The organism is Helicobacter sp. 11S02596-1, assembly GCF_002272825.1.
Taxonomy (GTDB): Bacteria; Campylobacterota; Campylobacteria; order Campylobacterales; family Helicobacteraceae; genus Helicobacter_J.
In genome coordinates, this window is the sequence record NZ_MLAM01000005.1 from 57,672 (window position 1) to 115,342 (window position 57,671).

Genomic DNA, 57,671 nt, shown 5'->3' on the forward strand with positions numbered 1-57,671 from the left:
CAATTAAAAATTAATAAAAATTATCCTCAGCACATCTTAAGGGATTTTTTGCTCTGAAATCTAGGGAAAATCTAAAAAATAATGCGCAAGATTGACTCAAAAATAAGACTTTCAATGCTAGGGAGATGTATCCGCTGTGTTTTAATTGTTAAAAAATATGATAAAATGTGAAGATTTAGCCCGAAAAAGGATTTAAAACTCAGGAGACTTGATGCGCGGAGTAAAAACAGCGACTTATAAGCTCAATCAGCGAGTTTATGATGCGATTTATGAAAATTTTCCAGATAAGAATCAAGCCGATGTGCTTGTGCTTGCTTTTCAAAAAGTGCTGGGCGAGCAAAAAGAAGTCGTGCGAGAAAGCGTCAATGAAAAGATTGATGAAATTGTTTTTCGTGTGAGAACCGAGCTTGTCAAGGAGTTTGCAACAAAATCAGATCTAGAGGCTGGTTTAGCCAAACTAGAACTCAAAATCCTCAAACAGATCGGAAATATTAAAGAAGATTTGGAAACCAAGATTGATGGTTTCAGAGAAGATTTGGAAACCAAGATTGATGGTTTCAGAGAAGATTTGGAAACCAAGATTGATGGTTTCAGAGAAGATTTGGAAACCAAGATTGATGGTTTCAGAGAAGATTTGGAAACCAAGATTGATAGCGTAAGAACTGACTTGGAAGAATACAAGCTCTACACAGAAAGACAATTTGGTCTTGTGCGTGCAGATATTGCCACTCTCACAAGCAAGGTCGATGGGCTATCTCAAGGTTTTGATGATAAAATCAGGTCTTTCAAATATTCTATTCTTGCGTGGATGGGAGTTGGGTTTGTTGCGATTATGGGGACAATCATCGGCTCAGTTTTCTCTCTTGTAAAATTTCTTATGCCCTGAGTGCAAAACCATCGCAAAAACAATGCCCTACAATCTATATTTTTTTAAAATACACAGATTTTTAGCAAAAAGGAACGCTTAGAGCCTGAAGCAATATAAAACATAAGCACCTCGTATTGTCAATTTTGAAATCCCAAAAAACAAAAACGCACTGGTAGGGTAAAAAATATTATTTTTAAGTTATAATAATGATTATTATATTTTTTATAATTACTTACCCGATCGGGAAAATAATGGAAAAAAATAGCGGAGAAATCAATGGAATTTTTGGATTTTTATAAAAATATTTATCCTTCCCATATCACAAAACTCCAAAATCTCGATACCAGTGCTATTTATGAACTAAAAAGTGGCGTAGCCAGTGGCAAAATGGAGGTTTGGACGATTTTTGATGGGGTGGAGTTGATTTATGGGGAATATCACGGCGAGACCTTGTATGAGTCACAACTCTATAAAAGACCCGATATTTTGTATATGACATTTTGTCTGGAGGGTGATTATGAAGCATTGCTAGAGGGCTATGAGCGCAGGATACTTCAAAAAGATTCTTTTTGTGCGCTCAATCTCAATATCGAACTTCTCGATTCAAGAATGCCCCTGGGATTCAACAAAAGCATCAGTTTTTTGATCTATCTTGATATTGCCAGCAAAGAAATTACTAAGATTTTAAAAAATATTTGTCTAAAAACCATCAATGAAAAATTCTATGAAAACTTCTTGATTCTCCCAAAAGACAAGGTTTTTATGAATATCTTTCACCAAATGCACACTCAAAAATACTTAGGCATCGATTATATGCGGGTAAAATTCCTTGAACTACTCATCTATCTGGCTTCAAAACCCCAAAGCCACGCAATAAAAGAAAGCGATTTGATGAAAGAAATCTGTGCCTACATCCAAAACCATTGCGAAGAAAACTACCCGCTAAGCCACCTCGCACAAACCTTTCGGATATCGCTTAGCAAGCTCCAAAAAGACTTTTGCAAGACATATGATTCTTCGATTTACCAATACATCAAACACCAAAAAATCCAAAAAGCGGTTTCCCTACTCACCCAAGATAATCGCAAAATCACAGAAATCGCCACAGAAGTTGGCTACACCAATATCTCAAAATTTTGTGAAAGCTTCAAAAAAATCACGGGCAAGACCCCTTTGGAATATAAAAAACTTCACGCCCAACATCTCGCAAATAAGGACTTTGAAGACATTCAAACTAGGTAGCCAAGCTATGCCCGAATGGTTTTTTGCTCCTCAAAACAAACAACAAACCCAGCACATAAAGCACACAAGCAAATAGCAAAAACAAACCAAGCAGGCTGATATTATTGACAATCGATTGCGTGATAAGCGGTGAGGCAAACTGCCCGAAAAAAATCGAACTCGCCATAAAGCCTAAGGCTTTGGCACGTTGGTGTTCTGGGGCGATGGATAAAAGATAAGAACTACTATTGACAATCATCAGCCCTCCCCCAGCACCCAAAAAAGCCAAAGACACCATCACGATCAAATAATTATGAAACACGTATAAAAGCAAAAAAGCCGTCCCCATCAAACAAAATCCAAACGCATAAACCCCAGCAATACTCCACATATTCCTCAAACGGCTATAAAACAACGCAAACGCCCCATAAGCAATCGCAGAAACGGACATCGAAACCCCGACTATATCGCTATCTTTGCCGAGATTATGCACGATAAAAAACGGGATTTGTGTAGGCGAAATATAATAAACCACCATACAAAAGAAAACCAACAGATAAATGGGGAAGAAATTGAAAAATCGAAATCCGTTTTGAGGAGCTTGGGCGTTTTGGGTTTTTTTATCAAAACGATGCCGGTGGGGTTCAAAAAGCTTGGTAGAAGCAAAAATAGCCACAACAATACCCAAAAGATAAGCCAAAAATGGGTAGCGCCAATCAATGCTTGAAAGATAACCCCCTAGACTAATAAAAACCGCACTGCCTGCTGCGGTAAAAAATCCCTGCAATCCAAGGGCTTTTTGCCTATCTTCTCCCAAATAATAATCCCCCACCAAAGCCGTAGCACCCGTCATCACAAACGCAGTCGTGATACCAAAAATCGCCCGAGAAATCAAAATCAAATAAATATCATCCAAAAAAAATCCCGAAAATCCCGCCAAACTCCACAGCACCATCGCAGGAAACAAAAACTTTATCCTGCCGTAACGATCAAGCAAATAACCGCTCAATGGGGAGAAAAACATCACAAAAAGTGCGGGGAGCGTCAAAACAAGCTTGGATAAAAAATCAATCCCAGCGACGTTGTGAAAATGGTTTTGAAGCGAGGGCAACGAGGGGGCGATAACCACACTCCCCAAAACCGTCATCGAAGTGGTCGAAAATAAAGCGATTTTAAACAATGGATTATGGACGATTTTTTTGAGTTTGTTATCAAACTTTGTGGGAGCAGAGTTTTTTGGAATGGGACTTTTTGAAGCAGGATTTTGTAGAATAGGACTTTCTGGAGCGAGACTTTCTGTTTGCATAAACGCCTCCTGTTTGGGTGTTAAAAAATTGATTTGATTATATCCCTATAGAATAAAATTTTATTAATATTATGCTAGATTTTTAATATTTTCGATAAGTTTTAGAGGCGTGAGCCCATAGCTTGACTTCTCCATTCTCGCCCCAAAAGAATGCGCCAAAGAAGCACTGATACTCGCATCTAATAAGCTATAACCTTGTGCGAGCAAAGCCCCGATGAGACCCGCAAGGACATCGCCACTCCCGCCTTTAGCGAGATTGGGCGTGCCAAATGTGTTGATATAGATACGATCGTTTTGGGCGATGAGGGTATTAGCACCTTTTAACAATGTAATGATTTTGGGGTATTTGATACTAAATTCACGCAAAATCTGTATTTTGTTTCTCAAAAGCGTCTCCATATCTATGGGGGCAAAACCCGCTAGGCGCAACATCGAAAGAAATTCTTTGGGATGGGGGGTTAAAACGAGATTTTCACAAACCTCTAACAATTCCCCCAACCCCTCCCAATGAAGCAAATCCGCATCGAGGACGCATGGGGCTTTGGCGGGCATTTTATCAAAATTATCAGGCACAGCGCCCATCCCCATACCAACAACAAATGCCGTCGTATTTTGCGGGATCTCATCGGGGTGCATAAGCTCAATGGGACAGGCAAACTCTTTGCCTATCACGCTTACAAGCCCTGCCCCAAAAGCCAGCCCTGCTAATGCACCCAATAGCGCCGCACCGCTTTTTTCCCCAACATAAACACACAAATGACCGAAATTACCCTTATGGACATTTTTGTGGTGCCTCTTAGGCAGACGCATATCCTTTTTTTCGAGCAGGCAAGTATTCGAACTGATCTCATAAAGACTTCTACTAACGCCCAAATCCCCTACAACAATCTCGCCAACATAGTCTTTAGCCCCATCGCTAAACAAGGCAGTTTTGAGCGCCCCCATACTGATCGTCCAATCTGCCTGGAACGCCACATCAGAAACATTCCCGTCTTTGTCGATACCGCTGGGAATATCGCAGGCTATTTTGATTCTAGCGACCTGATTCATCGCAGAAATAAGTTTTTTCATATCAGGCAAAAGCTCACCAACAAAGCCACTCCCAAACAAGCAATCTATCACAACATCGCAAGGGAGCAATTTTTTGATGACTTCAATCTGTGCTTCCATTGCCCTTTGGTGCTGTATCTGGCACATCTTGGTTTTGGGTTCTTTGGCGATAAAGAGCCGAACGTAATAATCGCCTGCCAATCGCCTCGCTAAGGCATAGCCATCACCCCCGTTATTCCCACCGCCACAAACAATGGTAATCACGCTATGATGATGGGTGATTTTTGAAATGAGCTGGTGCAGGGAGCTAGCAGCATTTTCCATCAAAATATCTTCACTCAAGCCATATTTTTCAATCGCTCGTTTATCTAAGATTTCCAAACTAGGATAGACATTTTGCATATGGAAAATCCCTCATTTGCTTTTCGGGATGAACTTGATTGATACGGAATTTACACAATGGCGCGTGTTTTTGTCGGTGTAGCCCTCGCCGATAAATATATGCCCCAAATGCCCGCCACAATTCGCACAAATTATCTCTGTGCGTCTGCCATCAGCATCGACTTGATGTTTGATAGCCCCAGCAATCTCATCATCAAAACTAGGCCACCCGCAACCAGATTTAAACTTGGCTTCAGAGGTATAAAGCTCGTTACCACATTGCTTGCATACATAAATGCCCTCTTTGTAAAAATCATTATATTCCCCGCTGAATGGGGCTTCGGTAGCTTTTTCTACGATGACGGCATATTCTTGTGGGGTAAGTGTTGGCATTTTGAATTCCTTAAAGTTTTTATCTATCTGTATCTATATCTCTATGATGAAAAAATATACCACAAAAGTAAAAATAAATATATCGCAAAAAGTGTGAAAGAAAAAAGAAGATAAATTTGTCAAATCGGAAAGAATCCGATTGGAGACAAATTCATTTTTTAAACAAATTCAATGATAGCCATTGAAGAAGCATCGCCTCTTCGGAGGCGGGTTCGCTGGATCCTTGTATAACCGCCCTTTCTGTCGATATATTTGGGAGCGATTTCTGTGATCAATTTTTTTGTAGCTGATTTGCTCTGCAATGAAGCAAACACGAAACGATGGGAGTTTAAATCCGGCGTCCTTGCAACGCTCACAAGCTTTTCAATATACGACTGCAATTCTTTGGCTTTAAACACGCCTGTTTCTATTTTTTGATGCTCGATCAACGCAATGGCTAGGTTTTTTAATAATGCTTTTCTGTGTGAAGAAGTCCTGCCAAGCTTTCTGTATCCGTGATTATGTCTCATTTTGTCTCCTTAACTCTTCATCTTTGTAATTTTTTTATTCAAAGACAATTTTAATTCTTCAGGCAGCTCAGAATCTACAGGATAGCCTAATTCCTGAAGTTTCTCTGCAATTTCATCATAAGATTTTTTACCCATATTTTTTATGTTTTTCAAATCATTTTCAGTCATCAAAACCAACTCACCCACATAGCGAATCCCGGTCCTATCGAGGCAATTAAAACATCGTGCGCTTAAATTGAGCGCGTCAATTTTGACCATCAAATCTTTCAATTCTGTGATGTCATCTGAAGACCCCTTAGAAATCGCAGGAACAGCGGTAACATCAGCACCAAAAATGCTCATTTGTAAATGCATTGTCGCAATAGCCTCTTGAAAAGCCTTATAAGGCTCAACCTGACCATCGGTCTCAATATCAAAAACTATTTTTTCATAACTAGGATTGTCTTCTACCAAAACATTTTCTATCTCATAAACTGCTTTTTTTACAGGGGTAAAATAAGCATCAAGGGGGATATAATCTTCAGGAATCATCCCTCTAATATCCTCGCTTGGAACATAGCCCATACCCTTTTGAACAATGATAGAAAAATCAAGAACGGCATCTTCGTTGATAGTAGCCAAATAAGCATCTTTATTCACAACATCCAAAACATCATTTACCAAATCCGCTCCAGTAAGTCCCATAGGACCTTTGAACGAATAATTGATTACGACTTGTTGGCCTTGTTCTCCTGAAGCCTTGTTGATAAAACGAATATTTTTTAAATTCACAATAAATGGCGAAACATCTTCTGATATACCACGAACAGAATCAAACTCGTGAGCAACACCTTCAATCTTAAGTCCGATTGGGGCATACCCCACCGAACTTGAAAGCAATAACCTCCTGATAGGGTGTGCCAAAGTAATGGCATATCCAGACTCAAACGGATAGGCTGCTATTTTAATTCTATTTTTATTTATCTCTTCTATATTGATATCCGTAGGAATATAGGGAGCTATTTTAATCGTTTTCATTCTTTCACCACCTAATTATTTAGAATACAACTCAACAATGAGCCTTTCCTCTATCGGAATCACAACTTCTTCCCTTTCAGGATAGCGGGTAAAAATACCATATTTTTTATCTTTTTCCACATCAACCCAAGGAACAATGCCAGTTTGGGAAGTCAATTCGACAGCGCGAATGATTTGATTATTATTTTTTGATTTTTCTGCAACCTCAATCTTTTGACCTGTGCGAACAAAGTATGAAGGAATATCCACCCTTTTGCCATCAATAAGAATATGCCCGTGAGTAACCAACTGGCGTGCAAATCTTCTTGTTGTTGCAAATCCCATTCTATAAACGACATTATCAAGTCTTCTTTCAATCAGGCGAATGAGATTTTCCCCCGTATTGCCATCCAGTCGGTTTGCCTCAACAAAAATCGCTCGGAATTGTTTTTCAGAAATCCCATACATCGCTTTGGCTTTTTGTTTTTCTCGAAGTTGCAAACCATACTCAGAAATCTTGCCTCTTTTTTGTCCGTGCTGTCCGGGACCATAAGGTCGCTTGTCTAAAGCACTCTTTCCTGCCAATCTTCTTTCGCCCTTTAAAGCTAGTGATACGCCAAATCGTCTTTCTAATTTTTCAACGGGTCCTCTATATCTTGCCATTCTATACTCCCTTACACTCTTCTTCTTTTAGGAGGTCTGCAACCATTATGGGGTAATGGTGTAACATCCTTTATCCAAAGAACTTTAATTCCCTCAATTGTTCCGACACTTTTCACAGCTGTTTCTCTGCCACTACCCGGTCCTTGAACCTTGATACCAACTTCTTTGATTCCGTGCTCTTTTGCCTTAGCCATCGCACTTTCAACAGCCTGCTGGGCTGCATAAGGCGTTGATTTTTTCGACCCTTTGAAACCAAGCCCGCCTGCTGTCGTCCAACAAATCACATTCCCCATTTCATCGGTAACGGTTACATTGGTGTTATTAAATGAAGCCGATATACAAACAATCCCTTTAGCTATATTTTTTCTGACTATTCTTTTTTTAGTCGCTGTATTTCTTTTAGCCATCTATCAGCCTCCTTTATTTACTACCAACTGTTTTTTTCTTGCCTTTTCGGGTGCGTGCATTGTTTTTGGTCGTTTGACCCCGCACTGGCAAACCTTTTCTATGACGAAGACCACGATAGTTCCCAAGATCCATCAATGATTTGATATTCATTTGAACTTTTTTTCTTAAATCACCCTCGACTATGTAGCCTTCTTGAATTTTTTTAGCAATTGCAGAGACTTCATCTTCGCTGAGATCATTAACTCGCTTATCAAAAGATATATTTACGGCATTTAAAATGTCTTGAGAACTTTTTAGCCCTATCCCGTAAATATAAGTAAGAGCGTATTCAACTCTTTTCTTTTTTGGCAAATCTACACCAGCAATTCTAGCCATATTTTATCCTTGTCTTTGTTTATGTTTTGGAGTGGAGCAAATCACTCGAACCACGCCTTTTCTTCTGATAACTTTGCATTTATCACACATTTTTTTAACCGAAGGTCGAACTTTCATTTTGTTTCTCCTAAATTTATGCAAAAGCATAACGTTTTTTAAAGCCCAAATTTATAGACTAAAAAGCTATGATTATAACGAATTTAAGTTTAAAAGTTTCTTAGTCTATTTGTATCTAAACGTAATCCTACCCTTATCCAGACTATAAGGAGTGAGTTCAATCTTTACCTTATCGCCAGGCAAAATCTTGATATAGTGCATTCGCATTTTGCCAGCAATATGACACAATACAATATGCTTATTGTCCAATTCCACCTTAAAAGTAGCGTTGGGCAAAGCTTCCAAGACCTTCCCATCTACCTCAATCACATCATCTTTTGCCATCGTTATATCTCCGTAAGTATTTCAGGTTTGCCATTTACAATCGCAATGGTGTGTTCATAATGGCTTCCATTGAGCCCATCGCTTGATGTAACACTCCATTTATCAGAAAGGATTTTTGGTTCTCCATCAAGCTGGCAAATCATAGGCTCGAGACAAAAAACCATCCCCTCTTTGATCTTGGGACCAGAGGTTGCACCTCTGCCATCCAAGTAGTTGGGTATTTCAGGTTCCTCGTGAGGCTTCCTGCCAATGCCGTGACCACAAAACCCTTTGAGAGGGACGAAGCCTTTTTTTAGGATAGCATCCTCAATAATTTTGCTTAATTCTTTAAATCGAAGACCTATTTTTATCTGATCAATAGCCTCATACAAGGTATCTTTAGCGCAAGCAATCAATTGGCGGTCTTTTTCTGAAATATCGCCTACCCCCATAGTGATAGCAGCATCCCCATACCATCCATCAATTTCAACACCAATATCAAATCCAACAATATCCCCTGACTTTAAGCGATAGTCATTAGGAATGCCGTGAATAATAACTGAATTAACAGAAATACACACCGCATTTGGAAAGCCATACAAGCCTTTAAAGGCAGGTCTAGCACCATTTTTTCTGATAAAATCCTCCGCTATCTTATCAAGCTCCAAAAGTGTCATCCCCTCTTTTGTGCGTGTTTCTAAAAGATTCAATGTCTCCCCAACGATACGATTGGGTTTGCGTAGGCAATCAATTTCTTTTGGATTTCTAATATTAATAGACACTAAAAACCTACCGCACTCAAGGTTTTGTATTTATTCATATAAATCTGTGCCTCTATTTTTCTCATTGTATCAATAGCAACCTGAACAACAATCAAAACGGCTGTGCCTCCAAAATAAAATGGCACGCCCATCCCTTTGACAAGTATCCAAGGCAATGTTGAGATCAAAGCCAAATACAAAGAACCCCAAAAAGTCAGATTGCTAGCAACTGAATTTAAAAACGAAGAAGTACCCTCGCCGGGTCTCATTCCAGGTATATAGCCACCCTGACGCTTGAGATTATCAGCAATATCTTTTGAATTGAAAACAATAGAAGAATAAAAATAGGCAAAAAATATCACCAACAAAAACATCAAAACATTATAGGCATAGCCGTGCGGGCTCAAAAAATCAGCTATTGCTTGGACTGTCTTATTGGAAGAAGCTTGCAAAATTGTCGATGGAAATACCAATAAAGCAGAAGCAAAAATAGGCGGGATCACGCCACTTAAATTCAGCTTGATGGGGATATAGTTCATAATGCGCTTGTTTTGATTCTGCATAATCACTTTTCTTGCATAAGATACAGGAATCCTTCTTTCAGCAAGCTCGACATAAATGATGACAAAAACCGTGGCTAAGATAATCACAAATATGCCAATCAGCACCAAGAAATTAATCACTCCCGTATTGGCAAGATTAAATGTCCCAGCAATCGCAGAAGGTATGCCTGAAACAATACCCGCAAAGATAATCAAACTGATACCATTACCCACGCCTCGTTGCGTAATCTGCTCACCAATCCACATCAAAAGCATTGTGCCAGTCAGCATTGAAAAAGCAGAGATAACCAAAAAAGTCTGCATATCAATCATAATCGCACCATTAGGCCCATTTCCAATGCTTTTGAGACCAAATGAAACGCTCACAGCCTGAATTAGGGTAATAAAAATTGTGGCATAACGAACGATCTGCATATATTTTTGCATACCATCACGCTCTTTTTTCATTTTTGCCAAATTTGGAAATGTAGCTGCCAAAAGCTCCATCACGATAGAAGCCGTGATATAGGGCATCACACCTAGCGAAATGATACTCAAACGAGAAACGGCATCACCACTAAACATATTAAACAAGCCGAGTGCATTTCCAGAATTGTTGTCAAAAAAAGCTTTGATTGCAGCCAAATCAACTCCGGGAATAGGCACATACGCCAAGATTCTGTATAAAAACAAAAACCCTAGAGTGATGAGTATTTTACCAATGATTGCTTTATTCATTATTTTTGTCCGCTAGTCCGGATGCGTTCGTCTTTGATTTTTGCCGATAGACCCTGAGTGCTCGCTCCGATAATCTTGATTTTTTCTATATAAGATGGAAACTTATGCACGCTCCTGATACTTTCAAAAGTAATTTCAGGGAGTTTAGCAATATTCTTAAATTTTTCTATATTGATAACATAAGGCTTTTGAATCTTTGTCCGAAAGCCAATTTTTGGCAATCTTCTTTGAAGAGGCTGTTGGCCACCCTCAAAACCCCGTTTTGCCTTATAACCACTCCTAGCAGTCTGTCCTTTGCCTCCTCTAGTGGAGGTTTTTCCCATACCGCTACCCTGACCTCTGCCCACTCGCTTGATATCGCGAACACTTCCAAAAGCTGGTTTCAAATCTTCTAACGCCATAAAAGCTCCTTATGCCTTGATTCTGGCAAGCGCATCAACGGTTGCCCGCACAACATTATAAGGATTATTTGAACCCAAAGATTTTGTCAAAATATCCTTAATTCCAGCCAATTCAATCACAGGTCTTGCAGAACCGCCTGCAATAACCCCAGTTCCCTCGCTTGCAGGTTTCAAAAGGATTTTGCTTGCGTTGTATTTATGCTCAATATCGTGAGGAATCGTCGTGCCCTTGATATTGACCTGAATGATATTCTTAAACGCATCATCAACCGCCTTTTTGATAGCATCAGGAACTTCTTTTGCCTTACCCAAACCAAATCCGACAAGACCATTTTTATTTCCGATAACCACAAGGGCATTGAATCGGAATCTTCTCCCGCCTTTAACAACCTTGGTGACCCTTCCAATATTCACAACAACTTCACTAAATTCTTCTCTGTTGATTTCCATACTTTTCCTTTAAAGAGCTATGCCATTTTCTCGTAGAGACTCTGCAAAAGTCGCAATGACACCGTGATACAAATAACCATTTCTGTCATAAATCGCTTCAGTAATCCCTGCTTGTTTCAAGCTTTGCGCAAATGCTTGTGCGATGTTTTTGGCATCTTCTTTATTGTTGCCTAAGCCCATTTTTTTTCCATCTACACATACAAGTGTCCTATGCCCTACATCATCAATCGCTTGGGCATACAAATATTTATTAGATCTAAAAATACTGATTCTAGGCTTCAAATTTGTTCCAAATAATTTACCCCTGACCCGCAATTTTCTTTTTTCTCTGAGTTTCTTTTTTCTTTCTAATGTCTTTGTTGTCATCGTGATACCCCTGAATTATTTCTTAGCAGTTTTACCGGCTTTGCGTATGATTGTCTCATCGCTATATTTGATTCCCTTGCCTTTATAGGGCTCTGGAGGTCTAAATTCCCTAATCTCAGCTGCGATTTGTCCGATCTGTTGCTTATCACTTCCCTTGATGGTGATGGTATTTTTATCAACGCTCATCTCAACGCCCTCAGGAATGGGGTATTTAACAGGATGGCTAAATCCCAAAGCAAGCTCAAGGGTTTTTCCCACAACCGCTGCCTTGTAACCAACGCCATTGATTTCAAGAACTTTACTAAATCCTGAAGTCATTCCCACAACAATATTATTTGCCAAAGCTCTATAAGTCCCCCAATAAGCTCTGGATTGTGGCTCATTATCCACAGAAGTGAAACTTAGCTCATTTTCATTCAAAGCAATCTGAACCCTGCCATAGGTTTCAAGTTCTTTGGTAATTTTGCCACCTTTAAACACAATTTTGCTCCCTTCAACGATTGCTTGAATCGTATTTGGAATGCTAATAGGTCTTTTTCCAACTCTTGACATATCTTTCTCCTACCATATACTACAAAGCGCTTCACCGCCGACATTCTGCCTGTAGGCATCTTCATTGGCAATCACACCTTTGCTGGTGCTAACTACAATCGTGCCATAACCATTTTTGAATTTTTTCAATTCACTTCGTCCCTTATAAACCCTTCTGCCGGGCTTACTAATCCTCTTGATTTCATTGATAAGCGGGTAGCCCCTTTCATCATATGCGAGCTGAACAGAGATAGATTGCTTGCCATCTTTGTCATTAACATTATAATCTTTTACAAAACCTTTTGTTTTGAAAACTTCAAGAATAGAAACAACAATCTTAGCATAATAAAGATTGGTAACCTCCAATCTCCTCATTGATGCGTTTCTAAGTCGAGTTAATGAATCTGCGATTATATCATTTACCATTTTTATTCCTTACCAACTAGCTTTGCGAAGTCCGGGAATCAACCCTTCATTACCCATTTTTCTCAAACATACCCTGCAAAGTCCAAAATCCCTATAAACAGAATGGGGTCTCCCACATACTTGACACCTGCTGTATTTTCTTGCACTAAATTTTGCTTTTCTTTTTGTTTTAGCAATCATTGATTTTTTTGCCATTTTATTTTCCTTTTGCAAATGGCATACCAAGAAGTTCGAGTAACTTGAATGCCTCTTTATCGTTATCTGTGGAAGTAACTATGGTGATATTCATCCCGTGAGTTACCATAATATCATCATAAACCACTTCTGGGAACATCAACTGCTCATTAAGCCCAAAGCTATAATTCCCCCTACCATCAAACCCATTTCGGGATACCCCTCTAAAATCCTTGACTCTAGGCAAAGATATAACGATGAGTTTTTCCAAAAAGTTATACATTTGATTGCCTCGAAGAGTAACCTTCACGCCCATTGGCATCCCTTCTCGCATTTTGAAACCAGCGACTGATTTTTTTGCCAGCGTGATGACAGCCTTTTGTCCTGCGATGAGTGAAATGGTATCGGCAATATTTTGCATAATCTTGGCATCTTTGGCGTGATCGCCCGCACCCACACTGATAATGATTTTCTCAAGCTTTGGCAAAAGCATAGGGTTTTTAATACCCAGCTCAGTAGCCATTTTTGGCTTCACTTCTTCCTGATAGATTTTTTTCAAACCAAACATAATTATTTCTCCTCAGCTTTCTTGACATTCGAAATACTCATCGGCATTTCCTTGCTTGTAAATCCGCCTTTAGGATTATCATCTGTTGGCTTGATGGCTTTTTTTGCAATCTTACAACCCTCTACGATTACTTGTGCGGTTTTTGGCAACACAGCAAGAACTTTTCCCATCTTGCCCTTATCATCACCAGCAATCACTTTTACCATATCGCCTTTTTTTATCTTAAACTTTGTCACTATAATACCTCCGGAGCTAACGATACTATTTTCATAAAATTCGCATATCGCACTTCTCTACTGACAGGACCAAATATCCTTGTGCCAATGGGTTCTTTTTTGGCATCCAAAATAACAGCAGCATTGTCATCAAAACGAACCAGCGAGCCATTATCCCTTTGAATCTCTTTTTTTGTCCTGACAATAACAGCCTTGATGACTTGCCCTTTTTTGACCTTTCCATTAGGGATGGCTTTTTTCACAGATGCCACGATCACATCGCCAACTTTGGCATATCTGCGATGACTACCACCCAATACCTTAATACACATAATCTCTTTTGCGCCGCTATTATCAGCTACGGCTAATCTTGTAAAACTTTGTATCATCTCATACCCCTACCAAAACAATTTCTTTTAGATTGAAAGCTTTGGTCTTAGAAATAGGCTTGCATTCAATTGCAGTCACAACATCGCCGACCTTAACCGCATTATCCTGATCGTGAATGGTGTATTTTTTGAACCTTTTAACGATTTTTCTGTATTTGGGATGGACAACTTTTCTTTCAACCAAAATAACAGCACTCTGATCGCCAGCTTTACTGACAACTTTACCTTGAATTATTCTTTTATGTGGTTGTTTCTCACTCATATTCAATCCTTCACCCATATTCAATCTTTTTTGGCAGATATTGCTGTATTGATTCTGGCAATATCTTTTCTGACTGCTGCAATTTGACCCGGGTTATTCAATTGCATTGTTTTAAGCTTCAATTTCAATTCAAAAAGCTCGGACTTTTTTTCAACCAACATTTTTTTTAGTTCTTCTATTTCTTTGTCTTTTAATTCAATAAATTTCATTTTCACTCTCGCTAGTTATGATTTTTGTCTTGAATGGCAATTTGCTTTGTGCCAAAGCCAAAGCTTCTCTAGCAGTAGCTTCATCAATGCCTGTCATTTCATAAATGATTCTCCCGGGCTTGATATTCATTACCCATTTTTCTACAGACCCTTTACCTTTTCCCATTCTTGTTTCCAGGGGCTTGGCAGTCAAAGGCTTGTCAGGAAATACACGAATCCAAACCTTTCCAGCTCTCTTGATATGTCTTGTCATCGCAATACGTGCGGACTCAATCTGGCGAGAATCAATGCGTCCGTGTTCGAGTGCCTTGATAGCAATATCCCCAAAAGCCAAAGAAGAACCTCTGAAAGATTTGCCTCTATTTCTGCCTTTCATCTGCTTTCTATATTTTGTTTTTTTCGGCATCAACATCGTTATTGTCTCCCTCTTCTGGTTTTTGTCCTAGCATCCCTGCTATCTCTTTCATCTTCTTTTCTTTCAGGCTGGATTCCTTTTTGCAAAACCTCACCCTTGAAAATCCAGACTTTCACACCAATAATGCCATACGTCGTCATTGCCTCAGCAAACCCGTAATCAATCTTGGCTCGGAGTGTATGGAGAGGCACTCTACCTTCCATATACCACTCAGTTCTTGCCATCTCCGCTCCAGCAAGCCTACCGGATACTTTGATTTTTATTCCCCTTGCACCCGATTTGATCGCAGTTTGCATTACTTTTTTCATCGCCCTTCTAAAGGCTACCCGCTTTTCAAGCTGTGTCGCAACATTTTCAGCTGCCAATTGCGCATTGGATTGGGGGCGTTTGACTTCTTTGATATTAATAGAAATATCTTTTTGAACGAGCATTTTCAAAGATTGTTTAACCTTTTCAATATCTGCGCCTTTTTTTCCAATAATCAAACCAGGTCTTGCAGCCACAACCGTTACACGAAGTTTTTTTGCCGCTCTTTCAATAATGATCTCACTCACCCCAGCATAATAAAGCTCTTTTTTCAAGAATTTTCTTATCTTATAATCTTCAGCAATATTCAAAGGCGTGGTTTGAGTATTTGGAAACCATCTTGAAATCCAGTTTCTGTTAATCCCTAATCTTAAACCTATTGGATTGACTTTTTGTCCCATAATTACTTATCCTCACCTTTAGTTTTTTTACTTGTTTTTGTTGATTTTTTTACAAGAGCGTCCTCTTTGCTGGCAGTGCTTTTTGTGCGATTTTTTTGAACTGGTTTATCGCCCACCTCGACTAAAATATGAGAAGTCGGTTTGCGAATCGGTGTCGCCCTACCCTTGGCACGAGGCATAAACCTCCTCAAAACCGGACCCGCATCAACACGACAAGAAGTGATATAAGCACTCTGGGCGTCAAATCCTCCATTAGCCACTGCAGAAGCAACGACTTTCGAAATGACTCGAGCGGCTTTATTAGGGGTAAATTCCAAACTAGCAATCGCTAACTCCGCATTCATCCCTTGAATCTCTCTAGCGATCAATCTAGCTTTCGTTGGGGAAAGCCTAATATATCTTAATAATGCTTTACTCATCAACTCTCCTTACTTGCCAATCTTTTTTTGGACACTGCCCTTATGTCCCTTGAAAGTCCGTGTGGGTGCAAACTCGCCTAATTTGTATCCAACGTGATTTTCTGTAACATAAACCGGAATAAACACCCTGCCATTATGAACGTTATAAGTAAAACCTATCATTTCAGGCAATATGGTGCTTCTTCTTGACCAAGTTTTGATAGGCTTATTATCTTTTCCTTCTTTGGCTTTCAATGTTTTTTTCATCAAACAATCATCAATAAAAGGACCTTTTTTAATTGATCGTGCCATTTTTATATCCTTATTTTTTCTTTCTAGAAATAATCAATCTATCGCTAGCTTTTTTGCGTCTTGTTTTATAGCCTTTAGCTGGAATGCCCCAAGGAGAAACTGGATGACCACTTGAACCTGTTTTTCCTTCACCACCGCCGTGCGGGTGATCTACAGGGTTCATCGCACTACCTCTGGTTTGCGGTCTGATACCCCGATGTCTATTTCTTCCTGCCTTGCCAATAGAAATGTTGATAAAATCTTCATTTCCGACAACACCAATCGTCGCCATACACTCATCAAGGATATATCGCATTTCCCCGCTTGGCATTCTTAAAATCGTATATTTCCCTTCTCTACCCATAATCTGAGCGCTAGCACCCGCACTTCTGGCTAGCTGACCACCCGCACCCGGATGCATTTCGATATTATGCACGATAGTCCCTACGGGAATATTTTTTAGCTTCATTGCAAAACCGGTCTTGATATCAAGTCCAGCCTCTGCGGCAACCACAGGATCGCCCACACTGAGCCCACTGGGTTGTAAAATATATCTTTTATCCCCATCAGGATAATTCACCAAAGCAATCCTACAATTTCTATAGGGATCGTATTCAATCGCTTCAACCTTGCCGATAATATTGAATTTGTTTCGCTTAAAATCAATTACACGATAGAGTTTTTTTGCCCCACCCTCTTTGTGCCGACTCGTGATCCTGCCATTGTTATTTCTTCCCGCAGTTACGGGCAATTTCACAAGCAATTTTCTCACGCTTGGCTTGGAAGTAATGTCCTTAGAACTCAGTCCAGACATAAACCTCCGACTAGGGGTGTAGGGTTTATAGGTCTTGATTGCCATTTTTCACTCCTTATACAGAGAGCGAAGGTATCTTCGCATCTTCTGGAACTTTCACATAAAATTTTTTAAACGAATTTCTCTGCCCAAGCTTGCCTTTGAAACGCTTGACCTTTCCCTCTTGTCTCAAAGAATTGATACGCAAAGGCGTAAAACCAAAATAATCTTTGAAAACTTGCTTGAGCTGATTTTTGGTTACCTTGCTTGAAGTTTGCACGACCATAATCCCGCTCTCTTGCATTGAGAGAGATTTCTCCGTATAAAGCATTGATTTAATATCTGTTATATCTGCCATATTGACCTTCCCTCATTATTTGGATTGAATAATCTCATCAAAAACTGCTTTTTCCATCACTACGGAATTAAAAGCAGCCACCAAGTATGCATTTAGTTCATTTGCATCCACCAAATAACAACTTTTTAGATTTCTAAAAGCCAAAAATGTGGGTTCATCACTCATTTGGCAAACAAATAAAACACTGCGCTCATTCAAAGATTTGAACATATTATTGGCATCTTTAGTTTTGCCTGTGGCAACTGCAATGCTATCAATTAAATAAAGTTTTGCATTTTCTGCTTTTTGCTTGAGTGCATATTCAAGAGCAAGTTTTTTTTGTTTTTTGTTGATTTTGAGATTATAATTTCGCTGATTGCTTGGCCCGTGAGAAACACCCCCGCCTACAAATATAGGAGAAGTAATACTCCCAGCTCTCGCTCTCCCGCCGCCTTTTTGACTCCAAGGCTTTTTGCCCCCACCACTGACTTCGCCACGATTTTTTGCATTTGCGCTATTGGCACGAAGAGACGCAGAATAAGACTTGACATAAAGATACAAATTATGTTCGTTGATCTCATTATATCTTTGAGGCAAGTCAATTTCGCTTGTCTTTTTGAGTTGATTATCCAATACTACTGCCTTACTCATTATTTTACCCTTATTATTTCGTAATCATTATTTTGCCATAAGCACCAGAAAATCCAGCCACAGAGCCTTTCACAGCCAAAATCCCGCTTTCTTTGTCAAAAGAAACGACTTCATTTTGCCCGGTAACTTTTTCATTCCCATAATGACCTGCCATCTTTTTGCCCGGCTGGACTCGTCCTGGCCATTCTCTATTCCCAATCGAACCAAGCCTTCTGTGAAATCTACTCCCGTGCGCAGCGGGCCCACCTTGGAAATTCCAGCGTTTCATCGCACCAGAAAATCCTCTACCTTTTGTATAAAAGGTTACTTTTAGCTTCTTGGCATTTTCAAGCGCTGTGGCATCCAAATCCCCAGCTTCCTTGTTAGCAACCAACAACGTAGCAAAATGATTAAATTCTTTACTCAATTGGTATTTTTTTTGTTGGCCCTCAATGGATTTATTCCATTGCTTCCCATTAGCATAAGCCACTAATGCCTTGCCATTCTCATAAACTTGGCAAACTTTGGCATTCAGCACTCTAAGCAACGTTACAGGCGTGCTTGAAGTCCCTATGGTCCTACTCATACCAATTTTTTCTACTAAAAATTCCATTTTCTATCCTTTGCCTTATTTGTTTTCCATTGAGGTTACTTCCACATCGACCTCAGGGGCTAAATCAAGCTTCATAAGACTATCGACGGTTTCAGGTGTCGCAGACATAATATCAATGATCCTGCTATGCACCCTGATTTCAAACTGCTCACGAGAATCCTTGTTGATATGGGGAGAACGCAAAACGGTGTATCTTCGGTTTTTTGTCGGCAATGGGATAGGCCCCTTAATATCTGAACCGGTTCGTTTTACCGCCTCCACGATTGATGCAACCGATCTGTCTAAAACTCTGTGATCGTAGGCTTTAAGCTTAAGTCTGATTTTTTCCATTATATTTACTTCCTTTGCAAAGAACTCATCAAAATAAGATGTAACTACCAAAATTTGGAAAGCGTATTGTATGAAAAATACAACCCGATAGTCAAGCATTTATCCTGTTTTTCGTATTTTCTATCCAAAATCATTTCCTTTTTATAAGGAAATATGCTACACTACAAACAAAAAGGCAAATCCTATGGCAGACCTTGAGCAAAATTTCATCGACAAAACCCAAAATTTCACCATCCTGCCACGCCGATTTGGGCTAAAATCAAACAAAATCCATCTTTTTGGTCCCCCCAAAACCGGCAAAACATCGCTCGCACTCGATTTTGCCAAACATTTCAAAAAACCAGCCTACATCGACTGCAACGACCCAAGAATCGATATAGAAACCATCAAGCCCCTATTACTCAAGCTCTATTTGGAAAAAAAGATCGACGCACTCATCGTGGATAATTTCAACGAAAATTTTTCCTTACCCAATCTCGAAAATATCATCCTCATCACACAATCCAAACCCACCAACACCCTGCAAGGCTTCATATCCAAACCCATCGGACCACTCAACTTTGAAGAATACATCAGTTTTGACAAAAAAAATCTTTCTATAAACACCCTATTCAATCATTTTCTCAAAGATGGCAATCTCCCTGAAATCCAACAGCTGGGCGAATACCAAAAAATACCCCGCAAACAAGAAATCATCACGTTGGGTTTTGGTAGTAATGCCCATATCTTCGCCCATCTCATCCCGCATCAAGCCCACAAAATCACCACCAACCAAATCTACACCCAAATCAAAAAACACGCCAAAATTTCCAAAGACAAAATCTATGAATGTATCGCTTCATTCCAAGCAAGCAATGCGATCTATTTTCTACCGCACCAAGAAGACAAAACCAAAAAACTCTATCTTTACGACTTTTCCCTGCCCTATGCGTTTATGTCGCTCAAGTCATTTCAAGCCATTTTTGAAAATATGATTTTTTTGGAATTATTAAGCAGAGAAGATGTGCTTTTTTATGATAAAGGTTGTGATTTTTTGACCCAAGATAGCCGTGCTTACATCGCATTGCCTTTCCCGACACAAGAAATCATCGAGCAAAAAATTACCCATATCCAGAAAAGATTTTCTTTTATTACCATCATCACCATCAACTACGAATCCGAAGGCAAAACGCCCTATGGGAGATGGAAAGCCCAAAGTTTTATTAGCTTTGCACTCAATGAAGCTTAGAGCAAAACACGGCATTTATACAAAAAATATTTGCCCCTACCAAAAAAAGAAAAAACATACATCACCCAAAAAGCGAGGCTTTTGCCCTTTGGTGAATCAGAAAACTTTTGCGATGAAAGGGCGTATAACCATACAAATTGATAGCTTCTAAATGGCTCTTTGTCCCATAACCAGCGTTATTTTCAAAGCCATATTGCGGGTAAAGGCTGTGGAGTTCAAGCATTTGGGTGTCTTTGGAAGTTTTTGCAATGATCGACGCAGCTGAAATTTGCGGGACTTTATCATCACCTTTTACCAAACACTCCAAACGATAAGCAGAATCGCTACGCAACCCAAAAAGCGTATTGCCATCCATATAAAAATCCCGGCTAAAAGCGAGCAAATGCTCTATAATCTCCCTCATAGCTTCTTTGAGGCAAGCACTTAAGCCACACGAATCGATCTGCTCGCAAGTCTTTTCAACAACGTGGATATGCACATCCTCACACCCTCCCAACATACTAGCAAGCTCGAATCGCTTGGGTTTAGAAAGCTTTTTGCTATCTTTGACACCCATCGCACGTAGCCATCTTGCCCTATCCTCATCGCAAGCCACCCCTGCGATAAACATACTCCCGCACAAACTCCCCCTACCAGCCTCATCTATACCGCAAATCACCCTATTCCTTGGGTGTTATCATATTTGCAGGCACGACAAATCTATCAAAATCCTGCTCGCTAAGTAAGCCTAATGCCACGCAAGATTCTTTCAAACTAATGCCTTTTTTGTGCGCATTTTTAGCTAATTTGGCAGCATTTTCATAGCCGATATGCGGATTGAGCGCAGTAACTAACATCAATGAATGGTGCAGATTGTAGTCAATTTTTTCGAGATTTGGCTCGATCCCTTTAGCACAATGGACATCAAAAGAATCCATACAATCAGCCAATAAACGCAGGCTTTGCAAAAAATTATAAATCAACACGGGCTTAAAAACATTGAGTTCAAAATTCCCTTGAGAAGCCCCAAAACCAATGGCTGCGTCATTTCCCATCACCTGCACAGCCACCATCGTAACAGCCTCACATTGCGTGGGATTGACTTTCCCGGGCATTATCGAGCTTCCGGGTTCATTTTCTGGGATACTAAGCTCGCCAAGCCCACATCTTGGACCAGAGGCAAGCCAGCGGATATCATTGGCAATCTTCATCAGATTTGCCGCTAGGGCTTTGAATGCGCCGTGTGCAAATACCAATGCATCGTGGCTGGTGAGGGCGTGAAATTTATTAGGCGAAGAAACAAACGTTTCTCCGGTAAGCCTAGAAAGCTCTTGGGCTACTTTTTCGCTAAGCTTGGGATGGGCGTTGATGCCTGTGCCAACAGCTGTCCCGCCGATAGCTAGCTCGCTAAGTTGCTTCAAAGAATCTGTAATCTGTGCCTTTGAGTGCTCGAGCATACTCACATACCCGCTAAATTCCTGCCCGAGTGTCAGGGGTGTGGCATCTTGGAGATGGGTTCTGCCGATTTTGATAATATCCTTGAACGCTTGAGATTTTTGCTTCAGTGTCGCTGTGAGCCTATCGAGGGCAGGCAATAATTTGTGCGTGATTTCAAGCACACCCACAATATGCATTGCCGTAGGGAATGTGTCATTGGAGCTTTGGGACATATTCACGTGATCATTGGGATGGACAAGCTTTTCTTTTCTAAAATCCCCTCCCAAAATCTCAGTCGCCCGATTGGCAATGACTTCATTGAGGTTCATATTGGTCTGCGTGCCACTGCCAGTTTGCCAGATAGCTAGCGGGAACATATCATCAAATTTCCCCTCCAATATCTCATCGCAAGCCTGAATAATCGCCTGGCTTTTTGCCTCATCAAGCTTGCCTAAGCTAGCATTAACAACGCCCAATGATCGCTTGAGTTTTGCAAATGCGTAAATCAGCTCGGTAGGCATTTTTTCAATCCCGATTTTAAAGTTTTCCAAACTCCTTTGGGTCTGCGCACCCCAATATCTGGAATCCTCGACATTGATCTCACCCATTGTGTCGTGCTCGATGCGATAGTTCATTTTGAATCCTTTTATTAATGTAAGTAGTCTTTAGATTTTACCATAAATTCCAAATGGCTAACAGCCCAAAAACACGGATTCATTTCAACGCTCAGTCGGATTTCATAGCTAGCCAAATCATATGCAACAACGATTTTAATTGACCTGTATCAAAAAAATAATCACCCTATCAAATAAAATGCTATCGTGCAAAATCGCGCAAATCAGGCTATTTCGTTATACAAAAAATATAAATTGAATGCGGGCTATGAAAAAACTAATATTTAACTTTTATCTTGTTTTGCCTCTTTTTTCCCAAGAATGGGAAGGTTATATGCCTTCTAGCGAAACGCTCAAATCAGGTGAAACCAAAACGATTGAAGTCGTTGGCAAAACTGGCACAAATGGAAAAAACTATCTTTATAATTCTGGAAATTTTACGTATGCAACCAGTGGCTCGGGGGATTCTGTGCTGACGATCAAACCCAAAACAACACTTGAGGCTTTTTACAATAATGCCAACATCACCATCAAACAAAATTCCAAACTGATATTGCAATTAACAAACACAAATTTTATAATGGATAGAAATGCCTCCTACCAAATACAAAAAAATGCCGAACTTGAGGCTAGCGGAAAAGAATTTACCATCTATTCTGGAACATTGCTCAATCACGGCAAGATGGCACTAAGTTTTAGCGATTCTATCAATAACAACTTCAAATCTGGCTCAAAAGGTATTATCAACGACGGGGGAATACTTAATATAACCACCAAAACGTTTCATAACGGACGGGCTGATATTGGGAGTGGTTCTTATGGGGTTTTTGAAACGATGAATGCAGGCACGACCACCATCAACGCCAGTGATAAATTCAGAAACTTTGGCTATATTTTCAAAATATTTGATGGGCAAATCGTTAGCGATAAAAATCCCAATGCGATCTCAATCCTCAAAGCTTCCTTGAAAGCAACACTCACGATCAATGGCGGGGATGTCTATAATGGCGGAGACATTGAATACACCGCAGACCCTAGCTCGAGTGCCAAACATCATTATTATTCAGGTGTGGGCTATATCCTTGCAGACAATGCCACCATCACCATCGAAAAAAATCTTACTTCCAAAGGTGCGGGCGCACTACTCAATGACGCTTCTGAAGCCATATATTCACAAATAGCTGTGAGCAATGGAGGCACTATCTGTATCGGGGAGAACTTCACAAATGCGATTTATAGCGATATTTTTGTAGGCAATGGGGGGAGTATTGAAGTAGGCGGGAGTTTTACTAGCGGAGCAAATACGCATATTACTTTCAGTGGCGGCGCAAAAGGCTATGGGAGTATCCAAGCCAACACCATCGACATCACAGGTGCGAATTTGATTTTTTACAAAGGCAGTGCCAAAACCGATACTGCCTATACATTTTTGAAAGCCACTACATCACTCACCTATGATAATTCGATTTTAGGCATACAAAATGCACTCGCACAAGATGGGAGTATCAATCTGTTTTATCAAGCTTTCATAGAAAAAACAAACAATGAACTCAAGCTAACTTTCCAAGACAAAACTGGGGGTAAGGGCGTTTCTGAAATCATCTCCCAAAGCACCCGACTTGGCAACAATGAACGTATCATTATTGATGCGATCGATAAGCAAAAACCTTTGGGAGATTTTGATATTAGGAATTTCAGCATTTCTCAAATCAAAGGCGTAGCGAGCAGTATCGAAAAAAATATCCAAGATTTTGCTACCCATAAAAATGCTCTCATAAAAACAGGATTTCAAGCTGCCAAAACTTCCGTAATGAATCGGATGATGAAAGTCCAATCGCTAATCCCATCCCCCCAGTCCTCACCAAGATACGCTACCAACACCATCAGCCCCTATAGCACCCAATCGAATCGAACCGATTTTATCCCCCAACTCATCGCTTTTCCCTCAAGGCAAGCGCTAGAACCCAATGCACTCTATGCAAGCATTTTGGGAGCATACCAAAAAAACACCGCTGGGGCAGGTTATGATTATGGTTTCAATGCCGGGTATGATAGGGTTTTGAGCAAAAATTTATTCTTAGGTTTGTATGGGGGTTATGTCGCTGGGGATTTGGCATTTGATTCTCTTGAAATACAAACACGAACGATTCAAATGGGTGCATATGCTCGCTTCAATACCGCATTCATCGAAACCGATATGATACTCAGCTATAGCAATACCTATAGCCGTGCGACCAAAACAATTTCATTGGTTTTACATACCGATTCGAGCGATTTAAAATACAGCACGCAAGCGTTTGATTACCTGATCCAATCAGGTCCAAAAATCATCTTTGGCACAGATATTATCAAGCCTTTTATCGGGTTTAATGCCCTTTATGAGCAAAACAACCCTCTCAAAGAAAATGGACCACTTGGGAGTGAATACTTGTTTCAGAATGATTTTTATATCGGTGCGATAGCCGGGATGGAATACCGAAAATATGCCAATGGTGGCTATTTCTTTATCCAGCCCTCCATTGAATATACACTTCATAGCAATCTCAAAAGCACACAAGTTATATTTTTGAATAATACCTTGAGTATTCCCGCTCCCGCTAAAGAAAATTTTTTCTCATTGCTTACAGGCGGGGAGTTTCATCTCAATAGAAACTTTCTCATCAATATCAATGCCTCCATCAAAGGCTCAATGCAAGAAACATTTATCGCTACAGGCAGTGCGTCTTTAAAATTTATTTTTTGATTGGGGCATTTTGATGTTTTGGCACGCACGCCAAAAAACTATTGGCAGTTGTAGCACTCAACCGATCGATCCATTACGTTTTCATCAACGCTTGGACTTTCGCTCCTAAGATAATAAGTCGATTTTAATCCCAACTTCCACGCCAACATATAAATATCATTCAAAAGCTTCCCGCTAACTTTTTCAAGACGCATAAAAATATTCGTGCTCTGCCCTTGATCGATCCATTTTTGGCGGATGGCGGCTGCTTTGATAAGGCTTGTTTGGTCAATATCATAAGCAGAAGTATAATAATTCCAATTTTCCAAATTCAGATTAGGCACGACAACAGGGATAAGCCCACTGAGATTTTCTTCATACCATTTCTTTTTATAAACAGGCTCGATAGTCTGGGTTGTCCCTACGAGGATAGAAATAGAGCTTGTTGGCGCAATCGCCATCAAATACCCATTGCGAATGCCTTGGGCTTTGACAATCTCGCGCAGAGATTCCCAATCACAACTACTGCCAAAAAGCCCGCCACGATCAACAAGCTTCAACGCCTCTTTGTTAGCTTTATCAATCGGGAAAATCCCCTGACTCCAGTTTGAACCCTCATATTGGGGGTATTTGCCCTTTTCCTTGGCAAGTTCAGAACTTGATAAAATCGCATAGTAGCTAACCATTTCCATCACTTCATCAATCTTTTTGAGATGATCCTCAGAACCCCAATGGATTTTGGCATCTGCGAGCATCTGGGCTTCGCCCATTACACCTAGCCCAATCGCACGATTCAAAAGATTGGTAGCTTTGACCTTGCGATTAGGATAGAAATTGAGATCAATAACATTATCAAGCATCCGAATCGCAATCGGGATGACCCGCTCGATGTCTTCTTTGGTGTGGATTTTACTTAGATTCACACTCGCGAGGTTGCATACTGCCGTATCCCCGCCAGTCTGCTTGCGGGTGGTGATAAAGATTTTCTTCCCACCAAGTGAGTCGATACTGGTGAGTTTATTTGCTTTCTTTTTGACACCATCATCAGTGATAACTTCTTGCTTTTCTTCAAGAATCTCTAAGCTACCATCGCAAAATTCCACCTCGACAATATAATGGCTCGGACTGGTATTTTGAAATATTTCTGTGCAAAGATTCGAACTCCTGATAATCCCTGCGTGCGCATTGGGGTTGGCACGATTGGCATTATCTTTGAAACACAAAAATGGCAAACCTGATTCAAAATAGTTTGTCAAAATCTTTTTCCAAAGCTCCTTGGCGCTAATATGCTCTTTGATAACATTGGGATTTTTTTCATATTCAAGATATTTTTGCTCAAATGCCTCGCCATAAAGCTCGGTAAGCTCCTTGCATTCATAAGGATCAAACAATGTCCAAAGACCATTTTCTTCCACACGCTTCATAAACAAATCACAAATCCACACCGCTGGGAAAAGATCGTGCGCCCTGCGCCTCTCCTCGCCACTATTTTTACGCAGATCAATAAAATCATTAATATCAGTATGCCAGATTTCCAGATATGTCGCTATCGCACCTTTTCGTGTGCCGAGCTGATCAACAGCGATGGCTACGTCATTGGCGATCTTGAGGAATGGCACAACACCCCCCGCAGCATTTTTATGCCCATCAATGAAACTCCCCAAGCCCCGCACACAGCTAAAATCCCAACCAATACCCCCGCCGTATTTCGATAGAAGCGCCATTTCTTTATAGGCATCAAAAATCCCCTCAATATTATCCGGCGTGCTACCAATATAACAAGAACTCAATTGGTGGCGCGTTGTCCTTGCATTCGCCAAAGTAGGCGTGGCAGCAATGACTTCAAACTTGCTGATGATGTCATAAAATTTCACCGCCCATTCGTTGGGATTCTTTTCATTTTGTGCCAAAAACATCGCAATCGCCATAAACATATGCTGGGGCAATTCGATAGGTTTGTTTTGAGAATCCTTGATCAAATAGCGATCATAAAGGGTTTTGATACCCAAATAATTAAACTGCAAATCCCTTTCTTCTCGGATATGAGAGTTTAAAAATTCTAAATCATATTTTTCTTTCAAACCTTTGAGGATTTTGCCCTCAGCCTCGCCGTGCTCAAAATAATCTTGAAGCGTTTTATAACCTGTGAAACCACTGACTTTATGGTAAAGATCATACAAAAACAATCTAGCAGCAACAAATGTCCAATTCGGGGTATCCACATCGATTTTATCCACAGCGGTTTTGATGAGGGTTTGCTGGATTTCTTCGGTGGTGATTTTGTCTTTGAAATGGATTTTTGCATCCACCTCAAGCTCACTTTGACTCACGCCATCCAAATCTTTTACAGCACTTGAGGTATATTTTTGAATCTTGGAAATATCCAAGGTTTCCACCCGTCCATTGCGTTTCACAACTGTTATCACAAATGTCTCCTTATCACCAATTCAATGTTTAATTTTTATTTATACTCAATAAGCTCATCTTGACTGAGACGATATTTTGTATCCGGCTGGGGATTGAGTCGATAGCCAAATGCCACTATCAAGGTAATGCGTTCTTTGAATGTATCTGTCCCAAAAAGTTCTTCTAATGGCTTTTTCTCAAAACCCTCAATCGGGCAAGAATCAATGCCCATAAATGCGGCACAATTCATCATCGAGCTTGCCATCAAATAAGCTTGTCTGGAAGTCCAATGGATAATTTCTTCGCCCAAAAGATCATTAGCAATCAAAAATCCCCTGATTCTTTGCTGGTAGGCATCGTATTTTTCTTTTTGTGCCATCCGTCTTGAAACGACCCTGCTAACATAATTTGTAGGCGCTTTTAGGTCGGCAATCATTGATTTAAACACAACCAATTCGCTCGCCGTGGTGATTTGGTCTTGATTCCAACAAAGTGGCTTCATCTTTTCTCTCAAAGCCCTATCCCTCACTACCACCATTCTTGTTGGCTCAAGCCCAAAAGAACTGGGTGATAATCTGCCTGATTCCAATATAACTTCAAAATCATCGGGGGAAATTTTTTTATTGTTATCAAAAATCTTGCAAGCGTGTCTAAAATTCATCGCATCAATAAAAACATTTGCTTTCATTTTTAAACCTTTTTAGAATTGTAATATAAAATTCAAATTTATATTTTTAGATAAAATATCTTAAAATATTATATGAATTATATCCTTATAAAATGAATCTATCATAATATAATCCCATCACAATTTTTCTAAAAACAAACGAATGCAAAATTGCTATTTTTTTGTCATTCGTTTTCTAACGTTGGGATCGAGATATTTCTTGCGGATTCGGATACTTAATGGCGTTACCTCAAGAATCTCATCATCTTCTATCCACTCCAACGCACGCTCTAGGGTCAAATCACGTGGCGGGACGAGCTTGATAGCGTCATCACTCCCGCTCGCACGCATATTGGTGAGATGTTTGGATTTGATGGGATTAACATCAAGATCATTATCCCTGCTGTGTTCGCCAATAATCATACCAATATAAACCTTTGTCTGAGGACCGACAAAAAGCACGCCCCGCTCTTGAATATTAAACAACGAAAATGCTGTCGCCTCACCATTTTCCATACTGATAAGCGCCCCGTTTTTGCGGGATTCCACACTGCCACTATGGGGGCGAAATTCCAAGAAAGAGTGATTCATCACGCCTTCACCTTTGGTATCTGTGAGAAATTCACTCCGATAGCCGATAAGCCCACGTGCAGGGATCTCAAACTCTAGGCGTGTATAACCCTCACCCATTGGATTCATCGCCTTCATTTCAGCCTTTCTACGCCCAAGCCGTTCGATGATTGTCCCGCTAAAATCCTGCGGCGTATCAATAACAAGATGTTCAAAAGGCTCGAGTTTTTTGCCATTTTCTTCTTTGATGATGACTTCAGGTCGTGAAATGCTAAACTCAAACCCCTCACGCCTAAGGTTTTCAGCCAAAATCGTAATCTGAAGCTCGCCCCGCCCAGAAACACGGAATTTCCCCTCGCCCATCTCTTCACAACGCATCGCAATGTTGGTTTCCATTTCTTTGAGCAATCTATCTTTGAGCTTATTAGCTGTTACGTGTTTGCCCTCTAAGCCAGCAAGGGGGGAATCATTGACCGAAAAATACACACTCATCGTGGGTTCTTCTAGGTGCATTGGATCTAGGGGCATTGGGTTGTTCGGATCGACAACACTATCGCCGACATCTACCGCATTAAAGCCTGCGATGGCGATAATATCACCCGCTTCAGCCTCATCAATCTCGGTTCTTGCCAGCCCCAAAAACCCGATCAATTTGGTAATCCTGCCGTTTTCTTTGCTCCCATCGCCTTTGGCAAGCATTACATTTTCGCCCTTTTTGATACGCCCATTAAACACCCTTGCAATACCTATTTTACCGACATAGTTATCATAATCAAGCGTAAAAACCTGCATTTGTAGTGCATTAGCACTATCCCCATCAGGCAAAGGCACATATTCCAAAATCGCTTCAAAAAGTGGCTCAAGGCTTTTTTTCTCATCACTAAGATTTTTGATAGCATAACCATCCCTAGCAGCTGCATAAATCACAGGAAAATCAAGCTGTTCATCGCTCGCCCCCATCGCCACAAACAAATCAAACACCTCATCAACCACCCTATCAGGCTCTGCAGCAGGCTTATCGATCTTATTTACCACTACAATCGGGCGGATACCAAAACCCAATGCCTTTTTTACGACAAATTTTGTTTGTGGCATCACGCCCTCTTGGGCATCTACAAGCAAAAGCACCCCATCAACCATCTTGAGCACACGCTCCACTTCCCCGCCAAAATCGGCGTGTCCGGGAGTATCGATGATATTAATTTTTGTTCCTTTATAATGGATAGCGGTATTTTTAGAAAGGATAGTAATCCCCCGCTCCCTTTCTAAGTCGTTGCTATCCATCACCCTTTCATCGACTTTTTCACGTTCGCCAAATGTCCCCGATTGTGTCAATAGACCATCTACTAGAGTTGTTTTTCCGTGATCAACGTGTGCAATAACGGCAATATTTCGAATATTTTGCATTTTCCTCTCTTTAGTTCAGAATTTTTTTGCAAGTATAAAACCTTTCGCCTTAAACTTCCTCATTCAAATAATACACATTCACTCAATCGATACTCTGGAATCATTTTTGCTTTCTGTTTGGCAACACTTAGCTTATAAGGAAACTCTATGTTAGAAAATATCCTCAATAACGTCAATGCCTCCCACGAAACAAAAAGCAGTGCCGAAAAGAAAAAAACTATCGGCAAAACCAACACAGGAAAAGAGAGTGATTTTAAAAGTATCTTACAAAAAAATCTCTCTGCACAAAAAATAGATACCAAAAATCATAAAAATATCTCCGAACCCACCACCTCCAAAGAGACTGAAAAAACGCCGGTAGAAAAAACAGCCATCAAGCCCGCTATCAAGCCAACCATCAAACCCACTACAAACCCAGCCGAAGCACCCAAGACAAATACGCCCACCCAAGCAAGTGCAGAAAAAACACAAAAAGATGTTTTTACCCCTTTAGCGCAAAAAACCAATATCCCCGATCGTAAAGATCACAAAAATATCTCCGAAGCACCCATTTCGCACGTTGTTCCCAAAGATATTGATAAAAATATCTCCAAACTTTCTGAATCCAAAGCGAACCTATCAAGCACGCCCACTGGTTTGCTTGCCCCGCAAGAATCAAACCACCAAGCCCCCAAGCCTGCCAAAACAACCAACACGCATACAGCCACCCCAACGCCATCGCAAAAAGACACTCTTGCCTCACAAGCACCCCAAATGTCCCAAACACAAGCATTACAAGATACAAAAAATCCTTTATCTAAGATTGCCCCGCAAGATAATTCGCCAAAAAATGCAGTAAAAACAAACGAAAAAGCATCCATTTTGCCATCTGAAAAAAAGCTTTCTGACATCAAAACTCTTGCTACAGAGAAAAATTTGCAACCCAAAAATCTTAGTGCCAAAACCGACCCACAAACTCCCCAGCTAGACAACCACCCCACAGCCAAAAATATCCCCACACAAAGTATCCTTGAGCAAAAGCTCAAGCCCCAAACGCAAGCCTCAAAAGCCAAATCTCAAGAGGATAAGCCCTTATCATTCATCCTCAAAACGCTTGATGAAGTCGATACAAAAGAACTCCAAGCCAGAAAAAAATTCAATCAAGAACATAAAATAACCTACAAAACCGAAGGCAAAAGCGAAAAAATCGCCGTTATTGAGCGTGGCACACACTTGCCAAAAAGCATTGTGGGTGCAAAAATCGAAAAAGAAATCCAAAAAGAGCAAACATTGACAAAAAAAGTTTCTATCCAAAAAGAACCGCTCCAAGAGGCTATCTCACAAACTTTCATCAAAGAAGTCAAACCCAAAACAGCCCTAAATATCGAGGATAAACACCCCAACGCAAAAGAGATCGCACAAAAAAAAACTAAAAAATCTGCCCAACCCGTAAAAACACCAAAAACCACCGCCACTTCAAGCCTGAATGCAACGCATTCAGCCCAAACCCTCAAAGCTCAAGAGCAAGAACTCAACACCCAATTTCAAAATCAAGAAAAAATTCAAGAAAATAATATGCAGTTTTCCCTGCAAGAAAAGACAAAAAAAAAGCAAAATAATCAAGAAATAGAAAAAACTAAAGAAAAAACCCATCAAAATGTTGCCAAAGAAAAAGATTCTGCTCCGACCTTAGGATTGGGAGCTGTGAAAAATGATTTGCTCTACAAAAGTGCGAGTGCAAAAGAAACCATCAAAAATTTTGCACAAAATTTTCAAGATGAGATAAAAAAATTCAAACCCCCAATGAGTAAAATCTCCCTAGAACTCCACCCTGAAAAACTCGGCAAACTCGAACTTACAATCAAACAAACCGGCAAAAATATCCACGTGAGTGTCGTTTCTAACAATCAAGCGATGGCGCTTTTTGTCCAAAATCAAGCCGAACTCAGGCAAAACCTCGCAATGATAGGATTTTCTGGTGTTGATTTGAGCTTTTCCTCACAAGAAGGCTCGCAAAAAGGACAGCAAAACCAAGATAACCAAAAAAGGAACAAAAATAGCTTGCGACAATATCAAGAAGTCAAAAATGTTTCTGAGATTCCATACGACACGATGGAAATCACATTACCAAGATACGCATAGGAGGCAAAAATGGCGATCGATCTCGCTGAAGTAACCGGGGCAAAAGCCGCCGCTCAAAAAAAAACCGAACAGCCCAAAATTGCCAACGGACTTGACAAAGACGCATTTATGAAGTTGTTTTTAGAACAACTCAAAAATCAAGACCCTACCGCCCCGATGGAAACGGACAAAATCATCACACAAACAGCGCAACTCACGCAAGTAGAAATGCAAGAAGAAAACAAAAAAACGATGAAAGAAGTCGCTGAGGCGATGAAATCCACCAAGGACACCAATGAATCCCTCAAAGACTTTCAAACCTCGCTGAAAGAAACGCTTGAAAGCCTAGATAAAGGGATGCAAGCCAATATGAACTCCAACACGCAAATGGCGCAAGTCTCAGCGCTTAACACGGTTTCAATGATAGGCAAAATCGCAGAAACCGACATCAGCGGTGTTAATGTCAAAGGACCTGGAGAGATCCAATTTTCGCTTTATTTTGATTCTAAAATCGATGCGTCTAAGGGCAATCCCACCATTCAAATATTTGATAGCAACAAACAGCTCATCCGCACCATCTCCCTAGCAGACAAAGATGGCGAGAGTGGTTATGTTGATTTTAGCTGGGATGGGCTTGATGACAAAGGCGCTCAAGCCCCACAAGGGAGCTATGAAATCCGTGCCGAATATAATCTTGACCCCAAAACCAACCATTACAGCCAAACCCGTGTAGGCAGAGGGGAAGTCCAAAGCGTGCTTTTCAACAAAGGAACACCGATGTTGCGGATGGGCGAGATGATTTTACCGCTGGAGAGTGCGATCGAATTTTATGACAAGGAAAAAGTCCTATGAATGATACGATTTTAAATTCCTACAGCGGTATCAAAACCCATCAATTTGGGCTTGATAGCATTTCAAACAACATAGCCAATGTCAATACCAACGGCTACAAAGAAAATATTCCTGAATTTAAAAGCTTATTTTCCACACATCTTGACTCGCTTAATGCCAACACCATCACTGCTAATGACAGAAATTTCGGTGCTACCGGTGCAGGCAATGCCATATCAACCAAAAGTGGCAACTACCATCAAAGCGATGGTGAATTTGATATGGCATATCAAGGCAAGGGCTGGTTTGTCGTCGGACCCAAAAAAGATGGGGATTTCAAGATAGAAAAAGATGGTTACGAACAAGGTCAGCCCAACTATTTCACCCGAAATGGGAGCTTTGGGCGCGATGCAGATGGCTATTTGGTAAATTCAGAGGGGTATTATGTCTATGGTGTCAATCTGGGTAAAATCAAAAATGGCGTATTTGTTGCGAGCAAAGAAGATGATGAAGACTTCAAAAAGCTCTCAAGCAATGAACTCAAACCCCTCAATATCCCCCAAGAGCTCAAATTCCAGCCCGTTTTGACATCAAAGGTCGATATTAGTATCAACCTCAATCCAAAAAGCAATTTCAAAAATGCTCAAGATTTTTTCTTAGACCCGCAGGGAAATCTCTTAGAAGACCGATTCAAAAATCAAGACATCAATGCCCTTGCTAACAATGATGATGAGCCTTTGGAAGCTTCAATGTTTGGTGCTTTGAATGTAGGCATTTCCAAAAATAACCAAACCCAAAACTTTACATTCAAATACGGCAATGGTGGGGAAAGTGCTGATGAATTTAAAACTATCGGGGATCTCCAAAAACTCCTCAAAGACAAAACAGGACTTGATCTTGACATCGCCAAAGATGCCAATGGCAAACCCAAAATACCCTTGTCGTTGCAAATCACAAACAATGATGATGATATGAATCTCTCACTAAGTGGGCATATTGCTGAAAAACTTAGCCTCAATGCTATAGATTTGCCTTTGAAAAAAGGGGATTTTCAAGATTCTACGCCTATCAAAATCCCTGCTTATGCCACATCTACAGAAATTTATGATGAAGATGGCAAAAAATTCCTACTCAAAAGCGATTATTTTATGACCGAGTCAGGCGATAATAAGACGAACCCGCCCACAACCCAAAAATGGAATGTAACAACTGCGATTTATGATTTCAAGGGTCAAAATATGGTCAGCAAAGCCCCTGTTTCACAGACTATCGAGTTTGATGAAAACAGCGATTTGGTCGCTAGCCCCATCACGCTTGATTTCAAAGAAAATAAAATCCAATACTCCCTCACAGGTAGCAAAGACTACAAATCTACCAATCTCCCCTATCAAGATTCCAAGCTCACCCAAGTAACGCAAAATGGCAAGCCTGAGGGTTCGCTCAAAGAAATCCGTGTCGATGAAAATGGTATCATTTATCTTGCCTTTAGCAATGGGGCGATGGAGCCGATGGGGAGAGTAGGGATTGCCGCGTTTGTGAATGATCAAGGATTAAAAAAAATAGGGGGCAATCTCTTTGAAATGACCTCGACCACGCTAAATGGAAACAACAAGCTCCTTAGTGGCAACCCTATTTTGGGCTGGGATGAAGAAAATGGGATGTTGAAATTTGGCAAAGTGATGTATAAATACCTTGAAACCAGCAATGTCGATGTCGGCAATGCCCTCACGAATTTGATTTTAATGCAACGGGGCTATTCGATGAATGCCAAAGCATTCAGCACGGGTGATGACCTCATCAAAGAAGCCATCAATCTGAAAAAATAAAATCAAACAAACCTATCTAAAGCAACATCACTTTAAACAAACTTGATAAGGCTATTTGATTCATCGGGGCAAAAAACCAAAACCCTGAATCTCAATCAAATACCCACCGGCAATCAAGCCACTTTGAACACAAGCACGAACAGGCTTTTGATGCCCCTCCAACCATTTTTCATACACGGCATTCATCTCCTCAAATCCAGAAATATCAGCCATCCACATTTGAATGCGAGTCAAATGCGATTTATCTGCCCCAATTTTCTCAAGCAAAACATCGATCGCCTCCAGCGCTTCTGCAGTCTGGATGCGAATATCAGCCTGCGGGTTTTTTGCGATCTGCCCTGCAGTTTCAAACCGCCCCTCATAGCATACAACTTGGCTCATTAAATGGTTTTGGTCATATCGTTTAATCATTTTTTCACTCCTTTAAAATGGGTCTCAGGGGCATATATTTGGCAAAAAATCCCTCCAAACAAAAGTGCCCCCACACAAACATACAAAGCCGCTGAAGCAGAAAATTCCTCAGTAATGATGGGAAGAAAAAACGTTCCCAAAGCCGCACTCATCCGAGAAGCTGCCACCACAAAGCCTACGCCTGAGGCACGCAAAGCCGTTGGGAACAGCTCAGGGGTGTAAGCAAATTCCAAAACCCCAGCCCCTGCAATCACGAAAGAAAAAAATGAAAAAAGCACAATAACAAGAAATGGTGGCATACCCACCCAAATCCCAAGAACAAGGAGCGTAACTGCCAAAATATAAAAACTCCCAATCAAAAAGGATCTCCTAGAAATCTTATCAATAATCCAAAGCCCCAAAATAGAACCAATCAACAAAAAGAAATTATAAACCATCCCGCCAGTATAGGGATTTTCGACAGATAAACTTTCAAGCATAATAGGAATAAACGTGCTAATAGCAAAATAAGGAATCACCTGACACATATAAAACACAGCCCCCACCGCCGTATTTTTCCGCCATCTTGGGCTAAAAAGCTCCCAATAGCTACCATTTAAAGTCGTATGATTTTGTTTAAGTTCTATACCCTCACCAAAATATTTTCTCACAATCTCCTTAGCTTGCTCTACTTTCCCTTGACGCATTAGCCATAGCGGGCTTGAAGGGGTCCCTAGACGCAAGATAGAAACAACCAAACTAGGGAATGCCGAACTCAATAATATCCACCGCCACGAATCCTCACCCATTCCTGCAAGCAAATACCCCACAAAATAAGCTATCGCATATCCTCCAACCCAGCCTACCATCATTCCTGAAAGCAGTCTCCCACGAAATCTCGCCGGCGTGATCTCATTAACCAAGCTAATCCCAACAACATAATCCGCACCCAAAAGCAAGCCTAAAAGCAGGCGTAAAATAAAAAGCTCTGTGGGGCTACTCACAAAAAATTGCAAAATTGAAATCAAACAAAAAATCGGCATCGTGAGTTGATAAATCAATCGACGCCCCACCTTATCAGCCAAAGGACCAGTCAGCAAACTCCCAAAAAAAAGCCCCGCTAATGAAGCAGCCCCAATCGCCCCAAGCCACCAGGTATTCAACCCTAGCGAAGCGCTTGCCAAAGCAATCGTGATGCCTACGATACCAAGAATAAATCCATCATTAAATTGCCCGCCAATGCCCCCAATCCCGACTCGCAAATGGATCGGCTTAAAAGACATTTCTTCAAAAAAGACTTTTCCCATTCTGTTTCCTTATTTTTTATTTTTCTTTAAAATATTGATTTTTTGCTTGCCTAAATATCTTTAGCAGCATTTTTTTGTTCATACCACAAACGAATCCTTGCCCCCACGCTCCTAAGCGGTTCAGGTGGCATAAAGCTGGCACGATTGTGTTTTAAAATAAAATCAAGATTCTCTGAATGTTTCCCAGATATGAGTTCAGCGATGTAATATCCCAAATACACGCCCTTAGCCACGCCCACACCATTTGACCCCCCAATCACATAAACATTTTTCATCACCTCACCAAAAACAGCTTCGTGATTGAGTGTCATACACAACATCCCGCCCCAAGTAAATTCAAAACGCTTGTGTTTAAGCGTAGGGAATCTCGCTTCAAAGGATTGTCTATGCCACTCCCAAGCTCTTTGGAGATCCTCGTGATGGCTTTGCAAACTGGGGAAAAAATCTAATTTATTGCGGACAAAAATCCTTCTATCTGGAGTAAGTCTCAAGGTTGTCCCGGCAGGATGGGCAGAAGTGAGCCCATAAGGGGGCACACCATCAAAATGCTTTTTATACTCCTCATCGCTCAAGACCTCACTAAGCGATGCGTAAGTAAAAATAGGGGCTTGCTTATGCTTGATAAGACCAAATTCTTCCAAATGTGAATCCAATGCAAGCACGACTACAGGAGACTCCACCGCCCCGCCTAATGATTGGAGAATATGAGGATTACCATAGCTAACAGAAATAATAGGGCTTTCTTCATAGATCGCTACATTTTGAGGCAAGGTCCTCGCATAGCCACGAATCAAGCTGGCTGGATTCATCAAAATATTATCCGGCGTATAAACAGCCTCTTGGTAATAAGAAGTGCCGAGCTTTTTTTCAAGTTCGCGACCTTTAATCCGTAAAAATTCAAACCCGCAAGGTTTGAGATGGGCTTCAAAAGCGTCCAATCCTTTGATGTTGGTATCTTCGTGGGCTGCCATATATTTGCCCGCTTTTTGCCAAAAACATTCGATTTTTCCCCTCTCTACGGCTTCTTTTAAATGATTGATAGCAAAACAATTCAACTCATAAATCTTGCTATCAACCGCCACATTAGCAGGAGCGCCATCAAGATTATGGGGTAAGTCAATCACAAAACCAGCATTTCGCCCACTTGTCCCCTCTCCAATTTTGAGAGCTTCAATGAGAACGATTTTTAAATCAGGATGATTTTGGGCTAATCTATTCGCTGTGGCAACCCCAGCAAATCCCCCACCTACAACAACCATATCTGCTTTGATACTTTCTTTCAAGCGCTTACCCACAGGCTCAAAACGATTGGAAGCTAGTTCAAACCAACCCAAATCCCCATCGATTTGGGGAAAATTTTTTATCCTATATGTCATTTTTAACTCCTTTTGAGATTGATTGTTTCTTATTGTGTCTTAAAAAGCATATTTTGATATTATTTATTATAAAAATTAAAACCCATAGTTACAAAAAATCACAAATATTAACTACAATCCCGCGTCGCCACTCAGCAAAAACTCAAGCATATTGGTTTATAATCCCCGCCTAAAATCACTCAAAAACATATCTTTAGACTAAAGGCAATCTTTGGTATCAAAACCCAGCAACATTCCTGCCTATCACCAAAACAAAAAGCTCCACCTCAACGCCGAGCAACAAGAAGCTGCAACTGCACCGAAAGGATATAACCTCATCATCGCTTCAGCAGGCACGGGCAAAACTTCGACCATCGTAGGCAGGATTGCACATTTACTAGAGGGCGGGATGAGCCCGAAAGATATTTTGCTCCTCACCTTTACAAACAAAGCGAGTGTGGAGATGATTGAGAGGGTTTCTAGGATTTTTGGCGAAAAAGAAGCCAAACAGATTGAAGCAGGCACGTTTCACGCCGTAGCCTACCGCTATCTCAAAGAACATTTCAAAATCGCCCTCAAACAACCCAGAGAACTCAAAATCCTTTTCAAAAGCATTGCTGAACGCAGGATTTACGCACAAAGAAGCACCACCCCGCCCTATTCTCCACAATATCTCTATGATATCCATTCGCTTTATCTCAATTCCCAAAAAGAGCAAAGTTTTGAGGAATGGATCACGCAAAAATCCCCCGAACAAGCCCTCTATGTCCCCATCTATGAGGGCATTATCGATGAATTTAGCACACTCAAAAAAGAATACGGCTATGCAGATTATAATGATTTGCTCATAATGTATCGTGATGCGATGTCTAAACAAACAAGCCCCTATCAAGAAGTCCTCTGCGATGAATACCAAGACACCAACCCGCTCCAAGATTCCCTTATCAATGCGATTAATCCAACGAGTCTTTTTTGTGTGGGCGATTATGACCAAAGTATCTACGCATTCAACGGCGCAGATATCAGCATTATCAGCAATTTCACGCAAAAATATCCCCAAGCTAATGTCTTCACACTCAAAAAAAATTACCGCTCTTCTTATCCTATTCTCGATCTGGCTAATCGGGTCATCCAAAAAAATGAGCGTATTTATGAAAAAAGCCTCGAAGTGGTCAAAATGGGCGATTATGCACCGCCGAAGTTGCTGGTTTATGATGAGCTTTTTTTACAATATCAAGGCATTGCCAAAAGGATTGCGACAAGCAATTACAGCCTCGATGACATCGCTGTGATTTTCAGAAACAACGCAAGTGCGGATGGGTGCGAGGCTTCTTTGCGTGAAATGGGTATCCCATCAAGACGCAAGGGAGGGGTTAGCTTTTTTGACACCAAAGAAGTTTCGCTTATCCTTGATATTTGCTCGCTACTTTATAATCCCAAAGATATGATGGCACATATCCACACGCTAAGCTATGGGGGCGGGATTGGCAATTCCATTGCTAAAGATATTTATGAAGCGCTAAATCTTTTGGGTAATCACAACGCAAAAGATGGCTTGCTCTCCCCCATCGCTGGTGTAAAACCCTATGCCTTGAGGGCTAAAAACACACAAGCAGGGCTGTTTGATGATTTTTTTACCCTGCAAAATAGTGCGCGATTTGATGATTTTTTGCCAAAAAATTTTTGCTCCCATCCCATCCTTTCTCATCCCAAACTTACCAAAGATGGGGCGGTATTTTTGGGGAGATTTTTTGCCCTGTATCAAAAATGCCACACCCTCAAATCCCCGCTTGAGCTGATAAAAAGCATTGCAAATTCTAAATTTTTCAAACATATCATAGAGATTTTAGGCATAGAGAGAGCAAAAAATAAAGAGGGTAACATTGATGAAAACCGCCGAGTTGAAGCGATGGAAAAAATCGATCGCAAAATAGCCTTGCTAGGCGATCTGGCAAAAAATTATCACGACATTGGGCGATTTTTGAATGCGATGATATTAGGTTCGAGCGAGGCAAGCGAGGGCAATGGGGTAAATCTCTTGAGTATTCACGCCAGCAAGGGGTTAGAGTTTCGCGATGTTTATATCATCGATTTGATGGATGGGCGATTCCCCAACCGCAAACTCATCGCCAAAGGTGGGAGTATCGAAGAAGAACGCCGATTGTTTTATGTTGCCATCACACGTGCAAAAGAAAATCTTTATCTTTCCTATGCCAAAAAAGATGCTATCAAAAACATCGATTATGAACCCTCAATTTTCCTTTATGAAGCAGGTATGATAAAAACAATGCTTACAAATTCATAAAATAGTATCAAAATTGTTAAATTATTTGGAGTTTCTCTTCGATAAATGTGTCCTTGATGAGTTCCCGTGCAAATGCTGGGAGTTCCCTCACAAGGTGGATTTCTTTGTTCCTAACATCTAATACCCGTTTAGCATTTTCATAATCTTTGGAATTGTCATAAATAGTAATATTATCAAACATAGAAACCACCAATTTGAAGCTTTTATTGACATCTTCAAGATTGTTTTTGATGGTTTCAAAATCAACAAAGTGAAAGCCTTTCTTTACCCTATCTTTGATCCTATCTTCAGAGTTCTTAAGCGTATTGCTTGTCCCGATATAAAACAATGAAGTAGAAAACCCATAGCTTTTAGCCTTTTGCAGTAGCCTCTCAATTGATTGGGGTGTTTGGATAATCCTTTCCATCGCAAAACTTTGATTGTTTCTAAAATAGTTTTCTCTTAAGCTCTCAAGCTCCCTTGAAGCCAAAACGATTTCTTCTTGGGTATATTGGCGATAAGAGCCAAATTTTTGTCTGTAAAAAAGATCCAAATCAATAAAAGGGATTTGATGACTTTGTTGCAGATTTGCTCCAAACGTTGATTTGCCCACACCATTCGTGCCTGTAATGATAATAAAATGAGCAGGCATTAGTAATCTCTGCCTTTGATAAGATCTATTTTGGCATATTCTTGAGGGTTCAATTCTCTTAAAATCTTAATCTCTCTTGATTGATTGTCTGGATCAAGAAAATAACATTTCCCATCAGGTTTGAGCAAAAGATTGTATTGGCTCGATACTGCCTCATCATAATAAATCGCATTATGCCCCTCTCGAAGCAACCTGACTCGAACACCTATACCATTATCGATGGCATCTAATAGCTCATCATAAGTCATTCCTGGTGCGATTTCATCCGCCCTTTGAGCCCTGTTTGCCATCTCTGTCTGTTTCATCGCTAGATTCATTCTAAACTCCTTGATTTGAGGTGTGTGGATTATAACAAAAGACTTTGTTATCCCAACCAGAAATTTACAATCTAGCCCAAAAATACTTCTTTAGCTCTACGAAAACTTAGAGCATATGCCCGATATTGGTTTTGATAATATCCTCCACATCCCCAGCACGCCCTGCAAGCACGGCTTTTGCCGAATACAAAGAAAAATGCGCCATTTCAGAAAATGTAACCTTAGGGGGCATTATGAGTTCTTTGGAATTTACCACCACGTCCAAAAGTGCGGGCTTACTCGATTGCATAAACGCTTTCACACTCGCTTCAAGCCCACCAGATTGCTCCACCCGCCACGCATCAAAACCTATAGCTGAAGCAACCTCTGCAAATGATGGGTTTTTTAGATCGGTATAATTATCCAAAAGCCCCTCAACCTTTTGCTCAAGCTCGACAAAATTCAAAGATGAATTATTAAAAACCACCACCTTAATCGCAATATCCTCCTGGATAGCTGTGAGCAAATCCCCCAACAACATCGCCAACCCCCCATCACCAGAAAAAGAAATCACCTCCCTAAGTGGGAAAGCCTTTTTGAGTCCCAGCGACATTGGCATCGCATTTGCCATCGTGCCGTGCAAAAGCGAAGTAAAAAACCGACGCCCTTTTTTACCCTTGAGATAACGCAATGCCCAAAGCATTGGAGAACCGCCATCTGCCGTGAATAGACTATCATCAGGGGTATATTTGTCAATCATCGCACTGACAGCTTGCGGGTGGATCAAATCCCCCGATATTTGGGTATCTTTGAGGAGTTTTTTATCCGTTTCTACCTTGATTTTGAGACAATCATCCAAAAATGCCCGATCGGTTTTTTCAGCCACCGCTTCAAGCAATTTTTGCAACGTAGGCTTCACATCACCCAAAACACCCAAGTCCACATCACACCGACGCCCCAAATGCCCCGCGTCATTATCGACTTGAATGATGGTCGCTTTTGTGGGGTAAAATTGCCGCCAAGCCATATCCGAACCCAAAACCAGCAACGTATCGCATTCATTCATCATATCAAATCCCGATTTCACACCCGCCAAACCGGTCATCCCCATATTATAAGGATTGTCATATTCGACAAAATCCTTTGAACGCGCACTATGCCCGATAGGGGCTTTGAGCTTTTGGGCGAGCGCAACCAATTCATCGTGGGCATCTTCGACCCCAGCACCCGCATAAATAGCGACTTTTTTTCCATTTTTTAGCATACTTGCCATTTGGGCAATCTCATCATCGTTTGGATGAAACACGGGTTTTGGGGTATGCACTTTCATATTTTTGTTATACACCACAGACGCCACACTCATATTCACCGGCATAATCACCACCGCTACGCCCTTTTTATTGATAGCATTTTGAACAGCCATCGTGATGATATGCTGGGCTTGAGCGGGGGAATTTATCTGCTCACAATAAACACAAAAACCCCCATAAATCGCTTTAAAATCGACTTCTTGAGGAAAATTTGTCCCAAGATTTGGGGTTTCTAATTGCGAGGCTACCAACACCACAGGCGCACGATTACGCCCCGCATCCATCAAAGAGTTGATAAAATGCAAGCTACCAGGACCACAAGACCCCGCACAAGCCACAGGTCTTTTGGTGATAAGCGCATCTACCCCAGCAGCAAATCCGCCCGCCTCCTCGTGCCTCATATGCACCCATTGAATCTTTTTGCTCTGATAGATAGCGTCGGTAAAATGATTCAACGTATCCCCTACGATCCCATAACATCGTTGCACCCCAGCTTGTGCCAAAACTTCTACCATCATTTCTGCAACTTTCATTTTTTTACTCCATTATTTTAATAATATCTTTCATTCTATTGCAGTAAAAATAATAAATATGTAATTTATAAATTATATTTATTATCTTAGGATAAAAATTATGATTAATATTAAGTGATTGAAATATACTGAAGTATTTGGAGAATCTTGGGGGTGTGCCAGCTAAAACATCAAAAACATATCAGGATTTTACCCAAGAGGGCAAAGCCCTCTTTAAACGAGTTTTTGCCCTGTTTTGTGATATTTGATAATCCCCTCCGCACAACGATAGGCAAGCGCACCCGCTGTCCCTGTGGGATTGTAGCCACTATTGTGAGCGAAATTCCCCGCACCTACGACAAAGAGATTATCCATATCCCAATGTTGCAAATAATGATTCACCACGCTATCACCCGGATTGCTCCCCATAATCGTCCCGCCGACATTGTGCGTGGATTGGTAGGGGATAATGCTATAGTCTTGGATCTGAGGTTTGGAGATGATAGATTTGGGGTTCATCGCTTTTGCGATAGCTTCGGTCTTTTGTGTGATAAATTTAAACAACGCCCGGTCCTGATCGGTAAAATTATAGGTCATCCGCAATAATGGCAACCCATAGGCGTCTTTATAGATAGGATCAAGATCGAGATAATTCTGAAAATATGGCATTGAAGCGCCCTGTCCACCGATTCCAATGTTCCTTGTATAATAATGAATCGAAGCTTTTTTAAATGCACTCCCCCAAGATGGCACACCTTTTGGTACTGCATTGCTCCCAATCGGTCTTGCCCCACTCTGGAGAGCAAAAATCAATGCCCCGTGGATAAAATCCAAATGCGAATGATCGAAATTATCCCCATTAAAATCATCGATATTTGTTCCTAAAGCCCCCGAACCCATAAAAACATTGAATTGTTTATCAAAAAATGCCGTCGTTCCTGTATTGATTTGGTAGCAATAATTTTTACCCAATGTCCCTCTTCGGCTCAGGGGATCATATTGCGTGCCGATTTTTGAAACCATCAGCAATTTGGCATTATTGAGAACAAAGCTACTCAAAACCACAATATCTGCTGGCTGGATAAATTCCTCTAGCGTCCTGGTATCGACGTATTTTACGCCAGTTACCTTATCGCCTTTTTTGAGTATCTCAATGACATTAGCGTGATTTCTAACCGAATAATTCCCGGTTCTAAATGCTGTTGGGAGGACCGTTACAATCGGGCTGGCTTTCGCACCATATTCACACCCAAAACGCTCACAAAATGCGCAATACTGGCATTCATTGAGTATCTCACCATCAGGATTGGTATAGGTTTGCGAACTATTCGCAGCGGGCATCCGGTAAGGGTGAAAATTCATCTTTTTGGTAACACCAGCAAACATCTGTAAAATCGGCGTATCACTCAAAGGCGGGTTGGGATAATCGCTACTCCTTTTGCCCTCAAAGGGATTTTTAGCCTCCCCAGAAATGCCAGCGGTTTTTTCAAACCTATCAAAATACGGCTCCATCTCATCATAGGTAATGCCCCAATCCTGCAAGAGATAATCGGGCGAAAGCTTGTTTTTTCCATAGCGTTTTTCTGTCATTGTCTTGATTTCAAAATCATACGGAAAAAACCGATACGTCCAGCCATTCCAATGCACCCCAGCACCGCCCAAACCCTCACCAAGCAAAAATGAGCCAAGTTTTCTCATCGGCAATGCCTTTTGCTTGGGGGTGTTTCTAAATGTAATGCTCTCTTTGGAAAGATCTTGCATCAAGCCATAATTAATCGCATAGCGGTATTCATCGTGTATCTCGGCAAAATCCCCTGTCTCTCGCTCCCCGCCACGCTCTAGCCCGATGACTTTAAGCCCAGCTTTGGCACATTCAGCCGCTACGATACCGCCAGTCCAGCCCACGCCAATGGTTATTACATCGACTTTTTTTAGCACCTTTGCCATCACATCCCTCCTTGCATATCTGATAAAGAAACCGGTTCAAGTTTTTGGAAGTTTTTATCGGCGATATAGGGCAAATACGACATTTGTGCGCCGGGAAATTCTTTCATCTTCCAGCCAGCCATCCCGATATTGCCATTATAAATGGGATCAGCATACACCCCACACAGCGTCATTTCCCGCAAAAGCGAAAAGAAATAACCCGATGATGTGCCTATCATTGCAACTTTATTGGCTTCAAAATCTTTTAAAATCACATCTTGGGATCTAGCAGGGATATTAAAAAAGCTTTTTTGAAATCTCTTGAGCGATTCTCTCTCAAGTGCCCGCACGCCCTCCAAAAAGATTTCTTGGCGAATCATTGGGGTTTGATAGCCCTGTGTGGGTGTGCCTTTTTCAAAAGGTCCTTGCATATATTCGCGCGCATTATGCCCATAAGAGCCTGCAAGCTGGTTATCGATGAAAAAAGCGACACCGAGTTTTATCGCACCCGGTCCCAAATCATCCTCAGGGAAAATCCGCTCGATAGCTGCTGAAAGCACGCTAAAATCATCATCTCGGGTGAAAAACATCCGCCCTCGTGAGCGATTGGGCTCATTATTTTGGGCTTTTAGCGTATTTGTTTGTGGGGTAGGATGGGCGTGGGCTGGGTGTGCGCCCAAAGGTTGCATTCCCCCTGCCCCTAAAAGTGCGCCAGCCACTAGTGTGGAGGTTTTAAAAAAATTTCGTCTAGTTAAAATCGAATTTTGAGTTTCCATTGAATCTTTCCTTTTATTTTTTATTCATAAAGGCATTTTTAATTCTATTCCAAATGAATAAATAGTAAAAAGAAAAATAAGATTTAAGTTTATGAATCCAGAAGATAAAATAATGCAGATAAAAATCACGCAGAAATAAAAAAACCCCTTCCCAGATGACTAAGGCACACCACAAACCAAGCTACTCTGCTGTGTTCCCACCCTGAAGCGTTATCCTAATTTGTGATTGCATAGGTCTGAAAAGAGGCAGGGCAATTTTACACCCACTGGGCTTAAAATTTTGTAAAAACCATCAAGATTTTTTTGCCTCCAGATGATATTTGATGAGCGCACCCAAACGATAAAACCCGTGGATAAACTTCCCATAAGGCATCATTACAAACAGCCCCAACACAGCACTTAGATGGAACAACACCAAGAATGCCATTATTGTTTTTTCCCTAAAAATCATCAATGCCAAACCGCTAAAAGACACAATAAATAAACTAAAAATAAACGCATAATCCATTCCCATCGACCGATAAGATTTCAATCGCCTATCAGCGAGCCATTTCAAAACAAAAAGCCCCAAAGTCCCCATACAAAGCGATGTCCCGCCAAATGTCCCAAATAATTTTGGCAAGCTAAAAAACGCATATGGGGCAGAGAGACCAAGAAAATGGTCATAAAAAGCCCCCAGAGAAGTCGCGATAAAACAAGATAAAAAACCATAAAACGTAAAATGATGGAACACTTTTCTAATGTTAGAACGCTCATCTTTGGGATATGTGCAACCATCGTTATTATGCCCGCCGAGATATTTCAATGAAAAAACATCAAAAAAGGCTTGAAAAATCGAATCGGAAGTGGGTGTTTCGTGTTTTTGGATATAAGAAAAAAATCTCACAAACCCCATCCCCAAAGCAAACACAACCCACAAACCAACAGCCCCAAATGCCCACACCATCACGCTATAAGGAACAATCTTATAAAAATTCCCCGCATAATCATCAAAAAGAAAATTGCGATGGTGCGACCAAAATGCCAGCAAAAATACCGCAAAAATACACGCAAACAAAACCATAGAAACAAAAAAACCATTATTTTCAAATAGTTTTCCTGCCCATCTCGGGTAGGCAAACTTTTGATAACTCATCGTGCGGATATCGCCAAATTGTGCGGGGATATTCACACCAAATTCGTGCGGGGGTGCGTATTGGCAAGCATAGAAACATTCCCCGCATTGATGGCATAGATTTGCCAAATAATCAATGTCGCTCCAATCAAAATCCCGCCTTTTCTCCATCGCGGGGAAAACCGCACAAAAACCCTCGCAATACCGACACGAATTGCAAATCACACAAGAATTTTTCGCTGTTTCATAGAGTTTTTTTTCATCCAAATTTCTTGTTTTCATCGCACTTCCTTTGAATAATTTGCCGCATTTTCTCCCGCTATCTTGCCAAACACCGAACCTATCGCCATACCAAATCCCGCCACATAGCCTTTTGATAAGATATTACCCGCCATAATCTCCCCTGCTGCAAAAAGATTCTTACACACGTTCCCATCTTCTTTGATGACCTGGGCGTCTTTGCTAACTTTTACCCCCAAATACGTAAAAGTAATCCCGGGACGTAAGGGATAACAATAAAAAGGCGGGGTGTCGATTTTTTGCGCCCAATGGGTTTTTTCAATCGCTAGCCCCCTAGTTCTGCACCCATCCAAAATCGTATGGTCAAAATCACCCGCAACCACGCTGTTGTTGTAATCTGACAATGTTTTTTCTAATTGTTTTTGATCCAATCCAAACTCACTAGCGATTTCTGCCACACTTGAAGCGACCACCGGAGGGAATAGCGAGGGCATATATTTGTCCAAAACTTTGGAATCAGTAATGCAATAAGCGATTTGGTCGGGTTGATTAGCAACAAGACGCCCCCAAATCGCATATCGTTTGGGCCAAAAATCCTCCCCCTCATCATAAAATCGTTGCGCATTTTTATTTACCACAACCCCCAAGGACACGCAATCTACTCTTGAGACAATCCCACCATCGTATTTGGGCGCTCGCGCATCGATAGCCACCATATGCCCTTGCGTGGGATTACCCAGTATTTTTGCGCCCTGATTTTTGAGTGCTTGGAGCATTTTGCCTTGATTAAATCTGCTCCCACGGATCAAAAAATTATCCGCTTTTTCTCCCCACGCCTCTTTGAGCCAAGCCAAATTCGACTCAAATCCCCCCGAAGCGATGACATAGGATTTTGCTTTGATCTTTTTAATATCATCTGTTTTTTTATCCAGCACCAAAACATACGCACAGCTATTCTCTTGGATAGACAAATCCAAAGCCTCGCATTCATAAGCGACCTCAATGCCAAGCCGTGTGGCTTGATGATAATAGGCATTTAGCAGTGCCTTGCCCCCACCTAGAAAAAACGCATTCGTCCTACCAAGTTGCAATGTCCCCCCAAGGCTAGGCTGGAATCTCACACCACAAGACTTCGCCCATTCCACGATATGAGGGGTTTGGGAAATCACAAAACGGGCATATTCTTCGTTTGTCTCCCCCTCACTCACCCGATAAACATCCTGATAAAATTCATCCTCGCTATAGCTCCCACTTAGCACATCGGTAGGAGCGGTATGCATTGAACGCAAATTCCTTGTGTGTTGGGAATTTCCCCCTCGCCAATCTTTTGGGGCACTTTCTAAAATAAGCACGCTAGCACCTTTTTGGCGTGCTGATAATGCCGCACAAAGAGCTGCATTCCCCCCGCCAATCACCAAAACATCGCAATCAAGCCTTTCCATTCATCTTCCTTAACCACAAAAACATTATCGTTTTTGAAATTTTTGTGATTAAGATTAATATGTTTTAGCTTAATGTATTCTTTTGTATCCAAAAAAATACGTTTAATATAAATTTTCTTTCTGGCGGTGATAAACCCCGCCTTTTTTGAACAACATCCAGCTAGCAAACAAACTACACAGCGCTGCGATACTTAGCCAAACGCCTGGCATTGCACTATTGCCCGTTGTATGGATCAAATATGTCGAGACCGCAGGGGTAAAGCCCCCAAAAATCGCTACGGCAATCGAATAAGAAAGCGAAAATCCTAGCGCCCGCACCTGTGGGGGCATTACCTCTGAAAGCCCCACAACCATCGCACCATTGTAACTACCAAAAATAAAACTAAACCACAATTCCACCAACACCAGATTGGCAAAACTCACGTGATGGACCAAAAAAACCATCATCGGGTAGGCAGTGATGAGATTGAGAAATGTGATAGTCAATAAAATCGGCTTTCTCCCAATCCTATCGCTCAAAGCCCCCGCAACTGGCAACCAAAAAAGATTACTCAACCCCACAATAGCGGTTACAATAAAGCTATCAAGGCGTGAAAGATGAAGCACTTTATTGGCAAAAGTGGGCGTATAAGCGGTGATAAAATAAAACGTAACCGTTGTCATCATCACAAACAAACTCCCCAAAACCACAACCTGCCAATTTTGGACCATATTTTGCAACATCGCACCGAGTTTTTTGGGGGCTTGATGGGCGCGGGCTTGGAACTCGGGGGTCTCTTCTAGCGTGCGCCGAATAATAAACAAAAACGGCACGACCAAACACCCAAAAATAAAGGGGATTCGCCAGCCCCACACACTCACGATAGTATCGCCGAGATAATAATGCAAAACCACACCAAAAACCCCCGCTACAATCGTAGCGACCTGCTGGGAAGCACTCTGCCAAGAAACATAAAATCCTTTTTTATCAGCCGGGGCGATTTCAGCAAGATACACGCTCGCTCCCCCGATCTCAGCACCCGCAGAAAATCCCTGCAAAAGTCTCCCAATAACCACGACAATGGGCGCTAAAATGCCAATCTGTTCATAACCGGGCGAAATAGCAATCGTGAGCGTGCCAATTGCCATCAAAGAAAGCGTTAGCAAAAGCCCCTTTCTCCGCCCGTGCTTATCCATATACGCCCCCAAAATGATAGCCCCAATTGGGCGCATCAAAAACCCCACACCAAATGCCATAAAACTCATCATAATCGAAGCAAATTGGTTGTTTGAGGGGAAAAATACCTGGGCGATAAAACTCGCATAAAACCCATAAACTGCAAAATCATACATTTCCAAAAAATTCCCACTAGAAACCCTAAAAATAGATTTTGCGTCTTTTATAGCCTTGCTTTGCGACTTATCCATAACATACTCCTAACGTTTGGTTGTAATAATGTGATTAAAAAATAATCATTAAACTTTGATATTTTTTTACTTAAATAATTCCAATAAAATCAAAACAAATACCAATAATTTACCAAAATTCACATTTTACCCTGCAGTCGCACCAAGCAATTTCAAAATTTAATCTGTATAATAAGCTAATATTTTTCTAAGGAAATCAAGGAAACCAATGCCTGCCAAAGACAAAAAAACAATGCATTCAGGCGAGCAAGCCTACCATCACATCATCGAATCCATCAAAAATGGCACGCTATTGCCTGGTCATCGGATCAAAGAAAACGATTTGGTTGCTAGCATTGGGCTTAGCCGAACGCCCATCAGGGAGGCAATCAATCTGCTTATCAATGAGGGCTTGATAACCAACGATCAAAAACGTGGATTTATCATCACCGAATTGGATCAAAATATGATCGCCCAGCTTTATGAAATGCGTGAAGTTCTCGAAGGTGCAGCAGCAAGACTTGCTGCCCAGCACGCTTCTGATGTCGAAATCAGTATCTTAGAAAATATCCTCAATGACCAAAGCCAAGCAAAGAGCCTTGAAACCATCGCTAAAAACAACAAAATTTTTCATAATGCCCTCTATCAATGTGCACATAATAAATTTCTTTTAAAAAATATTGGCGAACTTGAAAATACCTTGTTACTTTTGGGGACAACAACACTCAAAGACCCTGCCAGACAGACCCAATCCCACCAAGAACATCTTGATATTTTAAACGCCATCAAAAATAGGGATTTTCAACAAGCCAAAGAATGCGCACAAGCCCATATCAGGCAAGCTTACAAGGTGCGTTTGGATAGATTTTTGCTTGAAAAAAATTAACTAGGCAAATCCAACCCGCTCAAAACAAACACCCCCCCCCCATCGCCTCAAAATCCCGCTTTATAAAAAACTTGAAGCATATTCTCAAAATCAAGAAAATTTTATGCCTAAAATTTAACTTAATCTTGCAAGCACCTGATTTTTGATATAATCAACGCCTTACCAAATCAAAATTAAGGGAAAAAATGTTCGCTTTTACAAAAATCATTCAAGCACTTTTTATCGGCAGTCTTTTCTTTAGTCTCTTAAATGCTCAAAAATCCCTGATAGCAGGCATTGATTTTGGCGATCAAATCAATAATGGAAATTTTCTCAAAGCTACCAACAAGCTAGATACCCAATCAGATTTCAACCCATCTATCGGCTTAAAGATAGGCTACCAGCAGTATTTTATGGGTTTTTTGGGATTGCGGGCGTATGCGGGGGTGAATTATATCCATATGAAAAAATCCGTTACCTATAACCAACAAGGCGGTCTTGGACCTATATCGAGCAAAGGCGATACTGAATATTCGGGTTTTAGTGCCAATGCAAATGTGGATTTACTTTTAAAATACGATTTTACACGAAATTTTGGCTTGGGTGTTTATGGGGGCATTGGCTATGAAGCGACTTTTTTTGAAGACAGCAACGTCTCTATACAGGCTGTTGATAGCGGTGCTTTGGAGTTGTTTGGAAAAGTCCATCATATCAAAGGGAATGGATTTATTTACAATGTAGGCATTCACACCCTCATCGCCCAAAATCATCAGATCGAAATCGGTGTCAAATTTGCCCCCTATCTGATAAATAGCGACTCCACGCTAAGCAATCGCACCGGCGACATCAAAACGCTTGGACTACCCTCAAAAACACAAATGGGAATGCTGGCTTTCATCGGCTATCGCTTTGTTTTCAATCTCGATTAATCTTGTTTTGAGATTGCCCGCTTAAAAACCCGCTCGCCTCAAATCCCCCCCCCCAGCCAAACTCGCCCAAATTCAAAAAAGGCATTCCCTCAAAAAATAGCCCTCACAAAATGCCTTTCTCTCGCAACGCTTAGCATTCTCTTTCATCGCCTCTATTGTGTTTGTCTTTCCTCTTTGCTTTGCTCGCTTTTTATTTTTTCCTCACTCTTGGCTGGTAGGTTTTTTTGATGAGGCTTTTTGCCAAAACTCCAGCGCCCGCCGATATTGAGATGATAATCCATATTATAATTACCTAAAAACGACCTACCAATAGTTGCATAAAATCGCCAATCCTCATTGAATTTGATATTACTCCCCAAAGAAAGACCAAGTTTTTGATTCATTGGCATAGTCATCATAATAGGCTTTGCCAAAGCGATCGGTTCTGTTTGTATGATAGTGCTATCCCCTCCTGTATTCGCTTCATTGATATAAGAAAACCCTACACGGATATCAGCAATAAGCCCTTTGGTAGTCTTGAAATGTTTGCCTAGCACCAACCCCACACGCCAGATCAAAGGAAAATTGGCTTTGAGATTTAGAGCCACATCTTTGGCATTGACCTTTGCACGCCAATCATTCCCGCTCATATAGCCTGTGATGATTTCTGCTTGGGGTTCAAGATAATAGCCTTGCGTATAAGGATGAATGATAACATCACGATACGCTTCTGTAATCAAATTATCAAGCTCATAGCGATAGCCCACTTCCCCTCCCAATAAAATAGCGTGCGTGGCGATGGGATTTTCAGGGAATATAATAGGCGATGAGCGGGTATTTTCACTGCTATGGATACGCTCATTGAGATAGAGATATTTTAGTGAGGTATCCACATACCAACCATTTTCAAACAAATACGTATTATAGACCCCCACGCCTAGATTTCTCCCGCTAGAATCATACCCCGCACCTTTGGAGCTTATCAATGAGGCTTCGGCATCTATCCCAAGATATGTAATACCACTTTTTAAAGAAAACTGGTGGTCATAGCCCGCTTGGAGTGTGGTATAAAAATCTTGATTGTTTTGTTTGTCCGAGCCAAGCCCATTGATGACCCTCGCCCATACCCCCTCTTTGGCTTCAATACTTCGGAGTTCTCCCATTCTGAGATTGAGATTATTTGTAGCGATACGAAATCCCCGATAAAATGTCCCCAAAACGCTTTGAATGCTTTGGACGCTCTCTGTATTGCTAGCAACGAGAAAGCTTTGGAGTTCGTAGGTGGTTTTAGTGGTTTCATCTGTTTTGGTAACCCCAACAACAGGGCTAATAATCCAGATACCATCTTGATAGCTAGCGGGGGTAAATGCCTCGCTAGAATCATCGCCATTCTCGATATTTACCAATGCAATCGGAGCAAACCCCTCAGCTGGTCCATTTTCTAAAAAGACCTGCAAGGCGTTGCTAGCTTCGCTTTTATCAACAAGAACGCTTGGGTTGAGAGATTCCACGTTGAGCTTATCACCCTCCCCCCTACTGGTATCCACGCCCATACGGATGACCCCATATGCCATAGAGAGATGTTCTACTTCTAAGGTGCGGTAATGGGGATTTGCGGTGCGATTACCCCGTAAATCAATCACACTCCCGAGATTACTCGTAGTGTCTTGATGGGATAATACCAATGCTTGGCGTGTGGCATTGGCATTAAAAAGCTCGAGATTTGCTACGTTAGAATCCCCTGTGAGTAGCCAAGAAGCCTGCTTGAAAGGATCATCCTTGCTCCCAAAGGTGTAGGTATTTGGCGTGGTCTTGCTATCGTGAATACTCCCAATCAACGAAACACCCCCATCAAAGCCCTTAATGCTTGCTTTGGCTATCTTATCATCTGCGGTTTGGCTATCAAGCTCGATAATCGCCACAGCGGGGCTTTGATTGGCAAAATCACTAAAATCATAAACTGAATCCTTGTTTTTGTTTTGGATATAGACAGCTGTGCCTGGAGCAAAGCTGGCTTCAATCTTATTTTGCGTGGCTAGCTTGGCAAGATGGGTGAGCCCTTGAGTTGAAAAATTGCCTGTAAGGACAGCGTGCGTGAATGCGATTTCTTTTGGCTTGATAGCTTCTTCAGATAATGGGGTCGAATCTGCCAAATCCGTAGAAAAAAATGTCTCACCCCCAAAGACAAATGTCCCCAAGACACTTGAATCCAACGCATTTTTAATGGTTTCTTGCGTGATGATCCCCGCATTATAAAACGCATAGGTCGAATCCGCTGTGCCTCCTGCTATCGTGCCAGTGAAGCCACTCTCACCCCTAGAAATATCCAATGCGTTTTTTGTGAAGACAAAGGCGATGGTTTTTTTGAAATTATCCCCTTGAAAGCCAATCACCCCATCAGAGGATTTGCCTGCGAGAACGTTTTTCGAATCCGTTGTGAGGGTGTAAAAACTTGCCGGGTCTGTCGGGTCGGTGGCGTTATTAGCAATGAGTTTTTCTCCCTCTAAAGTGGCATTCCCAAAGGTGGCTTCTAAGCCCGAAATATTAGTATCTGTAGAATCGATAATGCCCGTGTTAGCAGATGAAGCGGATTTTGAAAAGATAGAATGCTTTTGCCCCGCTTCACCCAATGCCACATTGGTGCGTTTGATCCCTAATATGCCTTTGAAAGTTGGCTTATCAGGGATAGTGCTATCTTCAAGCCCGATATGGGTCTTGTTTTTTAGTTGGGCTTGAAGAGGGCTGTCATTTTTAAAATCTATCGTGCCAAGATTATCAAAGATAAGTTTCGAGGGCGTTTTTTCATCACTATTAACGATATATTTTTCATCGGTAAGCTTGCCAATAGCACTGCCATCATCATTTTCCTCGCCAAAAATAAGCGTGAGATTAGGAATCACGCCCGATTGGATATTGCCTATTGTGAGGGATTGGCTATCTTTACCCGGTGTGAAATCTAGCACGCCAGAAAGTTTGCCAGCGATCGTGATATTCCCGATACTTTTGCCTTGCGTGTTGGCAAAAAAGAAAGAAGAACCAGCATTTTGATTTGTAATATCCCCCACGCTTGAGGCATTAAATTTCGCATCAAATTTGATTTCTTTTGCTTCTATATTCTTCATCTCTGCCCCATTGAGGCGTAATGTTATATCACCTGCCATAGAAGGTTTCAAATCCCCCATATATGTGCCGGGATTAAAAGTCAATTGAGTGGTCATCTGGCTACTGCTATTGCCAAAACCAGTGAAATTCCCCATATAAGCGTTATCATTAAATACAAGCGTATTAGAACTATTACCAGAAGCCGTGAAATTCTCCATATGAGCATTATCGCTAAATATTAGGGTATTAATGCTACTAACAAAAGCCTTGAAATTCTTCATATAAGCCTTATCGTTAAAAACCACCTCGCTACTGCCATAGCTAGAAACAATACCGCCAATTTCAGAATCGCCAGAAGCCTTGAGTTTCAAATCACTGCCACTAACAATATCCCCTGCATTTCCCGATTCTTCTGTATTTGCTGGAATTTTTGCATTATGCAAAGAGATGTCAAGTCGCTTGCCATAGGCTTCCTGCAATCCCCCATCCGTTCCTACTTTTGCACTGCTGATTTCCCCATTGAGTATGGCATTATCCATATGGAGCGTAAGCGTGGTGGTGTGGGTATCGCTAGCATCACCTTTGAGGGCAATATCGCCATCAAGCGAAGCGCCATTTTTTATATCGATGATAATAGCGGGTGCAAAGCCCTGTTTTCTGGTGTTTTCATCTTCAATCGCTGTGATATTAGCCTGTGCTTTTGCCCCATCATCAAAGATAAGATGAATCGTCCCGCTAGAGGTCTCCACCTCCGCTTTTTCTCCGCTTGTGCCTTTGAGGGCAAAGCCGGCTAGACTATTGCCACTAAAAGTGATGGTTTGAATAATTTGAGGGTTTTTTATATCTCCATCAGCCTGATTAATGATATTCCCCTCAAGCGAAGAATTAATAAAGCTCGCATTGATACTGGCACTACCACTGCCAGAGATGTTAAAATTCCCTTGCATATCCGCCCCATTGCTAAAGACAAACTGCGGGGTTGGGCTGAGGGGATTTTCATCGACAAGAATATTGCCTACAAAAGCATAGCCTTTCAAACTAGAATTACCCTCGCCCCCATAAGCCCCATCAAAATGATAACTCCCCGCTGGTATTGTGGTATGAAACCGCAAATCTTGTTTATTGGTCGAATAAACAGCATTTTTGAAATCAAACCGCACTTCGGTGCGATCACCGGTGATGATGGGATTATTATCGGGTATATTTTCGATGATAGTCTTATGGGCGATAAGTTCGATGGTCCGAGTAGTGTCTTGATTTTTGATGAGTTTAAAAGATAGATGATAATTGCTTCCTTGAGACCCGCTTACATCAACCAAATCCATATCGGGGCTACCTGTAAGTGTGAGCTTGGCACAAGATTTATCACCAGCAAGCGAGCAAGCCCCATCTCCTTTGATAATAGTCTCTGCGTGGTTTGGCAATGCACCCAATGATAGGGTAATAAGGATACATAAGCACCCAAATAAAATCAAGGGGCTTTTGAAAAGATTCATACCCCCCCCCTCGCACATTCATACCCCCCGCACTATAGAGAAGTAGCCTAATTGTTAGGGCGAATCGAGGGTGCTTTGATGGATTCATTATTGATTTTCCTGCGATGATTTTAAAATATTTTAATTTTTATTTGGATTTATTGTTTTTTGGCTCATAATAATATAATTATGCTTTTATTTTACTTTAAAAATAGATTAAAAATGATTTGGATTATTGCTTAGTTTTTTTATCGGGTTTTTTATGCCTATCTATTAGGCTTTAATCCTGACTTCGATTTCTGAAGAATCCAATTCGAGCTTTTGGGCTTTTTGGGCTCTATCGTTGATGAGGCGGGCATAAAGCTCATCGTTTTTGAGGCTAAGGATCTGCAGTGCCATATACGCAGCATTGATCGCCCCAGCCTTGCCGATAGCTAACGTGCCTACGGGCATCCCCGCTGGCATTTGCACAGTCGAAAGCAATGCGTCCAAACCATCTAATGCCCCCCCACTCAAAGGCACACCAATCACAGGTCGGCAAGTCTGTGCAGCAATTGCGCCGGCAAGATGGGCTGCCATCCCTGCTGCAGCGATAAAAACCTGTGCGCCTTTTGCTTGGGCTTCTTGCACATAGGTTTTGGTGCGTTCCGGGCTTCGGTGGGCTGAACTGATGATGACCTCATAGGGGACATCAAACTGCTTGAAAATCTCCACGCATTCGCTTACGATCTTCCAATCACTCTTGCTTCCCATAATAATAGACACAAAATCCATTTTGACTCCTTTAGGTTGTTTTTGTTCGTAAAAAGCTATAAGGGGGGAGTTTGTCGGGGAGTTTTACCGGGTGGGTATTACCGCTGTGGATTTCGCTAAGCTCGGCATTGTTTTTCAAAATAATTTTATTGAGACAAAGATAATGCCTCCCCTCGTAGGTGTAAATCTTGCCAATATCATTAAAAACAGGTTCGATATGGCTAGTAAGCGGGGCGATGATCTCATAGGTTTTGCCAATTTGGGTGGTGTATTTACACAAAAAATACTCCCCGCTTGCATCGACTTCGCCATTGACTTGAAAATCCCCCTCACTGATGGCGGTTTGGTGATTTTGCGTATCGAGCCTCTCAAAAGGTCGCCGTATGATATATCCATCGGTAAAACCCCGATTTTTGAGCGTATGTAGCTCGCTTTGATAGAATGCGGGGCGCTGGTGGTTGTTATAATAATCATCAATTGCCATTCGGTAGGTTCTAGCCGTAAGCCCCGCATAATAGGTGGATTTGGTGCGCCCCTCGATTTTGAGTGCATCGATAACACCAGAATCAAGGATTTCAGCGATATGGCTAGCGAGATTGAGATCTTTGGCATTAAAAATATGTGTCCCCACGCCCTCTTCTTCCTCAAGCCTCAT

At 41.2% G+C, this 57,671-nt stretch carries 60 protein-coding genes, 1 other RNA gene and 1 pseudogene (1 of these 62 only partly in view); 10 read left to right on the forward strand and 52 right to left on the reverse strand.

What is annotated here, in order from left to right:
* The first annotated feature begins 211 nt into the window (after positions 1–211).
* A complete protein-coding gene (locus BJI48_RS04160; protein WP_095332226.1) occupies positions 212–886 on the forward strand; it encodes a hypothetical protein in 675 nt (224 codons plus the stop codon).
* Positions 887–1,144: 258 nt separating this feature from the next.
* Positions 1,145–2,110, forward strand: coding sequence for an AraC family transcriptional regulator (locus BJI48_RS04165; protein ID WP_095332228.1), 966 nt, complete (start codon positions 1,145–1,147; stop codon positions 2,108–2,110).
* Here BJI48_RS04165 and BJI48_RS04170 read toward each other — a convergent pair.
* The 32 genes from BJI48_RS04170 to rpsJ form a co-directional block, all read right to left on the reverse strand.
* The gene (locus BJI48_RS04170; RefSeq protein WP_095332230.1) at positions 2,103–3,395 is read right to left on the reverse strand and encodes an MFS transporter; all 1,293 of its coding nucleotides are present in this window, start codon (positions 3,393–3,395) and stop codon (positions 2,103–2,105) included. The genes BJI48_RS04165 and BJI48_RS04170 overlap by 8 nt on opposite strands.
* A 69-nt stretch (positions 3,396–3,464) precedes the next feature.
* Complete coding sequence (locus tag BJI48_RS04175; RefSeq protein ID WP_095332232.1) at positions 3,465–4,847, reverse strand: NAD(P)H-hydrate epimerase; 1,383 nt, start codon at positions 4,845–4,847, stop codon at positions 3,465–3,467.
* Between the two features lie 12 nt (positions 4,848–4,859).
* A complete protein-coding gene (locus tag BJI48_RS04180; protein WP_095332234.1) occupies positions 4,860–5,219 on the reverse strand; it encodes a methionine-R-sulfoxide reductase in 360 nt (119 codons plus the stop codon).
* 158 nt (positions 5,220–5,377) lie between these two features.
* On the reverse strand, positions 5,378–5,728 hold the full coding sequence (gene rplQ, locus BJI48_RS04185; protein WP_095332236.1) for a 50S ribosomal protein L17: 351 nt from the start codon (positions 5,726–5,728) through the stop codon (positions 5,378–5,380).
* 9 nt (positions 5,729–5,737) lie between these two features.
* Positions 5,738–6,745: a DNA-directed RNA polymerase subunit alpha gene (locus tag BJI48_RS04190; protein ID WP_095332238.1), complete on the reverse strand. Its 1,008-nt coding sequence runs from the start codon at positions 6,743–6,745 to the stop codon at positions 5,738–5,740.
* A gap of 15 nt (positions 6,746–6,760) precedes the next feature.
* Complete coding sequence (gene rpsD / locus BJI48_RS04195; RefSeq protein ID WP_095332240.1) at positions 6,761–7,387, reverse strand: 30S ribosomal protein S4; 627 nt, start codon at positions 7,385–7,387, stop codon at positions 6,761–6,763.
* A gap of 11 nt (positions 7,388–7,398) precedes the next feature.
* A complete protein-coding gene (gene rpsK / locus BJI48_RS04200) occupies positions 7,399–7,794 on the reverse strand; it encodes a 30S ribosomal protein S11 (RefSeq protein WP_095332242.1) in 396 nt (131 codons plus the stop codon).
* 13 nt (positions 7,795–7,807) lie between these two features.
* Positions 7,808–8,170 (reverse strand): 30S ribosomal protein S13, encoded by a 363-nt coding sequence (gene rpsM / locus BJI48_RS04205; RefSeq protein ID WP_095332244.1) that lies wholly within the window; start codon positions 8,168–8,170, stop codon positions 7,808–7,810.
* 3 nt (positions 8,171–8,173) lie between these two features.
* Positions 8,174–8,287, reverse strand: a complete 114-nt coding sequence (gene rpmJ / locus BJI48_RS04210) for a 50S ribosomal protein L36 (RefSeq protein WP_095332246.1) — start codon at positions 8,285–8,287, stop codon at positions 8,174–8,176.
* 105 nt (positions 8,288–8,392) lie between these two features.
* Entirely contained in the window at positions 8,393–8,611 is a 219-nt protein-coding gene (gene infA, locus BJI48_RS04215; RefSeq protein ID WP_095332248.1) for a translation initiation factor IF-1, read from the reverse strand.
* A gap of 2 nt (positions 8,612–8,613) precedes the next feature.
* Positions 8,614–9,372 (reverse strand): type I methionyl aminopeptidase, encoded by a 759-nt coding sequence (gene map / locus BJI48_RS04220; RefSeq protein ID WP_095332250.1) that lies wholly within the window; start codon positions 9,370–9,372, stop codon positions 8,614–8,616.
* Complete coding sequence (gene secY, locus BJI48_RS04225) at positions 9,372–10,631, reverse strand: preprotein translocase subunit SecY (RefSeq protein WP_095332252.1); 1,260 nt, start codon at positions 10,629–10,631, stop codon at positions 9,372–9,374. Before secY ends, map begins: the two co-directional genes overlap by 1 nt.
* Complete coding sequence (rplO, locus tag BJI48_RS04230) at positions 10,631–11,032, reverse strand: 50S ribosomal protein L15 (protein ID WP_095332254.1); 402 nt, start codon at positions 11,030–11,032, stop codon at positions 10,631–10,633. The genes secY and rplO overlap by 1 nt, the downstream gene beginning before the upstream one ends.
* Before the next feature lie 9 nt (positions 11,033–11,041).
* Positions 11,042–11,482, reverse strand: a complete 441-nt coding sequence (gene rpsE, locus BJI48_RS04235; RefSeq protein ID WP_095332256.1) for a 30S ribosomal protein S5 — start codon at positions 11,480–11,482, stop codon at positions 11,042–11,044.
* Between the two features lie 9 nt (positions 11,483–11,491).
* Complete coding sequence (gene rplR / locus BJI48_RS04240; RefSeq protein WP_095332258.1) at positions 11,492–11,848, reverse strand: 50S ribosomal protein L18; 357 nt, start codon at positions 11,846–11,848, stop codon at positions 11,492–11,494.
* Between the two features lie 15 nt (positions 11,849–11,863).
* Positions 11,864–12,400: a 50S ribosomal protein L6 gene (rplF, locus tag BJI48_RS04245; protein ID WP_095332260.1), complete on the reverse strand. Its 537-nt coding sequence runs from the start codon at positions 12,398–12,400 to the stop codon at positions 11,864–11,866.
* 9 nt (positions 12,401–12,409) lie between these two features.
* Positions 12,410–12,805 (reverse strand): 30S ribosomal protein S8, encoded by a 396-nt coding sequence (rpsH, locus tag BJI48_RS04250; protein ID WP_095332262.1) that lies wholly within the window; start codon positions 12,803–12,805, stop codon positions 12,410–12,412.
* A 9-nt stretch (positions 12,806–12,814) separates the two neighbouring features.
* Entirely contained in the window at positions 12,815–13,000 is a 186-nt protein-coding gene (locus BJI48_RS04255) for a type Z 30S ribosomal protein S14 (protein WP_095298039.1), read from the reverse strand.
* Between the two features lies 1 nt (position 13,001).
* Positions 13,002–13,547: a 50S ribosomal protein L5 gene (gene rplE / locus BJI48_RS04260; RefSeq protein ID WP_095332264.1), complete on the reverse strand. Its 546-nt coding sequence runs from the start codon at positions 13,545–13,547 to the stop codon at positions 13,002–13,004.
* A gap of 2 nt (positions 13,548–13,549) precedes the next feature.
* Positions 13,550–13,783 carry a 50S ribosomal protein L24 gene (rplX, locus tag BJI48_RS04265; protein WP_095332266.1) on the reverse strand — a complete coding sequence of 78 codons (234 nt, stop codon included), beginning with the start codon at positions 13,781–13,783 and terminating at the stop codon, positions 13,550–13,552.
* Positions 13,783–14,151: a 50S ribosomal protein L14 gene (gene rplN, locus BJI48_RS04270; RefSeq protein WP_095332268.1), complete on the reverse strand. Its 369-nt coding sequence runs from the start codon at positions 14,149–14,151 to the stop codon at positions 13,783–13,785. The genes rplX and rplN overlap by 1 nt, the downstream gene beginning before the upstream one ends.
* 1 nt (position 14,152) lies before the next feature.
* Positions 14,153–14,413 (reverse strand): 30S ribosomal protein S17, encoded by a 261-nt coding sequence (gene rpsQ, locus BJI48_RS04275; RefSeq protein WP_095332270.1) that lies wholly within the window; start codon positions 14,411–14,413, stop codon positions 14,153–14,155.
* A 20-nt stretch (positions 14,414–14,433) separates the two neighbouring features.
* Complete coding sequence (gene rpmC / locus BJI48_RS04280) at positions 14,434–14,622, reverse strand: 50S ribosomal protein L29 (RefSeq protein ID WP_095298049.1); 189 nt, start codon at positions 14,620–14,622, stop codon at positions 14,434–14,436.
* The gene (gene rplP, locus BJI48_RS04285; protein ID WP_095332272.1) at positions 14,609–15,034 is read right to left on the reverse strand and encodes a 50S ribosomal protein L16; all 426 of its coding nucleotides are present in this window, start codon (positions 15,032–15,034) and stop codon (positions 14,609–14,611) included. Before rplP ends, rpmC begins: the two co-directional genes overlap by 14 nt.
* 2 nt (positions 15,035–15,036) lie before the next feature.
* Positions 15,037–15,744 (reverse strand): 30S ribosomal protein S3, encoded by a 708-nt coding sequence (gene rpsC / locus BJI48_RS04290; protein WP_095332274.1) that lies wholly within the window; start codon positions 15,742–15,744, stop codon positions 15,037–15,039.
* 2 nt (positions 15,745–15,746) lie between these two features.
* Entirely contained in the window at positions 15,747–16,163 is a 417-nt protein-coding gene (gene rplV / locus BJI48_RS04295; RefSeq protein ID WP_095332276.1) for a 50S ribosomal protein L22, read from the reverse strand.
* A 9-nt stretch (positions 16,164–16,172) separates the two neighbouring features.
* Positions 16,173–16,454, reverse strand: coding sequence for a 30S ribosomal protein S19 (rpsS, locus tag BJI48_RS04300; protein ID WP_095332278.1), 282 nt, complete (start codon positions 16,452–16,454; stop codon positions 16,173–16,175).
* A 10-nt stretch (positions 16,455–16,464) separates the two neighbouring features.
* On the reverse strand, positions 16,465–17,292 hold the full coding sequence (gene rplB, locus BJI48_RS04305) for a 50S ribosomal protein L2 (RefSeq protein ID WP_095332280.1): 828 nt from the start codon (positions 17,290–17,292) through the stop codon (positions 16,465–16,467).
* Positions 17,293–17,302: 10 nt separating this feature from the next.
* On the reverse strand, positions 17,303–17,584 hold the full coding sequence (locus tag BJI48_RS04310) for a 50S ribosomal protein L23 (protein WP_095332282.1): 282 nt from the start codon (positions 17,582–17,584) through the stop codon (positions 17,303–17,305).
* 15 nt (positions 17,585–17,599) lie between these two features.
* On the reverse strand, positions 17,600–18,214 hold the full coding sequence (rplD, locus tag BJI48_RS04315) for a 50S ribosomal protein L4 (RefSeq protein WP_095332284.1): 615 nt from the start codon (positions 18,212–18,214) through the stop codon (positions 17,600–17,602).
* A gap of 13 nt (positions 18,215–18,227) precedes the next feature.
* Positions 18,228–18,806, reverse strand: coding sequence for a 50S ribosomal protein L3 (gene rplC / locus BJI48_RS04320; protein ID WP_095332286.1), 579 nt, complete (start codon positions 18,804–18,806; stop codon positions 18,228–18,230).
* A 15-nt stretch (positions 18,807–18,821) separates the two neighbouring features.
* Positions 18,822–19,136 carry a 30S ribosomal protein S10 gene (gene rpsJ / locus BJI48_RS04325; protein WP_095270368.1) on the reverse strand — a complete coding sequence of 105 codons (315 nt, stop codon included), beginning with the start codon at positions 19,134–19,136 and terminating at the stop codon, positions 18,822–18,824.
* Positions 19,137–19,320: 184 nt separating this feature from the next.
* On the opposite strand from rpsJ, the gene BJI48_RS04330 reads away from it, so the two are divergent.
* The gene (locus BJI48_RS04330) at positions 19,321–20,364 is read left to right on the forward strand and encodes an ATP-binding protein (protein ID WP_095332288.1); all 1,044 of its coding nucleotides are present in this window, start codon (positions 19,321–19,323) and stop codon (positions 20,362–20,364) included.
* 61 nt (positions 20,365–20,425) lie between these two features.
* Here BJI48_RS04330 and BJI48_RS04335 read toward each other — a convergent pair whose 3' ends face one another.
* Positions 20,426–21,022, reverse strand: a complete 597-nt coding sequence (locus tag BJI48_RS04335; RefSeq protein ID WP_095332290.1) for a ribonuclease HII — start codon at positions 21,020–21,022, stop codon at positions 20,426–20,428.
* Between the two features lies 1 nt (position 21,023).
* Positions 21,024–22,415: a class II fumarate hydratase gene (fumC, locus tag BJI48_RS04340; protein ID WP_095332292.1), complete on the reverse strand. Its 1,392-nt coding sequence runs from the start codon at positions 22,413–22,415 to the stop codon at positions 21,024–21,026.
* Positions 22,416–22,728: 313 nt separating this feature from the next.
* Here fumC and BJI48_RS04345 point away from each other — a divergent pair, with 313 nt between their 5' ends.
* Positions 22,729–25,137, forward strand: a complete 2,409-nt coding sequence (locus tag BJI48_RS04345) for an autotransporter outer membrane beta-barrel domain-containing protein (protein WP_180763044.1) — start codon at positions 22,729–22,731, stop codon at positions 25,135–25,137.
* 38 nt (positions 25,138–25,175) lie between these two features.
* On the opposite strand, the gene BJI48_RS04350 is transcribed toward BJI48_RS04345, so the two are convergent.
* From BJI48_RS04350 to typA, 3 genes are all read right to left on the reverse strand, one after another.
* A complete protein-coding gene (locus tag BJI48_RS04350) occupies positions 25,176–27,542 on the reverse strand; it encodes a ribonucleoside-diphosphate reductase subunit alpha (RefSeq protein WP_095332296.1) in 2,367 nt (788 codons plus the stop codon).
* 35 nt (positions 27,543–27,577) lie between these two features.
* Positions 27,578–28,210, reverse strand: a complete 633-nt coding sequence (locus tag BJI48_RS04355; protein WP_095332298.1) for an NAD(P)H-dependent oxidoreductase — start codon at positions 28,208–28,210, stop codon at positions 27,578–27,580.
* 153 nt (positions 28,211–28,363) lie between these two features.
* Positions 28,364–30,166 (reverse strand): translational GTPase TypA, encoded by a 1,803-nt coding sequence (gene typA, locus BJI48_RS04360; protein ID WP_095332300.1) that lies wholly within the window; start codon positions 30,164–30,166, stop codon positions 28,364–28,366.
* A gap of 147 nt (positions 30,167–30,313) precedes the next feature.
* Here typA and BJI48_RS04365 point away from each other — a divergent pair, with 147 nt between their 5' ends.
* The 3 genes and pseudogenes from BJI48_RS04365 to BJI48_RS04375 all read left to right on the forward strand — a co-directional run bounded on the left by BJI48_RS04365 (position 30,314) and on the right by BJI48_RS04375 (position 34,923).
* Positions 30,314–32,287, forward strand: a complete 1,974-nt coding sequence (locus tag BJI48_RS04365; RefSeq protein WP_095332302.1) for a flagellar hook-length control protein FliK — start codon at positions 30,314–30,316, stop codon at positions 32,285–32,287.
* A 9-nt stretch (positions 32,288–32,296) separates the two neighbouring features.
* Positions 32,297–33,097 (forward strand): annotated as a pseudogene (flgD, locus tag BJI48_RS04370) (flagellar hook assembly protein FlgD); the annotation flags it as partial.
* A gap of 17 nt (positions 33,098–33,114) precedes the next feature.
* Positions 33,115–34,923 (forward strand): flagellar hook-basal body complex protein, encoded by a 1,809-nt coding sequence (locus BJI48_RS04375; RefSeq protein WP_095332306.1) that lies wholly within the window; start codon positions 33,115–33,117, stop codon positions 34,921–34,923.
* Positions 34,924–34,983: 60 nt separating this feature from the next.
* Here the strand turns inward: BJI48_RS04375 and BJI48_RS04380 are convergent, their stop codons facing one another.
* From BJI48_RS04380 to BJI48_RS04390, 3 genes are read right to left on the reverse strand one after another with little or no spacing between them, the layout of a single operon-like run.
* Positions 34,984–35,334, reverse strand: a complete 351-nt coding sequence (locus tag BJI48_RS04380) for a RidA family protein (RefSeq protein ID WP_095332308.1) — start codon at positions 35,332–35,334, stop codon at positions 34,984–34,986.
* On the reverse strand, positions 35,331–36,620 hold the full coding sequence (locus tag BJI48_RS04385; protein WP_095332310.1) for an MFS transporter: 1,290 nt from the start codon (positions 36,618–36,620) through the stop codon (positions 35,331–35,333). Before BJI48_RS04385 ends, BJI48_RS04380 begins: the two co-directional genes overlap by 4 nt.
* Before the next feature lie 50 nt (positions 36,621–36,670).
* Positions 36,671–37,996, reverse strand: coding sequence for an FAD-binding oxidoreductase (locus tag BJI48_RS04390; RefSeq protein ID WP_095332312.1), 1,326 nt, complete (start codon positions 37,994–37,996; stop codon positions 36,671–36,673).
* Between the two features lie 211 nt (positions 37,997–38,207).
* On the opposite strand from BJI48_RS04390, the gene BJI48_RS04395 reads away from it, so the two are divergent.
* The gene (locus BJI48_RS04395) at positions 38,208–40,280 is read left to right on the forward strand and encodes an ATP-dependent helicase (protein ID WP_257874388.1); all 2,073 of its coding nucleotides are present in this window, start codon (positions 38,208–38,210) and stop codon (positions 40,278–40,280) included.
* A gap of 16 nt (positions 40,281–40,296) precedes the next feature.
* Here the strand turns inward: BJI48_RS04395 and BJI48_RS04400 are convergent, their stop codons facing one another.
* The 9 genes from BJI48_RS04400 to BJI48_RS04440 form a co-directional block, all read right to left on the reverse strand.
* Positions 40,297–40,911, reverse strand: a complete 615-nt coding sequence (locus tag BJI48_RS04400; protein WP_095332314.1) for a zeta toxin family protein — start codon at positions 40,909–40,911, stop codon at positions 40,297–40,299.
* Positions 40,911–41,228, reverse strand: coding sequence for a hypothetical protein (locus tag BJI48_RS04405; RefSeq protein ID WP_095332316.1), 318 nt, complete (start codon positions 41,226–41,228; stop codon positions 40,911–40,913). The genes BJI48_RS04400 and BJI48_RS04405 overlap by 1 nt, the downstream gene beginning before the upstream one ends.
* A 106-nt stretch (positions 41,229–41,334) precedes the next feature.
* Entirely contained in the window at positions 41,335–43,050 is a 1,716-nt protein-coding gene (locus tag BJI48_RS04410) for a thiamine pyrophosphate-dependent enzyme (protein WP_095332318.1), read from the reverse strand.
* A 213-nt stretch (positions 43,051–43,263) separates the two neighbouring features.
* On the reverse strand, positions 43,264–44,976 hold the full coding sequence (locus BJI48_RS04415) for a GMC family oxidoreductase (RefSeq protein ID WP_095332320.1): 1,713 nt from the start codon (positions 44,974–44,976) through the stop codon (positions 43,264–43,266).
* Positions 44,976–45,731 carry a gluconate 2-dehydrogenase subunit 3 family protein gene (locus BJI48_RS04420; RefSeq protein WP_095332322.1) on the reverse strand — a complete coding sequence of 252 codons (756 nt, stop codon included), beginning with the start codon at positions 45,729–45,731 and terminating at the stop codon, positions 44,976–44,978. Before BJI48_RS04420 ends, BJI48_RS04415 begins: the two co-directional genes overlap by 1 nt.
* Before the next feature lie 145 nt (positions 45,732–45,876).
* Positions 45,877–45,974, reverse strand: an RNA gene (gene ffs / locus BJI48_RS04425) — signal recognition particle sRNA small type.
* Between the two features lie 49 nt (positions 45,975–46,023).
* Positions 46,024–47,127, reverse strand: a complete 1,104-nt coding sequence (gene tcuB / locus BJI48_RS04430) for a tricarballylate utilization 4Fe-4S protein TcuB (protein WP_257874389.1) — start codon at positions 47,125–47,127, stop codon at positions 46,024–46,026.
* Positions 47,124–48,527 carry an FAD-dependent tricarballylate dehydrogenase TcuA gene (tcuA, locus tag BJI48_RS04435; protein ID WP_095332324.1) on the reverse strand — a complete coding sequence of 468 codons (1,404 nt, stop codon included), beginning with the start codon at positions 48,525–48,527 and terminating at the stop codon, positions 47,124–47,126. The genes tcuB and tcuA overlap by 4 nt, the downstream gene beginning before the upstream one ends.
* A 102-nt stretch (positions 48,528–48,629) precedes the next feature.
* Positions 48,630–49,934 (reverse strand): MFS transporter, encoded by a 1,305-nt coding sequence (locus tag BJI48_RS04440; RefSeq protein ID WP_095332326.1) that lies wholly within the window; start codon positions 49,932–49,934, stop codon positions 48,630–48,632.
* Positions 49,935–50,142: 208 nt separating this feature from the next.
* On the opposite strand from BJI48_RS04440, the gene BJI48_RS04445 reads away from it, so the two are divergent.
* A complete protein-coding gene (locus tag BJI48_RS04445; RefSeq protein ID WP_095332328.1) occupies positions 50,143–50,799 on the forward strand; it encodes a GntR family transcriptional regulator in 657 nt (218 codons plus the stop codon).
* Between the two features lie 185 nt (positions 50,800–50,984).
* Complete coding sequence (locus BJI48_RS04450; protein ID WP_095332330.1) at positions 50,985–51,707, forward strand: outer membrane beta-barrel protein; 723 nt, start codon at positions 50,985–50,987, stop codon at positions 51,705–51,707.
* A 152-nt stretch (positions 51,708–51,859) separates the two neighbouring features.
* Here BJI48_RS04450 and BJI48_RS04455 read toward each other — a convergent pair whose 3' ends face one another.
* The 3 genes from BJI48_RS04455 to BJI48_RS04465 form a co-directional block, all read right to left on the reverse strand.
* On the reverse strand, positions 51,860–56,284 hold the full coding sequence (locus BJI48_RS04455) for an autotransporter outer membrane beta-barrel domain-containing protein (RefSeq protein WP_180763045.1): 4,425 nt from the start codon (positions 56,282–56,284) through the stop codon (positions 51,860–51,862).
* A 252-nt stretch (positions 56,285–56,536) separates the two neighbouring features.
* Positions 56,537–57,037: a 5-(carboxyamino)imidazole ribonucleotide mutase gene (purE, locus tag BJI48_RS04460; RefSeq protein ID WP_095332334.1), complete on the reverse strand. Its 501-nt coding sequence runs from the start codon at positions 57,035–57,037 to the stop codon at positions 56,537–56,539.
* Positions 57,038–57,047: 10 nt separating this feature from the next.
* Positions 57,048–57,671 carry the final stretch of a peptidase U32 family protein gene (locus BJI48_RS04465; protein WP_095332336.1) on the reverse strand. Its footprint extends 657 nt past the window's final position, so only the last 624 of its 1,281 coding nucleotides appear in the window; the start codon falls outside the window, past its right edge; the stop codon is at positions 57,048–57,050.

Bases quoted from the DNA above. Each gene is read 5' to 3' on its own strand.
- rplE (WP_095332264.1), bottom strand. From the start codon at position 13,547: ATGTTTGGTTTGAAAAAAATCTATCAGGAAGAAGTGAAGCCAAAAATG.
- rpmC (WP_095298049.1), bottom strand. From the start codon at position 14,622: ATGAAATTTATTGAATTAAAAGACAAAGAAATAGAAGAACTAAAAAAA.
- rpsD (WP_095332240.1), bottom strand. From the start codon at position 7,387: ATGGCAAGATATAGAGGACCCGTTGAAAAATTAGAAAGACGATTTGGC.
- rplF (WP_095332260.1), bottom strand. From the start codon at position 12,400: ATGTCAAGAGTTGGAAAAAGACCTATTAGCATTCCAAATACGATTCAA.
- secY (WP_095332252.1), bottom strand. From the start codon at position 10,631: ATGAATAAAGCAATCATTGGTAAAATACTCATCACTCTAGGGTTTTTG.
- BJI48_RS04355 (WP_095332298.1), bottom strand. From the start codon at position 28,210: ATGAAAGCAAATGTTTTTATTGATGCGATGAATTTTAGACACGCTTGC.
- BJI48_RS04375 (WP_095332306.1), top strand. From the start codon at position 33,115: ATGAATGATACGATTTTAAATTCCTACAGCGGTATCAAAACCCATCAA.
- rplR (WP_095332258.1), bottom strand. From the start codon at position 11,848: ATGACAACAAAGACATTAGAAAGAAAAAAGAAACTCAGAGAAAAAAGA.
- BJI48_RS04345 (WP_180763044.1), top strand. From the start codon at position 22,729: ATGCCTTCTAGCGAAACGCTCAAATCAGGTGAAACCAAAACGATTGAA.
- rpsJ (WP_095270368.1), bottom strand. From the start codon at position 19,136: ATGGAAAAAATCAGACTTAAGCTTAAAGCCTACGATCACAGAGTTTTA.
- BJI48_RS04385 (WP_095332310.1), bottom strand. From the start codon at position 36,620: ATGGGAAAAGTCTTTTTTGAAGAAATGTCTTTTAAGCCGATCCATTTG.
- rplN (WP_095332268.1), bottom strand. From the start codon at position 14,151: ATGATACAAAGTTTTACAAGATTAGCCGTAGCTGATAATAGCGGCGCA.
- rpsC (WP_095332274.1), bottom strand. From the start codon at position 15,744: ATGGGACAAAAAGTCAATCCAATAGGTTTAAGATTAGGGATTAACAGA.
- BJI48_RS04165 (WP_095332228.1), top strand. From the start codon at position 1,145: ATGGAATTTTTGGATTTTTATAAAAATATTTATCCTTCCCATATCACA.
- rplB (WP_095332280.1), bottom strand. From the start codon at position 17,292: ATGGCAATCAAGACCTATAAACCCTACACCCCTAGTCGGAGGTTTATG.
- rplV (WP_095332276.1), bottom strand. From the start codon at position 16,163: ATGAGTAAAGCATTATTAAGATATATTAGGCTTTCCCCAACGAAAGCT.
- BJI48_RS04455 (WP_180763045.1), bottom strand. From the start codon at position 56,284: ATGAATCTTTTCAAAAGCCCCTTGATTTTATTTGGGTGCTTATGTATC.
- BJI48_RS04415 (WP_095332320.1), bottom strand. From the start codon at position 44,976: ATGGCAAAGGTGCTAAAAAAAGTCGATGTAATAACCATTGGCGTGGGC.
- rpmJ (WP_095332246.1), bottom strand. From the start codon at position 8,287: ATGAAAGTTCGACCTTCGGTTAAAAAAATGTGTGATAAATGCAAAGTT.
- BJI48_RS04400 (WP_095332314.1), bottom strand. From the start codon at position 40,911: ATGCCTGCTCATTTTATTATCATTACAGGCACGAATGGTGTGGGCAAA.
- BJI48_RS04180 (WP_095332234.1), bottom strand. From the start codon at position 5,219: ATGCCAACACTTACCCCACAAGAATATGCCGTCATCGTAGAAAAAGCT.
- rplQ (WP_095332236.1), bottom strand. From the start codon at position 5,728: ATGAGACATAATCACGGATACAGAAAGCTTGGCAGGACTTCTTCACAC.
- BJI48_RS04170 (WP_095332230.1), bottom strand. From the start codon at position 3,395: ATGCAAACAGAAAGTCTCGCTCCAGAAAGTCCTATTCTACAAAATCCT.
- rpsH (WP_095332262.1), bottom strand. From the start codon at position 12,805: ATGGTAAATGATATAATCGCAGATTCATTAACTCGACTTAGAAACGCA.
- BJI48_RS04405 (WP_095332316.1), bottom strand. From the start codon at position 41,228: ATGAATCTAGCGATGAAACAGACAGAGATGGCAAACAGGGCTCAAAGG.
- fumC (WP_095332292.1), bottom strand. From the start codon at position 22,415: ATGAACTATCGCATCGAGCACGACACAATGGGTGAGATCAATGTCGAG.
- tcuB (WP_257874389.1), bottom strand. From the start codon at position 47,127: ATGAAAACAAGAAATTTGGATGAAAAAAAACTCTATGAAACAGCGAAA.
- BJI48_RS04175 (WP_095332232.1), bottom strand. From the start codon at position 4,847: ATGCAAAATGTCTATCCTAGTTTGGAAATCTTAGATAAACGAGCGATT.
- typA (WP_095332300.1), bottom strand. From the start codon at position 30,166: ATGCAAAATATTCGAAATATTGCCGTTATTGCACACGTTGATCACGGA.
- rpsK (WP_095332242.1), bottom strand. From the start codon at position 7,794: ATGGCTAAAAGAAATACAGCGACTAAAAAAAGAATAGTCAGAAAAAAT.
- BJI48_RS04255 (WP_095298039.1), bottom strand. From the start codon at position 13,000: ATGGCAAAAAAATCAATGATTGCTAAAACAAAAAGAAAAGCAAAATTT.
- rplD (WP_095332284.1), bottom strand. From the start codon at position 18,214: ATGAGTAAGGCAGTAGTATTGGATAATCAACTCAAAAAGACAAGCGAA.
- BJI48_RS04445 (WP_095332328.1), top strand. From the start codon at position 50,143: ATGCCTGCCAAAGACAAAAAAACAATGCATTCAGGCGAGCAAGCCTAC.
- BJI48_RS04410 (WP_095332318.1), bottom strand. From the start codon at position 43,050: ATGAAAGTTGCAGAAATGATGGTAGAAGTTTTGGCACAAGCTGGGGTG.
- BJI48_RS04190 (WP_095332238.1), bottom strand. From the start codon at position 6,745: ATGAAAACGATTAAAATAGCTCCCTATATTCCTACGGATATCAATATA.
- rpsQ (WP_095332270.1), bottom strand. From the start codon at position 14,413: ATGAGTGAGAAACAACCACATAAAAGAATAATTCAAGGTAAAGTTGTC.
- purE (WP_095332334.1), bottom strand. From the start codon at position 57,037: ATGGATTTTGTGTCTATTATTATGGGAAGCAAGAGTGATTGGAAGATC.
- BJI48_RS04420 (WP_095332322.1), bottom strand. From the start codon at position 45,731: ATGGAAACTCAAAATTCGATTTTAACTAGACGAAATTTTTTTAAAACC.
- BJI48_RS04380 (WP_095332308.1), bottom strand. From the start codon at position 35,334: ATGATTAAACGATATGACCAAAACCATTTAATGAGCCAAGTTGTATGC.
- infA (WP_095332248.1), bottom strand. From the start codon at position 8,611: ATGGCAAAAGATGATGTGATTGAGGTAGATGGGAAGGTCTTGGAAGCT.
- rpsE (WP_095332256.1), bottom strand. From the start codon at position 11,482: ATGGAAATCAACAGAGAAGAATTTAGTGAAGTTGTTGTGAATATTGGA.
- rpsS (WP_095332278.1), bottom strand. From the start codon at position 16,454: ATGGCACGATCAATTAAAAAAGGTCCTTTTATTGATGATTGTTTGATG.
- rplC (WP_095332286.1), bottom strand. From the start codon at position 18,806: ATGGAATTTTTAGTAGAAAAAATTGGTATGAGTAGGACCATAGGGACT.
- BJI48_RS04310 (WP_095332282.1), bottom strand. From the start codon at position 17,584: ATGGCAGATATAACAGATATTAAATCAATGCTTTATACGGAGAAATCT.
- rpsM (WP_095332244.1), bottom strand. From the start codon at position 8,170: ATGGCTAGAATTGCTGGTGTAGATTTGCCAAAAAAGAAAAGAGTTGAA.
- rplP (WP_095332272.1), bottom strand. From the start codon at position 15,034: ATGTTGATGCCGAAAAAAACAAAATATAGAAAGCAGATGAAAGGCAGA.
- BJI48_RS04365 (WP_095332302.1), top strand. From the start codon at position 30,314: ATGTTAGAAAATATCCTCAATAACGTCAATGCCTCCCACGAAACAAAA.
- BJI48_RS04330 (WP_095332288.1), top strand. From the start codon at position 19,321: ATGGCAGACCTTGAGCAAAATTTCATCGACAAAACCCAAAATTTCACC.
- BJI48_RS04160 (WP_095332226.1), top strand. From the start codon at position 212: ATGCGCGGAGTAAAAACAGCGACTTATAAGCTCAATCAGCGAGTTTAT.
- rplO (WP_095332254.1), bottom strand. From the start codon at position 11,032: ATGGCGTTAGAAGATTTGAAACCAGCTTTTGGAAGTGTTCGCGATATC.
- tcuA (WP_095332324.1), bottom strand. From the start codon at position 48,527: ATGGAAAGGCTTGATTGCGATGTTTTGGTGATTGGCGGGGGGAATGCA.
- BJI48_RS04390 (WP_095332312.1), bottom strand. From the start codon at position 37,996: ATGACATATAGGATAAAAAATTTTCCCCAAATCGATGGGGATTTGGGT.
- BJI48_RS04440 (WP_095332326.1), bottom strand. From the start codon at position 49,934: ATGGATAAGTCGCAAAGCAAGGCTATAAAAGACGCAAAATCTATTTTT.
- BJI48_RS04450 (WP_095332330.1), top strand. From the start codon at position 50,985: ATGTTCGCTTTTACAAAAATCATTCAAGCACTTTTTATCGGCAGTCTT.